Source organism: Hydrogenophilus islandicus (assembly GCF_054657095.1).
This window is the reverse complement of the sequence record NZ_BAAHXE010000015.1, coordinates 1-45,292: the sequence shown is the minus strand read 5'-3', so window position 1 is coordinate 45,292 and position 45,292 is coordinate 1. Positions and strand designations below refer to the sequence as shown.

Genomic DNA, 45,292 nt, shown 5'->3' with positions numbered 1-45,292 from the left:
AGTATACCGACTCTTGCACTCCAGCGTTTTTTTGCGTATCATTCAAACAAACGTTTGATCTGCACAGATAGGAGAGATCATGATGGTGTGGCTCTTGTTGCTGTTCCTCCCTCCCTTGGTGGTTGCGCTCGCCTACGGGCGAGCGCCCCTTTTTCTCTGGGGTGGAGCAATTTTGGCTTGGTGGTTGGCGCTGGCGGTCACGGGGTCATTCCCCGTTTGGCTGACGGTGTTGGTTGCGCTGTCTTGGTGTGGGGTTCTCTTTGTCATAGGGCACTCGCCCACCCGGAAACGGTGGGTGACGGCGCCGCTCTTCAAAGCGTTTGCCCGAGCGTTGCCGCAGATGTCGCAGACCGAACGGGACGCATTAGAGGCCGGGACAGTCTGGTGGGAAGGGGAGCTCTTTCGCGGCAATCCCGATTGGCAGAAGTTCTTGGCCTATCCGTGGCCGAAATTGACGCCGGAAGAGGAGTCTTTCCTCAAGAACGAAACCGAAGAGCTCTGCCGCATGGTGGATGATTGGGAGTGCAGTCTCAGGAAGGATTTGCCCGACGAAGTGTGGCAATTCATCAAGGAGAAGGGTTTTCTGGGGATGATCATCCCGAAAGAGTATGGCGGTAAAGGGTTTTCTGCCTACGCCCACTCGCAGGTGATCACGAAACTCTCCACGCGCTCCAGTGCCCCTGCGGTCACGGTGATGGTACCGAACTCGTTGGGTCCGGCGGAGCTGCTCCTCCACTACGGCACCCCAGAGCAGAAGTCCTACTACCTGCCACGCCTCGCGCGCGGTGAGGAGATTCCCGCTTTTGCCCTCACCAGCCCGTGGGCGGGGTCGGACGCGGCGTCGATTCCCGACGCCGGGGTCGTCTGCCTGGGCGAATACCAGGGCAAGGAGGTGATCGGGATCCGGGTCAGTTTCAACAAGCGCTACATTACCCTGGCGCCGGTGTGTACAGTCTTCGGTTTGGCATTCCAACTCTTCGATCCGGAAAACCTCCTCGGCAAAGGGAAAGAGATCGGCATCACGCTCGCGCTCATTCCGGCGAACCACCCTGGTGTCGAGATTGGCCGCCGCCACCTCCCGCTCGACGCGGTGTGGATGAACGGCCCGATCCGCGGCGAGGATGTCTTCATTCCGCTCGACTTTGTGATCGGCGGCGAAGCGATGGTCGGTAAAGGGTGGCGGATGTTGATGGAGTGTCTGGCTGCGGGCCGGTCGATCTCGCTTCCGGGGTCGAACACGGGGATGCAGCAGGTGACGGCGCGTGCCGTCGGCGCCTACGCACGGATCCGTTACCAGTTCAAGACCCAGATTGGCCGCTTCGAAGGGGTCGAGGAGGCGCTCGCCCGGATCGGGGGCAACACCTACCTCTGTGACGCTGCACGGGTATTTACCGCTGGAGCGGTCGACCTTGGTGAAAAACCCTCGGTGGTTTCGGCAATCGTCAAGTACCATGTCACCGAACGCGCCCGGCAGACGGTGAATGACGGTATGGACGTCGTCGGCGGCAAAGGGATCTGCCTTGGGCCGCAGAACTTCCTGGGGCGTGCCTACGAGCAGATTCCCGTGGGCATTACCGTGGAAGGGGCCAATATCCTCACGCGGAGCCTGATTGTCTTCGGCCAGGGGGCGGTACGTTGCCACCCCTATGTGCTGGAGGAGATGCGGGCGGCGCAGAATGGTGACCTCGATGCGTTTGATCGCGCGTTCTGGAGCCACATCGCCTACACCCTCAACAACGGTGCGCGGGCGCTGGTCATGGGGCTCACGGGTGCGCGGTTTGTGCGCGTGCCGCAGCAGGTTGCCCCCGAATGCCGGCGCTACTACCAGCAGCTCACCCGTTTTTCGGCCGCTTTTGCTTTCCTTGCTGACGTTTCGATGGGGGTTTTGGGCGGCGCGCTCAAGCGCAAAGAGCGCCTCTCCGCGCGGTTGGGCGATATTCTCTCGCAACTCTATCTGGCGAGCGCCACCCTCAAGCGGTTCGAGGCCGACGGTCGCCCAGCGGGAGACGCGCCGTTCATGCATTGGGCGATCTGGGACGCCTTTTTCCGTGCCCAGGTGGCGTTTGTCGGCGTGATCGACAACTTCCCGTTGGCGCCTGCCCGGGTGCTCGCGCGCTTCATGACCTTCCCGCTCGGTCGCCCCTTCCGCACCCCGGATGATCGTCTGGGTCACCGCGTCGCGATGGGGTTGATGGAGCCGGGGGCGACGCGCGATCGGTTGACCGCGTTGGTCCATCTGCCGCAGTCGCTCGACGAACCGATCGGCGCGCTCGAAGCGGCGCTGGTGGCGACCTGTGCGAGCGAACCGATCGAAGCGAAACTGCGCGAGGCGCAAAAAGCGGGGCGGTTCACACCGAGCCTTGAGGCGCTGGCAAGCGGCAGCGTCGATGCGATCTGGGAAGAGGCATTGGCGCAGGGCGTCATCACCGAGGCAGAATACCGCACCGTGGCGAACCGCAACCAGTTGCGCGACCTGGTGATTCGCGTCGATGACTTCCCGTACGATTTTGACGTGAAGAGCGCCGCCCAACGGATTCCCGACGATCGGATCGCCCGCACTGCTGCGGTGCCGCCCGCGATGCGCCCTTGGCCTGAAAAGCGGCGGCAGGCGATCGCGGCGGCTCGAGAAGTTTCCGTTGTTCAGTAACGAAGAGGAAGCGTCACGTGGCACGAACGGTCTATCTGGTCGATGGGGTGCGTACCCCCTTTTTGAAAGCAAAAAGCGAACCGGGGCCGTTTCGTGCCTCAGACCTCGCAACTCGGGCGCTGCAGCACTTGCTGTTGCGCCAGCCGATCGCACCGGAACAGCTCGATGAAGTGATCATCGGCTGCGCAGCGCCGCGTGCCGATGAGGTCAATATCGGCCGCGTGGTGGCGCTCCGCGCGGGATGCGGTCTCAAAGTGCCTGGGTGGACCGTGATGCGCAACTGCGCGTCAGGCATGCAGGCCATCGACTCCGCTGCGGCGCAGATTCTCGCCGGTCGCGCTCATCTGGTTGCCGCTGGTGGCGTCGATGCGCTCAGCCATGCGCCGGTGCTCTTCTCCGACGCCTTCGTTCGCTTCCTGGGGCGCTTCTCTACTGCCAAAACTCTGCCGCAGAAGGTGGCCGCATTGCGCGATCTGCGGCTGCGGGACCTCAAGCCCGTGATCGGTCTGATGAAAGGGTTGACCGACCCGGTCGTCAAGCAGTTGATGGGACAGACGGCCGAGACGCTGGCGACCCGCTTCGCGATCGAGCGGGACGAGATGGATGACTTTTCGGTCGAGAGCCATCGTCGTGCCGCTGCGGCGCACGACTCTGGTTTTTTCGCCCATGAAATGGTACCGCTCTTTGACGAAGAGGGGCGGGCCCATACACGGGACGACGGCGTTCGACCCGACTCCTCACGCGAAAAGCTGGCGAAACTCAAACCCTTCTTTGATCGCTACGGCCGCGTCACACCGGGAAACAGCTCCCAGATCACCGACGGGGCGGCGATGCTGCTTTTGGCCTCGGAAGAGGCGGTGGAGCGGTATGGCCTCGAGCCAGCAGCGCGGTTGGTCGATAGCCAGTGGGCGGGGCTCGACCCGGCCCAGATGGGGTTGGGGCCGGTCCATGCCGCCACGCCGCTGTTGCAACGCGCTGGGTGGTCGCTGGAGCAGGTCGACTTCTGGGAGATCAACGAGGCGTTTGCTGCCCAGGTGCTGGCTTGCCTCCGCGCCTGGGAAGATGATACCTATTGCCGCAACGAGCTGGGGTTGCCGAAAGCGCTCGGGCGGCTCGACCGCAGCCGTCTCAACGTCGATGGGGGTGCGATCGCGCTCGGCCACCCGGTTGGTGCCAGTGGTGCGCGCATCGTCTGGCATCTGGTCGAAGTTTTGAAACGCCACAACGCGCGCCGCGGAATCGCCGCGATCTGCATTGGCGGTGGCCTGGGCGGGGCGATGCGGATCGAACGGGTCTGAGGGGCAGGCAATGCGCGAGGAACGGATGGAACATCTCAGCTGGTCGGTCAATGAACGCGGGGTGGCCTGGCTCTGGCTTGACGCCGCAGGCCGCAGTGCCAATACCCTTTCCGAGCCGATTTTTGCCGAGATGGAGGCGGCGCTGGAGGCGATCGCTCAAAGCGGCGCGAAAGGAGTCGTGATCGCCTCGAAAAAGCCCGCCGGTTTCATCGCCGGCGCCGACGTCGAGGCGTTCGCTGCTTTGCCCGACGCGCAGGCGGCGCGCCGTCTGGTCGAGCGCGGGTGGCGCTTCATGGAGCGTCTTGAGCGCTATTCTCTGCCGACGGTCGCCCTCATCCATGGCCACTGTCTTGGCGGGGGGCTCGAGCTTGCTCTGGCTTGTCGCGCCCGTGTCGCCGTTGCCGATCGGGGCACCAAACTGGCTCTGCCGGAGATCATGCTCGGCATCTACCCCGGTTGGGGGGGGATGATGCGCTTGCCCCAACGGATCGGTCCGAGCCGGGCGTTGCCGCTGATGTTGACGGGTAAGAGCGTAGATGCCCGCCAAGCAAAGCGCCTCGGTCTGGTCGATGAGGTGGTGCCTGAGCGGGTGGCTGCCTTGGCCGCTGAAGCCTGGATTGTCAACCCGCCAGCGCGGCGCGCGAAACGCCCGCTCCTTGAGCGGCTGTGGGAAGGGCCGCTCAAACCGCTCCTGGTGCGGCAAGCAGAAAAAATGGTCCGCCAACGCGTGCGGCAGGAGCACTACCCCGCACCCTACGCGGTGCTTCGCTGCTGGAGCCGCTTTGGCGGCAATCCGCTGACGGTGCCCCCCGAGGATCCCGCCAGCATCGAGACCCTCGCGAACCACCCCACAACCCGCAATCTGCTCCGTGTATTCTTCCTCCAAGAGCGGCTCAAACGTTTCGGGAAAGAAACGGTTGCCCCGGTGCGCCATGTCCACGTGATCGGCGCTGGTGTGATGGGGGCTGAGATCGCCATGGTCTGCGCCGCGCGGGGGTTCGTCGTCACGTTGCAAGATCTCTCGCACGAGGCGCTCGCGCGGGCGCAAAAAGAGGCGGCGCGTTGGTTCCGCTCCCGTTTTCGGAACGATGAGACGGCGTTGCGCGCCGCGCTCGACCGTTTCATCCCCGACCCCAAGGGGACTGGCGTGCGTCACGCCGATCTCATCATCGAAGCGGTGGTGGAAAAACTCGAAGTCAAACAGCGCCTCTTCGCCGAGGTCGAGCGCAACGCCCGCCCCGACGCGCTCCTTGCCACCAATACCTCGAGCCTGTCGATCGAGGCGATTGCCGAAGCGATGGCCAACCCTAAACGGCTCGTGGGCATCCACTTCTTCAACCCGGTCCGCAAAATGGCGCTTGTGGAGGTGGTTGAAGGGGCGCAGAGCGACCGCACCCAGGTTGAGCGTGCATTGGCCTTTGTCGGCCAACTCGACAAACTCCCGCTGCCGGTGCGTTCCGCGCCTGGATTTCTGGTCAATGCCGTGCTGGCTCCCTATCTGATGGCGGCGTTGCAGGCGGTGGAGGAGGGGTACACGCCCGAGGTGGTCGACGCGGCTCTCGAATCCTTTGGCATGCCGATGGGGCCGATCGAGCTCGTCGACACGGTGGGGCTCGATGTCGCCCTGCTTGCGGGGCAGCAGCTGGTGGGCGATCGGCGCGACCCACCCCCCCGCCGCTTGCAGCAGCTGGTCGATGCCGGAAAGCTGGGTAAAAAAACCGGTGAAGGGTATTACCGCTGGGTGAAGGGGCGAGCGGTGAAGAAAAAGGTGGCTCCTGATGCGATCCCGAGCGATTTGGCGGAGCGAATCGTCGCGCCGCTCGTTGATGCAGCCGAGCGGTGCGTCGCGAACGGCGTCGTGGCCGATGCCGACCTTGCTGACGCCGGGGTGATTTTTGGCACCGGTTTTGCCCCGTTTCGTGGCGGACCGTTGCATTGGCGCAACAGTCAAAACGGGGAAAACGGGGAAAAAATGGGGGTAGGCGCTCCTGGGGTTCAAACAGCTGTTAGAAATCGGTTATCATAAAAACCGGTTCTCCATCGATTGGGCGCAGCAGATGACCGTGACGTTACCCGACAAACAGCCGGAACTGAGGGTGATGCCGATGCCGGCCGACCTCAACCCAGCCGGGGATGTCTTCGGCGGCTGGGTCATGGCGATGGTCGATATCGCTGGCTCCTTACCCGCGCGGCGGCGCTCCAAAGGGCGGGTCGCGACGGTGGCGGTGAACAGCTTTGTCTTCAAGCAGCCGATCGCGGTCGGCGATGTGGTCAGTTTCTACGCCGAGATCGTCTCGGTGGGAAGAACTTCGATCACCGTGGATGTCGAGGTCTTTGCCGAAAGGCACCCCGAATCGCCCATGGTGGTGAAGGTGACGGAGGCGCGTTTGACCTATGTCGCGCTCGACGCTCAGGGCAACAAACGCGAAGTTCCGAAGGAGGCGCCCTCTGCATAAGCAGGTGGGACAGGTTTTTTTGGTCTGGACAGAAGGAGGAGTTTGACCCATGAAAGCAACCTTTCGTTTGACGACACTGGCGGGGGCGCTCTTTGCCGCCGGTCTTTCGTCAGCCTATGCTGGCGGCTTCCAGCTGCTCGAGCAGAACGCGAGTGGCATCGCCAACGCCTACGCGGGGTCGGCGGCGGTCGCTGATAACGCTTCTACGATCTTCTTCAACCCCGCCGGGATGACGGCGCTTGCCGGGCAACGGGAAGTTTCTCTCGGCCTCGCGGTGGTGAAACCGAGTTTCAAATTCACGAACCAGGGGAGCCTCGCTGCAGTCCCGCCCCTCACTCCAGTTCCCGTTCCCCTTACCGGTAGCAACGGCGCCGACGCTGGGGACTGGGCCGCGATCCCCAACGGCTACTATGCACAGCGAATCAACAATCAACTCTCCGTCGGTGTCGGTTTTGGCGCACCTTTCGGCTTGAAGACCGAATACACCAACGATTGGATCGGCCGGTTCCAGTCGACCCTCTTTGACATCAAGACGATGAATGTCAACCCCTCGGTGGCTTACCGGGTCAACGACAAACTTTCGCTTGGCGCTGGCATCAGCATCCAGAAGATGGAGGCGACCTACGATCGGTTCGCAAGTCTCTTTGCGCCCGCAACGCTGAAGGCGCTTGGGGTGACCGATGCGATGATGCAGGGTACCAAACTGCGTCTGAAGGCCGATGATGTCTCGCTCGGCTGGAATGTCGGTCTTCTCTTCCAACCGACAGAGGCGACGCGCATCGGCCTCTCATATCGCTCGAAAGTCAAGCAGGAGCTCACGGGGACGCTGACCGCTACCGGCCCGGCCGCTGCAGTTCTCTCGAACCCGGCCATTGGTGCTGCGGGCGTCAATGCCAAGGTGAATGTCGATCTGCCCGATACCTTCATCGTCAGTCTCACCCACCAGCTTGACCCGCGCTGGGAGCTGTTGGCCGATATCTCTTGGACGGGGTGGAGCAGCATTGACGTGTTGCCGATTCTTCGTACCTCGGGCAAGCAGGCGGGATCGACTGCCGACCAGCTCGACGCTCATTTCCGCGACACCTGGCGCGTCGCGCTCGGCGCCAATTACCGCTACAGCGACGCATGGACGATCAAATTCGGTGTCGCGCACGACGAAGCGCCGGTCAAGAACGCCAATACCCGTCTGGTGTCACTCCCCGACAACAACCGCATCTGGCTCTCGTTCGGTGCGCAGTGGCGGCCTGATCGCGTGACGCGCGTCGATTTTGGCCTCGCTCACCTCTTCATCAACAACCCGCGCATCAGCCAGAACCAGATCGCCAAAGGGAAAGGTTGGGTGATCGGCGAGTACGATGGCAACATCTGGCTCACGGGTGTGCAGTATTCGCGGTCGTTCTGACCGAGCCTTGCCAAAAGGTGAAGCCGCCCCTTGCGTGGGCGGTTTTTTTGTGCTATCTTTCAAACAAACGTTTGAACCAACTCAATGGAGGCACCAGTGGAACGCATTGTGATTCGTAAAGTGGCCGTTTTGGGGGCGGGGGTGATGGGGGCGCAGATCGCCGCCCACTGCACCAACGCCAACGTCCCGGTCGTGCTCTTTGATCTGCCCGCGAAAGAGGGGGACAAAAACGCGATCGTCAAGAAGTCGCTCGCGACCTTCGCGAAGCTCGATCCCAAACCGTTTGCCGCAAAGGACCGGCTTCAGTTTATCGAACCGGCCAACTACGAAACCGATCTCGCCAAGCTCGCCGAATGCGACCTCGTGATCGAAGCGATTGCCGAACGGATGGAGTGGAAGCGCGACCTCTACACCAAGATCGCGCCGCACCTTGCGCCGCACGCAATCGTCGCGTCGAATACCTCGGGGCTGTCGATCGAGGCGCTCGCCAAGAATATCCCCGAGTCGCATCGCGCCCGCTTCTGCGGGATCCACTTCTTCAACCCGCCGCGCTACATGCCGCTGGTGGAATTGATCCCCACCGCGCAGAGCGACGCCGCCCTGATGGATGCGCTCGAGACCTGGCTCACGGTCCGGTTGGGTAAGTCGGTGGTTCGCGCCAAAGATACCCCCAACTTCATCGCGAACCGCATCGGCGTCTTCTCGATTCTTGCGGTGATGCACCACACCGAGCGGCTGGGGCTCGGTTTTGATGAGGTCGACGCACTCACTGGCCCCAAGATTGGCCGACCCAAGAGCGCCACCTACCGCACTGCGGACGTCGTTGGGCTCGATACCCTGGCCCACGTCATCGACACGATGACCCAGCATCTTGCCGATGATCCCTGGCACCGCTACTTCGCCAAACCGGCGTGGCTGCAGCAGCTGATCGAAAAGGGGCAGTTGGGGCAGAAGACCAAGGGGGGAATCTACCGCAAAGAGGGCAAAGCGATCCTGGTGCTCGATCGCCAAAGCGGCTCCTACCGGCCGGCAGCGGGTGAGGTGGCGAGCGAAGTCGACGCGATCCTCGCTGAGCGTGACCCCAAAGTGAAATTCCAGAAATTGCGCGCGAGCAGCCACCCGCAGGCGCAATTCCTCTGGGCGATCTTCCGCGATGTCTTCCATTATTGCGCCTACCATTTGGGCTCGATCGCCGACAACGCGCGCGATCTCGACCTGGCGATGCGGTGGGGATTCGGCTGGGCGATGGGTCCCTTCGAGACCTGGCAGGCGGCCGGTTGGCGGGAGATAGCCGACGCGATTGCGGCTGAGGTCGCGGCCGGCAACACGATGGCGAATGTCCCACTGCCGCAATGGGTCACCGCGGTTGATGGGGTGCATACGCCCAGCGGCTCTTTTAGCCCCGCAAAAGGGGCGATGGTGGGGCGCAGGAACCTCCCGGTCTATCAGCGGCAGCTCTATCCGGAGCGGGTGTTGGGTGAAGCGATCGACGATCGCGGCGAGACCCTCTGGGAGAATGACGGGGTGCGTCTGTGGCGCCGTGCCGATCAAGATCCCCGGATCGGGATCATTTCGTTCAAGAGCAAGATGCACGCCATCGGCGACGAGGTGCTCGACGGCGTTCTGGAAGCGGTTGCGCGCGCCGAGCGCGATCTCGATGGCCTGGTGATTTGGCACGAGGCGCCGTTTGCCGTTGGGGCGAACCTCAAGCAGGTGGCTGAAGCGTGCGCCGCCGGTCAGTTCGACCTTCTGGAGCGGACCGTGGCGAAATTCCAAGAGGCGAGCATGCGGCTCAAGCACGCTGCGGTTCCTGTCGTCGCCGCGGTCGAAGGGATGGCGCTCGGTGGCGGGTGTGAATTCGTGATGCACGCGGCCCACCGCGTCTTTGCCCATGAGTCGTACGTCGGGCTGGTCGAGGTGGGGGTCGGGCTCATTCCCGCTGGCGGCGGGTGCAAGGAGTTTGCGTTGCAGGCGCACCGCATGGCCCAGCGCGCCGCAGGGGGCGACGTTTTCCCGTTCATCCAGACGGCGTTCCAGACGATTGCCCAAGCCCAGGTGGCGAAGAGCGCGCTCGAGGCGATCCAGATGGGGTTTGGCCGTGCGGGGGACGATATCGTGATGCATCCGCGCGAGCTCCTCTACGTGGCGATCCGCCGGGCGCGGGCGATGGCTGACGCGGGCTATCAGGCGCCGCTCCCTGAGCGGGAGATTGTCGTTGCCGGGCGCAACGGGATTGCCACCTGCCAGATGTTCCTGATCAATATGCTGGAAGGCGGGTTCATCAGCGAGTACGACTTCCGCGTGGGAACGGCGGTGGCGCGGGCGCTCTGTGGTGGCGACGTCGAAAGCGGGATGAGTGTCTCCACCGAGTGGATTCTGGAGGTTGAACGCCACGAATTCGTCGAGCTCCTCAAGCAGGAGAAAACGCAGCAACGGATCCAGCACATGCTGACCACGGGTAAGCCGTTGCGTAACTGATCGAAAGGGGAAAGAAAGATGACCAAACCCATTCAAGACGCCTATATCGTCGCTGCAGTTCGTACTCCGGTGGGCAAAAAAGGGGGGATGTTCCGCCATGTTCGTCCCGACGACATGTTGGCGCACGTCCTCAAAGCGGTGGTGAGCCAAGTACCGGGCCTTGACCTCACGGAAATCGGCGACGTGATCGTCGGCTGCGCGATGCCTGAAGCCGAACAGGGGATGAATGTTGCGCGCATTGGACTGCTGCTTGCCGGTTTCCCCAATAGTGTCCCTGGGATCACGATCAACCGCTTCTGCTCCTCCGGTGTCCAAGCCGTGGCCGACGCGGCTGCGCGGATCCGTCTCGGCGAGGCGGACGTGATGATCGCCGCGGGGACCGAATCGATGTCGGTGATGCCGCAGATCATGGGGAACAAGGTGAGCCTGAACCCCGCTGTCTTCGAAAAAGAGGAGAACTACGCGATTGCCTTCGGTATGGGGCTCACCGCCGAGAAGGTGGCGCAGAAGTGGGGTATTTCGCGCGACGACCAAGACGAATTTGCTCTGGCGTCGCACCAGAAAGCGCTTGCTGCGATCGACCAGGGGCTCTTCCGCGACGAGATTGCCCCTTATCCGGTGCGCACGCACCTGCCAGGTGAGGGGGGCGTTCCCCGCGTCGTCGAACAGGTTGCGGATACCGACGAAGGGCCGCGGCGTGACACCTCACGCGAATCGCTTGCACGGTTGCGGCCGGTCTTCGCGGCTCGCGGTACGGTGACCGCGGGGAACAGCTCGCAGATGTCCGATGGCGCAGGGGCTGTGCTCTTGATGTCGGAGGCGGCGGTCAAACGCTACAACGTCACGCCGATTGCCCGGGTGGCCGCGTATGCCGTTGCGGGTGTGCCACCGGAGATCATGGGGATTGGGCCGGTTGCGGCGATTCCCCAAGCGTTGGCGCGCGCCGGCATCCGCCAAGAGGATCTCGACTGGATCGAACTCAATGAAGCGTTTGCCGCGCAGTCGCTTGCGGTGATCCGGGAACTCGGGCTCGATCCCGCCAAAGTGAACCCGCTCGGTGGCGCGATTGCGCTTGGCCATCCGTTGGGGGCGACGGGCGCGATCCGTACCGCAACGGTGATGAGCGCGATGAAGCGCGATCCCAAAGTGAAATATGGCATGGTGACCATGTGTATCGGGACCGGAATGGGCGCGGCGGGCATCTTCGAGCGCGTATGACGGCAGCGTCAAAGGAAAGGGGGCGCGCGCGATGCGCTCGCCCCTGATGCGATATATCCCCCGCCGCTATTGGCACCACGCCTTGCGGTGGGGGTTCAACTTTTATCCCTCTTACCGCGCCACTGGCGCATGGGTCGAAGAGGTCGCGGCAGATCTGCGGCGGATCGTCGTGCGGCTTCCCCACTCGTGGCGTACCTCCAACCCGGCGGGCGCTACTTTTGGTGGCGCACTCTACGCCGCGGCCGACCCGATGTTTGCCGTGATGCTCGCCTATAATCTGCCGGAGCGGACGGTGGTTTGGGACAAGGCCGCTGCCATACGTTACCGCCGCCCTGCGCGTAGGACCCTTCGCGCCGAATTCGTTCTCCCCGCGGAGATCATCGCTCAGGTCGAGCATGACCTTGTCACAGTTGGCCGCTCAGAAGCGATTTTTACTGCCGTGTGGCGCGATGAGGCGGGGGTCGAATACACTACGGTGGAGAAGACGGTTTTTGCCGCGACCCCCGACTATATGCGGGCACGCCGCGAACTCAGAGATCAAGGAGCGACTCCTTTATGAACGACTATCAAACCCTTTTGGTCTCGGAAAAGAGCCCGGGAATCTGGGAATTGCGTCTCAATCGGCCCGAGACGCTCAATGCGCTGTCGATGCAGATGCTCGAGGAGCTCGCGCACGCGGCTGGAACGCTCTACGACAACCCGCAAGTGCGTGCCCTGATCGTGGTGGGTGCGGGTGACCACTTCATGGCGGGTGGCGATTTGCGCGATTTTTACCGCTCCCTCTCTCTTTCTCCTGAGACTCGGCGGGCGCAGTACCGTGCGGTAATCGAGCGCGCGGCCAACGTCTTGGTCGAACGCCTCACCCACGCTCCTTTCCCGGTGGTTGCCGCGGTTCGTGGTGCGTGTGCGGGGTTTGGGCTGTCGCTTGCGTTGATGGCCGACCTGATCGTTGCCAGCCGCACGGCGTACTTCACTACCGCCTATCTCAACATCGGCCTCTCGGCCGATGGCGGGATGTCTTATCTTCTGCCTCGTGCAGTGGGGGCGAAGCGCGCGGCGCGTTGGCTCTTGTTGGCCGAGCGCTTTACCGCGGAAGAGGCGTACGCTGCCGGGGCAGTCAGCGAGTTGGTCGACGACACTGCGCTCGAGGAGCGGGTGATGGCGATCGCCACCCGCTGGGCACAAGGGCCGCGCCACGCTTTGCAGCGGATGAAGCGGCTCCTTGCGGACGCGATGGAACACTCGCTCGAAGTCCAACTCATCGAGGAGGCGGACGCCTTCTCCAGCTGTTCGGCAACCGCCGAATTTGCCGAAGGGGTGACCGCGTTTCTCGAAAAGCGCGCCCCCCGTTTCCCCGCTTAGGATCACGCCGCGTCGTGACCCCGACCGCGTTGCCTCCATCGCTTCGCGTCATTGAGCGCGGCTGGCTCTCCTCCAACAGCGTCTTGCTGTTTGACGGCGATGAGGCAACGCTCATCGACAGCGGTTACGTGACCGAAGCGGAGGAGACGGTGGTGCGGGTGGGCGCAGAACTCGCTGGCCGCCGTTTGGTGCGGTTGATCAACACCCATTCCCACTCGGACCACCTAGGGGGTAACGCTGCGCTGAAGAGGGTGTTCGCTTGCCGAATCGCCGTTCCAGCGGCGTTGGCGCCATTGGTGCGCCGCTGGGACCGTGACGCGCTCCTCCTTTCGGTGGCAGGGCAGAATGCTGAACCCTTCCCCGTCGACGAGACGATCGAGCCGGGCGACCTTTTTCGTGCCGGAGGTCTTGTTTGGCGCGCGATCGCTGCTCCCGGCCACGACCCGTGCGCCCTGGTCTTCTACGCTCCCGATCAGGGGATTCTGATCTCCGGTGACGCCCTCTGGGCCGATGGATTTGGAATCCTCTTCGGGGCGTTGCTCGGCACCGACGAGGCACTTGCCGCTACGCGCACCACGCTTGAAATGCTGCAACGGCTCGAGGTTGAGTGGGTGATCCCCGGCCATGGACCTCCTTTTCGCGATTACGCCGCCGCGCTCGAGCGGGCTTGGGGGCGGTGGCGGGCGCTTGCCGAGGATCCTACGCGCATTGCACGCAACGCGGTGCGCGCCTGTGTGGCTTTCTCTCTCTTTGAACAGCGGACGCTTACCCGAACGGCGCTGGAACGGATGTTGGCCGAAATTCCGCTCTTTGCCATCGCCAACGAGCGTTTTCTCCACCTCTCTCCGCAAGCGCTCGCCGACTGGGTTGCAACGCAGCTCGTTGCGGCCGGGCGGGCGCGCTGGGAGGGGGAGCAGCTGGCCGCCGTTCCCTGAGCCCCTTCCTGCAGAGGGTACTGCGAACTCAGCTGCTGCTGCGACGCTGCGCTTCCCGCTCACGCAGGATTCGGCGCTGGATTTTACCGGTGGTGGTCATCGGCAAGGCGTCGAGAAATTCAATTTCGCGCGGCGTCTCATAGGGGGCGAGGTGGCGGCGGACATGTTCGCGCAGCGTTTCGGCCAGTTCCGCGCTCTCTTGCCAGCCTGGCTGCAGCACGACAAACGCCTTGACGAAATTCCCCTTTGTCTCGTCGGGGACGCCAATCACTGCAGCGTTGGCTACGGCCGGGTGTTTCATCAGGCAGTTTTCGATCTCGTTCGGACCGATGCGGTAGCCGCTGCACTTGAAAACGTCGTCGAGGCGTCCGCGGTACCAGAAATAGCCGTCGTGGTCACGGACCGCCAAATCCCCTGTGCGTCCCCAGGCGTTTGCACTGCCGGGGTCGCCGAAGAACTTGTTGCGGGTGGCTTCGGGGTTGCGCCAGTATTCCAGGAAGAAAATCGGGTCGAGGGAACCGTGACAACTGCGGCGGACACAAATTTCCCCCTCTTCACCCGGGGGGAGCTCATGGCCCTCTTCATCCAGTACTGCTACGTCATGGCCCGGGTAGGGGAGTCCCACGGCACCTGGTTTCGCGGGCCAGCGGCTACTGCATCCGCCCAGAAGGTAATTGATCTCGGTTTGACCGAAGATTTCGTTGATGGTCACCCCGAGCTGACTCTGCGCCCACTCTTGCAGGGTTTCTCCCACCGCTTCACCGCCACTCATGATTGTGCGCAGAGCTAAGCGATAGCGTTGGGTAGGTTGTGGCGCGTACTTCATCATCATTTTGAGCGCGGTGGGAAAGAGAAAGGTGTTGCGGACTTCGTAGCGTTCCAGGAGCCAGAAGGCCCTTTCGGGATCGAAACGGCCCTGATAGGCAAGGAGCGGCTGGCCAAAATACCAGGTGGGGAGAAGAACGTCAAAAAGGCCACCCGTCCAGGCCCAATCGGCAGGGGACCAGAAGAGATCGCCTCGCTTGGGGTAGAAGTCGTGTGAGCAGACAAATCCTGGAATGTTGCCCAAAAGGGTACGGTGGGCCATCAACGCCCCTTTGGGGTTGCCGGTCGTGCCGCTGGTGTAGATGATCACTGCGGGGTCGTCGACCGTAGTGCGCACTGGGTTGAAGTGATCGGATGCCTTGTCGAGCGTCGCATGCCACTCCCGGATCCGTCCCGTGCAGGCCACCCTTTTCCCGTCCCCAACGAACAACAGATTCTGCAGGTGGGGAAGTTCGCCGATGGCCTCCACCTTGGGTAACGTGGTTTCGTCGACGATGGCGACTTTCGCTTCGGCGTGGTTGAGGCGGTATTCGAGGGCGTCGGGGCCGAAGAGGTGGGACAGCGGAAGGGCGATTGCCCCCATTTGGTAACAAGCGATGTGGGCGATCGCGGTCTCGGGGCGCTGAGCCATGACGATCGCCACCCGATCGCCACGCGCCACGCCAAGCGCTTGCAGCGCGTTACTCAGGCGATTCGCGGCTTTTTGAATCTCCCAAAAGCTCCAGCTTTGGCGCTTCCCTTGTTCATCTTCAAAAAAGAGGGCAAGGCGCGATCGGTCAGAAGACCAGCGGGTACAGCAGGCATAGCCGATGTTGAAACGGCGGGGGATCTGCCAGCGGAAATTGAACCACAACGTCTGCCAATCGGGGGCTTTGCGATCGAGTTTCATCATGGTCTCCTCCTCTTGCGTGGATTGTTGTTCCCTTTATCCTAGCGCACTAGCTGCCATAAAGCCACCGGACCGCAACAACAGCGGTGGCAATCCCGGCAATGTCGGCGAGAATCGCCGCGGCAAGGGTGTGGCGCACGCGCTTCACTCCGACCGCACCGAAATAGACCGCCAAGACGTAGAAGGTGGTTTCTGTCGAGCCCTGGATTGTCGAGACGAGCCAACCCACCAAGGTATCGGGGCCCGTCTCGGGGTGGCTCATGATCTCCGCCATCACGGCGTACGCGCCAGAGCCCGAAAAGGGGCGCAGGAGGGCCATCGGAAGGGCTTCTGCCGGCATCCCTAACGGGGTCGTAAGCGGAGAGATGAGCGTAATCACCGCTTCCAGCGCGCCACTGGCGCGGAACATCCCGACCGCGACGAGGATCGCGACGAGGTAGGGGATGATACGCAGCGCCACCTGAAACCCGTCGCGTGCACCGTCGACAAACACCTCATAAAGGGCAACCCTGCGCGCCGCACCGAAGAGGAGAAACGCGACGATCAAGCCGGGAATGAGCCACGCCGAAAGCGCCGACCCGAAACGCCACGTGAGCGGGACGAGCGCGGCAATCGCGGCAAAAAAGAGGAGCGTCGCCCAAAGGGGGTAAGGGGCAATCGTGGGTGACGGGGCGTCGGGGGCTGGGCCAGAATTGGGTATTTCCGGGTATCCGTCATGGTCTTGCATGCCCGAGCACGGTGTCGGGTTGGGCGTTTCCACGCAACGGATGGGAAAGAAGCGCGCGAGTGCCCACGCGGAAAAACCGGCGACGAGCGTCGAACAGGCGGTGGCAATCAGCGTCGTCGGAAAGATCGCAGCCGGGTCGGTAGAACCGAGGCTGGCGCGCAACGCGATGACACCGGTGGGGAGGAGCGTCAGTCCCGAGGTGTTGAGCGCGAGAAACATCGCCATCGCATTCGTTGCGCTCTCCGGGTGGGGGTTGAGGCGTTGCAACGCCTCCATCGCGCGGATGCCGAACGGGGTCGCGGCATTGCCGAGCCCCAAGAGGTTGGCGGAAAAGTTCATCACCATCGCCCCCATCGCCGGGTGGTTTGCCGGAACGTCGGGAAAGAGCCGCACCATGAGGGGGTAGAGGAGCCGGGCGACAATCGTCAACAGTCCTCCCGCTTCGGCAATCTTCATCAGACCGAGAAAGAGGCTCATCGCCCCGACGAGTCCAATCGCCAGCGTCACGGCTTGCGCAGCGGAGTCGAGCGCCGCTTTGGAGACGGCGGCCATCGTGCCGGTAAGACCGGTAGCTTCCCGCCAGGCGGCAGTGGCGAACGCGGTGACGACCAGAAAGAGGAAGAGTCGGTTCATGGCGAAATTACGAGGAGAAACGGCCGATATTTTGCCCGATTGCGGTGCGGGTTGCGCGGTAGGATGATATTGACGGGCTCTTGACAGGGATGCAAGGAGCGTGCGATGACGGCATTTGTGATGGTGGTGATGGCGGGTTCCTTTGCCTGGTTGGTGCTGGAAGGGTGGCGCTGGTGGCGGGCGGGTCCATCGCTTGCAGCACCAGAAGTGCCCCCCTTTGCGGCGCAGCTTGCGACGCGCGCACTCGAACAGCGGATCGATCAGCTGCAGGTGGTGGTCACGACCCAACAAGAGCAGATCGCAGCACTTCGCGCCGAGCTCGACGCCCTCAAGGCCGGCTCAAGTAAAGGGGCGGTAGCAAGCGGCTGCGATGAGGTTGTTTCAGAGCAGGGCGTTTCTCCGGCGGCGGCAAGCCGCGCTCCAGTGACCGAGGTCTCTCCCGAATATGCCGAGCCGCTCGCACTCGCTCGTCGGGGTGCCGACCCTGAGGAGCTTGCGCGGCGCTGCGGCGTGACCCTAGCAGAAGCGCAGTTGATCTGGGCGCTGGCCCAAAGTGGCGGACGGGCAGAGGCTGCTGCGTGATCTGTTGTTTTTCCTTTGGTGTATGATTGAAAAAAGTTTGCAAGGAGCGGACCATGAAATTGACAAGCCCAGTGGTGGGGGAGATCGAGGTCGACGAAGCCAAAGTGATCCATTTTCCCAAAGGTTTGGCAGGTTTCCCGAAACTCACCCGTTTTGCCCTCGTCCATGAGGAGCCAGCGCAAGGGGAGACGCCGCGCGTCTTCATCATGCAGTCACTCGACGACCCCGAGGTCGCCTTCTCGCTGGTGACCCCTGAGACGCTCGGCGTGCGTTACGAATTGGAACTCTCCGACGATGAAGTGGCGCTCCTTCAGGCTACCGCTCCTGAGGATGTCGTGATTGCCGTGATCGTGCGGCGGGATGAGGAGCACCCCGAAAGCCATGGTCTCAAAGCCAACTTCATGGGGCCACTGGTGATCAATTCCGCGACGCGCCAGGCCATGCAAAAGATCTTGGACCGTTTCAACTGTGATATCGTGATCCGCGGATGAGGAGCTTTGCGCGATGATCCGCCCGATTCAAACCTCTGATGCCCCACAGGCGATTGGGGCCTACTCCCAGGCTATTGTCGCTGGGGATTTTCTCTTCATCTCCGGGCAGCTCGGTCTCGATCCCGCGACGATGACCCTTCGTGAAGGGTTTGAAGCCCAGTGTCACCAGATGTTTCAGAATCTGCGCGCGATTGCGGAAAGTGCCGGGGTTGGGCTCGATCGCGCAGTGAAATTGACGATCTTTCTCACCGATCTCGCCGATTTTGCGCAACTCAACACCATCATGGCGCAATACGTTCCGGAACCGTTTCCTGCACGCGCGGCGGTTCAGGTTTCGGCACTCCCCAAAGGGGGGCTCGTTGAGGCCGACGCGATTCTCTATCTGGGGCGGTGAGCGCCACCCCGCAACCCCGCTTTCCGCTTGAGGCGTGGCCGGGAATCGGCCCGGCGGTTGCTGCTCGTCTGGCGCGTCTCGGGGTGCAGCAGCCCGAGGATTTTCTCTGGCTTTTGCCGCTGCGTTACGAAGATCTTACCCGGGTGACGCCCATTGGGTTGCTCACGGCAACACAAGAGGCGCTGATTGAAGGGGAGGTGGTCCGGGTCGAAGAGCGGGCGCGCACCGTTGGCCAGAGCGAAAAGAGTCTTGTCGTTCATCTGGCTGACCCCTCAGGCGTCATCGTCGGGCGGTGGTTTCGCCTCTTTCCCAGCATCCGGCAAAAGCTCCAGCCCGGGCGGCGTTGGCGCTGGTACGGGGAGGTGCGGTGGCACTATGCGGGGGGGTATGAGATGATCCACCCGCGTCTGATTGACCCCAAAGAGCCACTCCCTGCCACCTTGACCCCTGTCTACCCCTGTGTCGACGGCCTCAACCAGCCGCAGCTGCGCCGCTGGGTGGCCAAAGCGCTGACGTTGGTGCCGCTTACCGAGTGGCTCGATGAGGAGCGGCGGCGCAGCTGGCGCCTTCCCCCGCTTCCTGAAGCAGTCCGGCTCCTTCACCAGCCGCCAGCCGGAATTGCCCCCGACCATCCAGCGTGGCGTGCGGCGCGAGCGCGGTTGGCGCTCGACGAGCTGGTCGCCCACCAGGCGTCGATGCGCCGTGCCCGCCACGAGCGCCTGGCGTGGGCGGCACCCGCGATTCGCGACCCCGCAGGGGAAGCAGCGGCAGCGCAACTCCAGTCGCGCCTGCCGTTTGCGCTGACCCGCGCGCAGCAACGGGTGGTTGCCGAGATTGCGCACGACCTGACGTTACCCACGCCGATGCACCGGCTGGTGTTGGGCGACGTGGGAAGCGGCAAAACGGTGGTGGCGGCGCTTGCGATTGCCCAAGTGGTTGGATGTGGCTACCAGGCGGCGCTCGCGGCCCCCACCGAGATCCTCGCGCAGCAGCACGCCACGAAGCTTACCCCGCTCTTTGAGGGGATCGCCCCGGTGGCGCTCATCACCGCCAGCACACCGGCGCGCGAACGGAGCGAATGGGCGCAGCGGCTCGAAGCGGGGGAGGCGATCGTCGTCGTCGGCACCCATGCCCTCTTGGAAGACCGAACGCCGTTGCCGCGGTTGGCGCTCGCGGTCGTCGACGAACAGCACCGCTTCGGCGTTCGCCAGCGGGCGCGGTTGCGCGAAAAATGCGCCGCTTGGCGTCCGCACCTCTTGATGATGTCGGCCACCCCCATTCCGCGGACCCTCGCGATGGCCTGTTACGCCGACCTCGACCTCTCCTTTCTTGACGAACTCCCTCCCGGGCGGCAACCGGTCACCACTTCGCTCCTCCCTCTTTCGCGCAAAGGGGAGCTGATCGCCCGCGTCCGCGCCTGGTGCGCGCAAGGAAAACAGGCCTACTGGGTCTGCCCATTGATTGAGGAGAACGAGCAGCTCTCGCTCAACGCCGCCGAAGCGGTCTATGCCGAGCTCACTGCGGCGATGCCGGAGGTTTCGGTGGCGCTGCTACACGGCCGGATGAAACAGGCGGAGAAGGAGGGAATCATGGCAGCGTTCGTCGCGGGGCGCGTGGCGCTTCTCGTTGCGACGACCGTGATCGAGGTCGGCGTGGACGTTCCCAATGCGAGTCTCATGGTGATCGAACACGCCGAACGGTTTGGCCTTGCGCAGCTGCACCAGTTGCGCGGCCGGGTGGGGCGCGGGGTGGAGCGGTCGTTCTGTGTGTTGCTCTATGACGAGCCGCTTTCAGCCATCGCCCGCGAGCGTTTGGCGACCTTGAAGCGCGAAAACGATGGTTTCCGCATCGCCCAGACCGACCTCCAACTGCGTGGCCCGGGGGAACTCACCGGCGTGCGGCAAAGTGGGGTGCCGCTCCTGCGGGTTGCCGACCTCGCGCGCGACGAAGCGTTGATCCCGACTGCCCAAGGGCTTGCCGACGAGCTCATCGCCCGTTCTCCCGAATGGGTGGAGCGCCTGATCGCCCGCTGGCTCCCCCATGCACGGTGGGCCACCCATGCTTAACGGGGTTCAAGGGCGGCTGCCCGCCCCATGGCGCGCGGCGAATGCGACGATCCCCCACCCCTGGCGCGGTTGGTTGCGGGGGAGGGGATCGCTCACCGCGCGAATTCAGTCCTACTGCCGCAACGACTTCGCCGTGATTCCCCTTCGCCAAGAGCGGGCGCGAATGAGCTGCGATGAACAGCAGGTGCTTGAGAGTCACCTCCCCGTTGCCTGGGTGCGGGAAGTGGTGCTCCTTGCCGACGGCGTCGCGGTGGTCTTTGCCCGTTCCGTTCTTCTGCCAAGGGCAAGAACGGCTTGGCCGCTCTTTTTCTGTGCGGGGAAAAGGCCTTTGGGGGCGCTCCTTTTTGACGATCCCGCGGTTTGCCGCGGGCCGCTTGAAGCAGCGAGAATCGACCCCCGCCACTCGCTCTGGCGCTTAGCGACGCACTACGGCCTCTTAGGCGCAGCGGCGCCCCTTTCGCACACCCCCCTGTGGGCGCGACGTTCGCTTTTTTGGCGCGAAGGGCAACCGCTTCTCGTGCAAGAGCTCTTTTTGCCCGCGATCACGCGCCTCGATCTGCGGCTTGGTTTGGGTGTGGCAACACCTCAACGCCCAGCGAATCCCGGAAGTAGTGACGGCGCTTCAGGGTGAGGTGACTGCCGCAGGCTACTCCTCTTCAGGTAGTGCGAGAAACGGGCGTTCGTCCGGCAGCGGCAGCGCCTCGACGTCGCGCAGTTTCCGCTCGATCGCCCGGCTGCGCACGCCGATCTGGTCAAACTGGCTGCGCGCCTGGTCGAGTTTCGTTTTGGTCTTCTCGAGCACCTCGCCGAATTTGGCAAATTCGCTTTTGACCTGGCCGAGCACCTCCCACACTTCGCTCGCGCGCTTCTCGATCGCGAGCGTGCGAAAGCCCATCTGCAGGCTGTTCAGCAGCGCCGCGAGGTTGGTCGGACCAGCGAGCACCACCCGCTGCTCGCGCTGCAGCGACTCGGCGAGCCCCGGCCGGCGGAGCGCCTCGGCGTAGAGCCCTTCTGCTGGCAGGTAGAGGATCGCAAAATCGGTGGTGTGCGGCGGTTCGACGTACTTCTCCCGGATGGTCTTTGCTTCCGCGCGCAGGCGCTGTTCGAGCGCTTTTGCTGCAGCTTCCGCTCCTTCGGGGTCGGCGCGCTCCTGAGCGTCGAGCAGCCGCTGGTAGTCTTCGACCGGAAATTTGGCGTCGATCGGCAGCCATACCGGGCGGTTCTCCTTCCCCCCGGGGAGCTTGATCGCCACCTCGACCCGGTCGTTCGAGTGGGGGCGTGTTGCGACATTGGTGGCGAACTGTTCCGGCGTGAGGATCTGGTCGATCATCGCGATCAGCTGGACTTCGCCCCAGATGCCGCGCGTCTTGACGTTGGTGAGCACCCGCTTCAAGTCGCCGACGCCGGCAGCAAGCGTCTGCATCTCCCCAAGGCCCCGGTGGACGAGCTCGAGTCGCTCCGAGACGAGTTGGAACGACTGGCCCAGGCGCTGTTCCAGTGTGGCGTGGAGCTTTTCGTCGACGGTCTTGCGCATCTCCTCGAGCCGCGCAGCGTTGTCGGCCTGGATCGCCGCAAGGCGCTCGTTCAATGTCGCGCGCAACTGTTCGGCCAGCTGCTGCGACGATTGGTTCATCGCCGCGAGCTGCTGGATCACCCCCTCCTGGATGATCGCGAGCTGGTGTTTGAGCTGCAGGCTGTTGCTCTCAAGCTGCTCCCGGAGCGCCGTCGTCATCGCTTCGAGCACCTGTGTCGTGGTTTGCGTGAGCCCCGAAAGGCGTGCCTCCTGTGCGCTGGCACCGGTCTGGAGACTCCCTTCTAGGCGCGCGAGCGCCGCCGCGTGTGCGTTGAGCTTCTCTTCGAGTTGGGTGAGGTGAGCGGGGCGGCGCATGAGCACAAGAAGGAGCACGACAACGAGCGCAAGAAGCGCTGTGACGAGGATCTCAAAGGTGGTCATGGATGTTCCGTGGCAGATGGAAGGGTTGCCTATTATGGTACCTCAGGGGGGAACTGGACTGCTACCAGAGCCCCGCCGCGGTGAATTTTCGGCTAGAATTGGGTGGTCCCCGGCTGAGATCCGACCCGGAGTACCAGCGCGCATCCATGTTCAACTACTTGAAGATGATGAAGAGCTCCACCCTCTCTGCTTATTGGCGGCTCATTCGCGGTGATCGGCCGATCGGCACACTGCTGCTCCTCTGGCCGACGCTCGTCGCGCTCTTTTTCGCTGCGCGCGGGCAGCCGCCCGCGTGGCCCCTCGCGGTCTTTATCGCCGGCACCTTTCTCATGCGCTCCGCAGGGTGTGCGATCAACGATTGGGCTGACCGCGACTTTGACCGTCACGTCTGGCGCACCGCAAACCGCCCTTTGGCTGCGGGGGAGATACCCCCGCAGCACGCCCTGTGGGTCGCTGCGGGATTGGCGCTGGTGGCGCTCCTCCTTGCCGCAACATTGGGGGGAGCGATCCTCCTCTGGTCGTTACCGGCGGCGGCGGTGGCGGCGATCTACCCGTTTACGAAACGGTTTCTCCCGATGCCGCAGGCGGTGCTTGGGGTCGCCTTCTCGTTTGGCATCCCGATGGCTTTCGTGGCGGTACGGGGGGAGGGGGTTTGGGGTTCGCTCGACGCGACCACCTTCTGGCTCTTTCTCGGCAATGGCTTGTGGACGATCGCGTATGATACGGCGTACGCGATGGCCGATCGGCCGGATGATCTCAAAATCGGTATTCGCAGTTCGGCGATCCTTTTTGGCCGTTGGGATGTTGCCGCAATCGTGGGGTTGGAGCTTGCCGCACTCGCGGCGTGGGGGGTTGCGGGGCGCCTTGCTGGCGTCGGGGCGAGTTACTGGCTTGCGCTCGTCGCGATTGCCTTTCTTTGGGCGGCGCAGCTTCCGGCGTTGGCCACACGCGAACCGAAGCGGGCGTTTCAGGTCTTTCTCGACCACAACTGGGCAGGGCTTATTTGGTTTCTGGGTACGGTCTTTGCGTGGGCGTAACAGGGTGGCTACTGGGAGCGTTGATGACTTTTCGCGAAAAACTCGCTGCCCTCTGGCAGCATGATCCCGCGAAGCTTCTCTGTGTCGGGCTCGATCCCGATCCTGAGCGGTTGCCGAAGCCGTTGCGAACGGGGTCGGCTGAAGCGGTGGAGCAGTTCCTCGTGGGGGTGGTGGAGGCAACGCTCCCCTACGTCTGCGCCTACAAACCCCAATTTGCCCATTTTGCCGCGCGGGGGTGGGAGGAGGTGCTTGCCCGGGTGATCGCGGCGATCCGCCACCACGCCCCGCAGATTCCGGTGATTCTCGACGCGAAAAGGGGGGATATCGGTTCGACCGCCGCCTTTTACGCCGACGAGGCCTTCCGGCGTTACCGCGCTGACGCGCTCACCGTCAATCCCTACCTCGGGAGCGATTCGCTCTCGCCCTATTGGGAGCGTTATCCCGACCGTGGCCTCTTGATCTTGTGCCGCACGTCGAACCCTGGGGGCGATGACCTGCAGTTTGCTGCACTTGCTTCTGGGGAACGGCTCTACGAGCGGGTCGCCCGGTTGGCGGTGGCGCAGTGGAACCCCCACCGTCAGACCGGGTTGGTGGTGGGTGCGACCTATCCGGACGAGGTGGCCCGGGTGCGCGCGATTGCAACCGAGTTGCCGCTTTTGGTGCCGGGGATCGGCGCCCAAGGGGGGGGTATCGGCGCCACCGTCGCGGCGGGTTACGGTGGGGGGGAGAACCCGGCGCTGATCCTCAACTCCTCCCGCGCGATCCTCTACGCGTCGGCCGAGGAGGATTGGCAAGAGGCGGCTGCCGCAGCAGCTGCAACCACCGCGCAGGCGATCCGAGAAGCGGTGGCAGCGCACAGTCGCCCAACCGACGGGACAGCAAGGTAGTCTATGGGTGCCTATCTTCTGCGGCGGCTCTTCTGGCTTGTGCCGACGCTTTTGGGCATCACCGTCGTCGTCTTTGTCGTGATGGCTGCTGCACCGGGGGGGATTTCGGCCGCGGCGCTTGTTGAAGGGCAAAACCTTGAGCCGGAAGCGAAGCAGGCGCTCACCGAATATTACAACCGCCTCTATGGGCTCGACCAACCGGCGGCGGTGCAGTACCTGCGCTGGCTCAACCACATCTCGCCGATCGGCTGGAAGGTCGATGACGAAGGGGCACTCACCGGTTGGCCGACGGTGAAGGTTCCCGACCTCGGGGTGAGTTTCCGCTACGGGCGGCCGGTGGTGGACCTCCTTGCCGAACGGGTGCCGGTGACGGTGCTCCTCAACCTCCTGTCGGTGCCGCTCATCTACCTTGCGGCGATCGCGATCGGTGTCGCGGCCGCGAAAGAGCGGGGGGGGCGCTTCGACCACCTTTCGTCGCTTGCGCTCTTGACGCTCTGGTCGGCGCCGCCGATGTTGGTCGGGGTGCTTTTGATCGGCTTCTTCGCCTCGAGCGACTGGTGGGCTTGGTTTCCGACCGGAGGGCTCTCCACCCGCACTGCGCTCGATGCCCCCTTTCTTCCGGTGACCGAGTCGCTGACCGGGCTCCTGCTCCTCTTTGCCCTTCCTCTGGTCACTACGCTTCTCGCCGTCGCTCTCGTCGGGCGCTGGTCGCCGCTTGCCGCGCGCCATCCGGTGGTGACGGGCGTTGTCGGTTTTGCGCTGGGGCTTCTGGTGGTTCTAAGTGTGGTTCCGGTCACCCATCCCGGATTTCTCTTCGACCGCCTCTGGCACTTGGTTCTGCCGGTCGTTACCCTCTCGTATGGGGGGGTGGCGTTTCTCGCAAAGCTCACCCGCTCGTCGCTGCTGGAGTATCTCGCTGCCGAATTTACCCGCACGGCGCGCGCCAAAGGGGTGCCGGAGGAGGTGATCCTGTGGCGCCACGTCTTTCGCAACGCCTTGTTGCCCCTCATTACCGTCGCCGCGTCGCTCCTTCCCTCGTTGATCGCCGGTTCGGTGATCGTCGAAACCCTCTTTTCGATCGACGGGATGGGGAAACTCGCCGTCGAAGCGGTGCAGACGCGCGACCGGGAGCTGGTGCTGTCGCTGACGCTCATCTCGGGCTTTTTGACCCTCGTCGGCTATCTCCTCGCCGACCTCGCCTACGCGATCGCCGATCCACGGGTGCGCTATGAGGGGTGACGTGCTCAGAGCTGCTCCTGCCCGATTGGCCCTCGCCTGGCTGGAGTTGCTCGCTACCGTCGCGGCGTGGGCGCCGTTCCTCGCACACTCCTACCCGCTGTGGGTAAAACGGTCCGACGGTTCGTACGCCTTTCCGCTCTTCGCCGAGCTCTCCGCAGCCGACCTCGCGTGGCTCGCGGGGTGGTGGGCAGCGCTCCTCTTGTGGCGCTGGCGTCTTCTCTCTGTCACCCGCCGGGTGGTGGTGTGGCTTGCTGTCGTTGTGGCGAGCTGGGGGATCGGTGCGGCGATCTTGAATCCCTCGCCGCTCACCGTCTATGACACGTGGCGGGCCGCGGCGCGCAACGGCGAGGTCGCTGCTGCGCTCTGGGCGCCGATTCCCTATTCGCCCAAAGACTATCTCCGCGACTACGGCGCGACCGCGCTCGAACCCCCATTGGCTGCGGCGCCGCAACGGTGGCACTGGCTCGGGACCGACGATCAGGGGGCAGACGTCGCCTCCCGCCTCATTCACGCGAGCCGCATCGCGCTCTCGATCGGGCTCATCGCCACGGGGGTGGCGCTCGCGATCGGGGTCGTCGTCGGCGCGGCGATGGGCTACTTCGCCGGCTGGGTCGACCTCATCGGGATGCGGCTCGTCGAGATTTTCGAAGCGGTACCGACCCTTTTTCTGCTCCTCACCTTCGTCGCCTTTTTTGAGCGGTCGCTGCCGTTGATGATGGTGATCATTGGCCTCACCTCGTGGCCCGGCTACGCCCGCTACACCCGCGCCGAGTTTCTCCGCTTGCGTTCGGTCGAATTTGTCCAGGGGGCGATCGCCGCGGGGGTACCGCTCACCTCGCTCCTCTTTCGCCACATGTTGCCGAACGCCGTCGCACCGCTTGCCGTTGCTGCCGCTTTTGGCGTCGCGTCGGCGATTCTCGCTGAGGCGACCCTCTCGTTTCTCGGCTTGGGGCTCGTCGATGAGCCGTCGTGGGGGCAGACGCTCAACCAGGCGGTGAAGAGCGCCGCGTTCAACTGGTGGCTCGCCCTCTTCCCCGGCGGGGCAATTCTCCTGACGGTTTTGGCCTATAACCTCCTTGGGGAGGCGCTGCGCGACGCGCTCGACCCGCGTCTTACCCACCCGGAGCGCCGCTGAGATGGGCGAAGCGACGCCGCTCCTTGCGGTCAAAGGGTTGACGATCCGCTTGGCAGGGGCCGAGCAGCCGCTCGTTGCCGACCTCTCGTTCGCGATCGCGCCGGGGGAGACCCTTGCGCTGGTGGGCGAGTCGGGTTCCGGGAAGTCGCTCACCGCGCAGGCGCTGATGGGGCTGTTGCCGCAGGGGGTTTTCGCTCCGCCGCAAGGGCGCGCCCACCTCGCGGGGGTCGAGGAGAATCTCCTCGATCCGGCGGTCGCGGCACAGGTGCGCGGCGCGCGGCTTGCGATGATCTTCCAGGAGCCGATGAGCGCGCTCAATCCGGTGATGACGATCGGCGCGCAGATTGCCGAAGTGCTCGAGTGGCACGCGCCGCACCTCTCGGCAGTCGGACGAGCGCAGGCGGTTGCGGCGGCGCTTGCCGAAGTTCAGCTCGACCCGGAACGGATCGCGGCTAGCTACCCCCACCAGCTCTCCGGCGGACAGCGGCAGCGGGCGATGATCGCGATGGCACTGGTCGCGCAACCGAAACTCCTCATCGCCGATGAGCCGACCACGGCGCTCGACGTCACGGTCCAAGCGGAGATTCTGGCGCTTCTGCGGACGCTGCAACAGCGCCACGCGATGGCGATGCTCTTCATCACCCACGACCTCGAGGTGGTTGCGCAGGTCGCTGACCGGGTGGCGGTGATGCAAGAGGGGCGGATCGTCGAGGTCGGCGAAACCCGGTCGCTGATTGCTGCCCCCCGCCACCCCTACACCCGGAAGCTCCTCGCGGCGCAGCCCGATCGCCTCCCCCGGCGGGTGCGCCGCGAGCCGGGGGAGGTGCTCTTGGCGGGGCGGGCGCTCACCGTCCACTTTCCGATTCAAAGCGGAGTCTTTCGCCGCACCGTGGGGTGGGTAAGAGCGCTCGATGGGGTCGACGTCACCGTCCGGCAGGGGGAAGTGGTCGCGGTGGTGGGCGAGTCGGGGTCGGGGAAGAGTACGCTGGCCCGCGTCGTGTTGGGGCTGCAGCCGCTCAGTGGAGGGGCGTTTACCCTCTTTGGTGACGTGATGACGACGGCCGACCGCCGGCGGTGGCAGCGGGTGCGGCGGCGCATCCAGGTGGTCTTCCAGGATCCCTTCGCCGCGCTCAACCCGAAACTCACGATCGGGGCGCAGATCGTCGAGCCGATGGCGGTCCATCGGGTGGGGGTGGACGACCCCGAGCGGCTGCAACGCGCAGCCGACGCGGTCGCCGCGATGGGGCTTCCCCCGGATACCCTCACCCGCTACCCCCACCAATTCTCCGGCGGACAACGGCAGCGGATCGCGATCGCGAAGGCTTTGGCGCTCGAACCGGAGCTCATCGTCTGTGACGAGATTACCAGTGCGCTCGACGTCACCCTTCAGGCCGAAATCTTGCAGCAGCTCGCGCGGCTCGTCACGGAGAAGGGGGTGGCGCTCCTCTTCATCACCCACAACATGGCGGTGGTGCGCTACCTCGCTGACCAGGTGATCGTCCTCTACCGGGGCGAAGTGGTGGAGCGCGGCGAAGCAGCGGAGGTACTCGACCGGCCGCGCCACCCCTACACCCAGCGGCTGGTCGCCGCGGCTCGAGGGGCTCAGAGCCTCCCCACCACCTGCTCATAGGCGGCAAGCGCCCGTTCGCGGCTCGACTGGAGGTCGACGAGGGGCTTGGGGTAGGTGACGCCGAGTGCGACTCCGGCGCGGCTCAGCACCTCAGGGCTTGCCTGCCACGGGGCATAGAGGGCAGGGGTGGGGAGGCGTGACAGCTCTGGGAGCCAGCGACGGAGGTATTTTCCGTCGGGATCGAACTTCTGCGCTTGGAGCACCGGATTGAAGATGCGAAAGTAGGGGGCAGCGTCGGCGCCGCACCCCGCAACCCACTGCCAGCTCGCGCTATTGACCGCAACGCTCGCGTCCACAAGACAATCGCGAAACCACGCCTCGCCAAGCCGCCAATCGACAAGGAGATTTTTGGTCAAAAACGACGCGACGATCATCCGCACCCGGTTGTGGAGGTAGCCGGTCTCCCACAGTTCCCGCATCCCGGCGTCGACGATCGGAATCCCTGTCTCTCCCTTCTGCCAGGCGGCGAGCGCATCTCCATCCTCGCGCCACGGAAACGCGGCGAATTCGGGGCGGAACGGTTCGGTGACCAGCGTCGGAAAGTGATAGAGGAGGGAGTAGGCAAATTCGCGCCACGCCAATTCGGCACGGAATTTGGCGACATCTTCTTCGGATGCTGCCTTCTCCACCGCGTACCACAGGGTATTGGGTGAAATCTCGCCGTGCGCAAGGTGCGGCGAGAGGCGTGAGACGTGCGGGAGGGCTGGAACGTCGCGCCCGGTGGCGTAGCCGGGCAGCCCTTCGGTAAGAAACGCCGCAAGGCGCGCCTGAGCCGCCGCTTCGCCGATTGACCAGTGGCGGCCCAGTTTCGCTTCCCACGCCGCCTCGCGAACGCGGAGGGGGTCAAAGAGCGGCTCATCCGCTTCGGGGGGCAAGAGGCGAAGGATCGGCGCAGGAATCGGCCGACGCGGCGGCGGGGCGGTGAGACACCCTTTGGTGTAGAACGGGGTGAACACCCGGTAGGGGGTGCCGTCCGGTTTCGTCACCGCCCACGGCTCCCAGAGGAGCGACCCATTTGCGCTCACCACCTCCACCCCCAGCCCTTGCAGCGCTCGCTCGATCGCGCGATCGCGCGCGATCGCCCACGGCTCATAGACGCGGGTCCAGGTGACCCGTGACGCCCCGTAGCGGGCAACAAGCCGCGGGAGCAGCTCCTGCGGATCGCCGCGGTAGCAGCGAAGCCTCCCATGGAGCGCCTCGTTGAGCGCGGCAAGTGACCGCTGCGTCCACCAGCGAAACGCCGCCCCAGGCGCCGGGTGGGCACTCTCGGTCGTCTCCTCGATCCAGATCGGGATCACCGCGTCGCACTCTGCCGCTCGGGCAAGCGCCAGGTTGTCCGCAAGGCGCAGGTCGCTGCGGAACCAGTGAATCGCCCGCCGTAAGCTCATGGGGCTTCTCCGTTCTGCTTCCCGTTGGGATCTGGGCATGCCGCGATCCATTGCGCGATCATCTGACGCAACGCCTCCAACTCGCTTCCCGCAACGGGCAGCATCAAGAGCGACATCCCGAAGACGTAGGCGTAGAGCAACGCTGCGCGCGCTGTGGCCGTTGCCTCGTCGAGGCCGCACGCAAGGAAGAGCCGCCGCGCGCGGTCCAGACGCACCGCGTCGACCTCACTCACCACTGCAGCTGCGGCCTCGTCGCGACGGGCCCATTCGCGGACCGCCAGCTCAATCAGGATTCCTCGCGGGTTGCGGCTTGCACTGTAGACGTCGATCACATGGAGGAGTTGCTGCGGCGCGTCTTCAGGCGCGCAGCGCGTCTGCTTCTCGATGTCGGCGATTCGCCCCGCTTTCCACCGTTCTAACACCGCGAGATGGAGCTCTCGCCGATCTTTGAAGTGCCAATAGAAACTCCCCTTCGTCACCCCTAAACGGTGGGCGAGCCGCTCGACCCTGAGACCTGCGATCCCCTCTTGCGCAAGAAGATCGATCGCGGCGCGGATCCAAGCGTCGCGGGTGAGTGATTTGAGCGGAACAGCTTCAGTGTGATTCATTTCAAACAGTCGTTCGAAAACCTCTTGACTCCAGGGAGCAACTGCGCTATCGTTCTTTCCATACGATACCGTATGGTAATCCCTCCCGATTTGCAACGCAAGGAGCAATGGCGATGAAAGTGTTGGTTCCCGTCAAGCGCGTCGTTGATTACAACGTCAAAATCCGCGTCAAGCCCGACGGTTCGGGCGTCGATACCGCCAACGTCAAAATGTCGATGAACCCCTTCGACGAAATTGCCGTCGAGGAGGCTGTGCGGCTCAAAGAGAAGGGGATTGCGAGCGAGGTGATCGCCGTAAGCGCGGGGGTTGCTGCCTGTCAAGAGACGTTGCGCACGGCGCTTGCACTGGGTGCAGATCGTGCGATCCTCGTCACCACCGAAGTGGAACTGCAACCGCTTGCCGTGGCGAAGCTACTTGCCGCGATTGTTCGCCAAGAGGCCCCGCAGTTGGTGATCCTCGGTAAGCAAGCGATTGACGACGACGCCAACCAGACGGGCCAGATGCTCGCAGCGCTCCTCAACTGGCCGCAAGCCACCTTCGCTTCGCAAGTGACTGTGGACACCGCAACCCAAACCGTTACGGTCAAGCGCGAGATCGACGGGGGGCTGGAGACCCTCGCGATGGCGTTGCCTGCGGTGATCACCACCGACCTGCGCCTCAATGAACCGCGGTTTGCGTCGCTTCCCAACATCATGAAAGCGAAGAAGAAACCGCTGGAGACGGTCACGCCGGAGTCGCTCGGCGTTGATGTCACCCCGCGCATTCGTACGCTCAAGGTCGCGGAGCCGCCGAAACGGAAAGGGGGCGTGAAGGTTGCCGACGTCGACGAGCTCATCGCGAAACTGAAAAACGAAGCGAAAGTCCTCTAAAGGTTAGGAAAGGAGAAGGAAAATGGCGCATCGCGTCTTGGTGATCGCTGAGCACAACGATGAGACGCTGCTCTCCAGTACCGCCCACACGGTGGCAGCGGCAAAAATATTGGGCGAGGTCGTGGTGCTCGTCGCAGGGAAAGGGTGTACAGGGGCGGCAGAAGCTGCGGCTAAACTCGACGGAGTCGTCAAGGTGCTGCACGCCGACGCTCCTGAACTCGACGGACACACGGCGGAAGCGGTGACCGATGCGGTCCTCGCGGCATCCTCGGGATTTCGTTATCTGCTCTTCCCCTCGACCGCTTTTGGGAAAAACTGCGCTCCGCGGGTTGCGGCAAAACTCGACCGGGCGCAGATCTCCGACGTCGTCCGAATTCTTGACGAAAAGACCTTTGTCCGTCCCATCTATGCGGGGAATGCGTTGGCCACCGTCACCTGCGACGACGAGCCGCTCGTGCTCACCATTCGCACCACCGCCTTCGACGCGGTTGCGACGCGTGATGCGGTCGCGCCGATCGAACGCCTCTCGGTCACCTTTACTGGCCCGAAAGTTACCGTGGTGAGCAGGGAGTTGACCCAGTCGGCCCGGCCTGAGCTCACCTCGGCGCGCGTCATCGTCACCGGGGGGCGGGGGCTGGGGAGCGCCGAACAGTTCCACGCCCTCTTGGAGCCCCTTGCTGACAAACTCAACGCCGCGATCGGTGCTTCGCGTGCGGCGGTGGACGCCGGCTATGCACCGAACGACTGGCAGGTCGGTCAAACCGGCAAGATTGTCGCACCGGAACTCTACTTTGCGATCGGCGTTTCGGGGGCGATCCAGCACCTTGCCGGGATGAAAGATTCGAAAGTGATTGTCGCGATCAACAAAGATCCCGAAGCGCCCATCTTCCAAGTGGCCGATTATGGGCTCGTTGCCGACCTCTTCGAAGCGGTTCCTGAATTGACGAAAAAACTGTAAAAAGGAGTAGCAAAATGGCTGAATACCGTGCGCCGCTGCGCGATATGCGTTTTGTGATGGAAGAGTTGTGCGGGCTCAATGAGATCGCGCAACTGCCGGGATGTGAAGAGGCAACTCCCGACGTCGTGCAAGCGATTCTCGAAGAAGGGGGTAAGTTTGCCACTGAGGTCTTGTCACCGCTCAACCGCATCGGTGACCGTGAAGGGTGCCGGTGGGAAGATGGACGCGTCACGACCCCTACGGGCTGGAAAGAGGCCTACCAACAGTTTCGTGAAGCGGGATGGACCGCTGTGGCTTGTGACCCGGAGTTCGGCGGTCAGGGGTTGCCGAAACTGGTCTCGACCGCGGTGATGGAGCTCTGGAAGTCGGCCAACATGGCCTTCTCCCTCTGCCCCATGCTCACGCAAGGGGCGATCGAAGCGTTGATGCTCTGCGGCACCGATCGTCAGAAGCAGCTCTATCTCCCCAAAATGGTGAGCGGCGAGTGGACTGGGACGATGAACCTCACCGAACCCCAGGCTGGCTCTGACCTCTCCGCCGTGCGCACCCGCGCCGAACCGACGCCGGACGGCCGCTACAAACTCTTTGGCCAGAAGATCTTTATCACCTACGGGGAACACGAGATGAGCGAGAACATCGTCCATCTGGTGCTCGCTCGGCTCCCCGATGCGCCTGAAGGGGTGAAGGGGATTTCGCTCTTCGTCGTCCCGAAGTATCTGGTCAATGAGGACGGTTCTCTGGGCAGCCGCAACGACGTTCGCTGCGTCTCGATCGAACACAAATTGGGAATTCATGGCAGCCCCACCTGCGTCCTCTCGTTCGGCGACCAAGGCGGCGCGATCGGCGAGTTGGTCGGCGAACCGAACAAGGGTCTGCAGTATATGTTCATCATGATGAACGAAGCACGTTTCGCGGTGGGGATGGAGGGGTTGGCGCTTGCGGAGCGTGCCTATCAGCAGGCACTGGCCTACGCCCAGGAGCGGATTCAGGGGTTTGAGGTCGGCGAGAAAAGTGGCGCACGCGTGCCGATCATCAAGCACCCCGATGTCCGTCGGATGCTGCTGCGCATCAAAGCGCACACCGAAGCGATGCGGGCAATGAACTACCACGTCGCCAGCGCATTCGATTTCGCCCGCCACCACCCTGACCCAGCGGTTCGGGAGCGGAGCCAGGCTTACGTCGAATTGATGATTCCAGTGGTCAAAGGGTGGTGCACCGAAAAAGCGGTCGAGATGACTTCGCTCAACATTCAGGTGCACGGCGGAATGGGCTTCATCGAAGAGACGGGCGCCGCGCAACATTTCCGTGACGCCCGCATCACACCGATCTACGAAGGGACGACAGCGATCCAAGCGAACGACCTCATCGGGCGCAAGATCGCGCGTAACGGTGGACTCATTGCCCAGATGCTTGCCCAAGAGATGGAGAAGACGGTGGCTGCGCTTCGTGCCACAGGAGAAGCGGATCTCGGCCGCATTGCCGGGCGGCTGGAAGCGGGCGTTGCGGCACTGCGAAAAGGGGTTGAGTTCATTGTCGCGAACTTCCAAACCAACCCGAAAGCCGCGCACGCGAGCTCCGTACCGCTCCTCGAGCTCTTCGGGGTGGTTTGTGGCGGCTGGCATATGGCGCGCGCTGCGCTGGTTGCCCACAAGCAGCTGGCGAATGGTAACGTGCCTGATCCCCTCTTCTACCAAGGGAAACGCGACACCGCGCGCTTCTACGCCGACCATATCCTCCCGCAGGCCACCGCCCTCGCGGAAACGGTGGTCGCGGGCGCCGATGTGACGATCTCCTTTGCCACTGAGGCGCTGACGGCAGGGTGCTGACGGGCGCTCGGTCGTCCATTCGCCGAAAGTGCGATGCCCAATAAAAAAGCGCTTGCGAATTTCGCAAGCGCTTTTTTTCGGGTTTGCTCTCTGCGGCCCGTGATGGGCGAGAAACTTACTCCACTTTTGCCTTTTTGACCAGTTCGTCAATATGACGCTCAATCTTCTGCTGCTGGAGCTGCTGCTCCAACTGGGCTCTGATCGTCTCAAGCGGCGGCGGGGTTTGGGGACGAACGTCGTCGAGGCGGATCACATGCCAACCGAACTGGCTCTTCACCGGTTTCTCGGTCATCTCCCCTTTTTTCAGTTGGGTCATCGCTTGGCTGAATTCCGGAACGAACATCTCAGGAGAGGCCCACCCTAAATCGCCCCCTTTATCTTTGCTTCCGGGATCTTTCGACTGTTTGGCAAGCTCGTCCCATTGGGCTTTGCTCGCCTTGAGGTCGGCGATGGCTTGCTTGGCCGCCTCTTCATTATCGAAAAGGATGTGGCGCACGCGGTACTCGTTCCCCGAGAAGGCTTTTTTGATGTTCTCGTAAGCGGCTTTCACCTCCTCTTCGGTCACCGGGTTGCGTTGCAGGTAGTCGGTCAGGTAGTGGCGCAACAAAACCCCTTGCTTGGCAAGCGCCATTTCGGCTTGGACTTTGGGGTCTTTCTCAACCCCAGCCTTTTTCGCTGCCTGCTCGAGGACGGCGCGGCGGATTAGTTCTTCACGGATCGCTTCCCGCAATTCCGGGGAATCTTTTTGCCCCTGTTCCAGCTGCTTTTCGAGAATCGCGGAGAGGTGTGACTGCGGAATCGCCTGGCCATTCACCTTGCCCACGTCAGCTGCATTCGCCGAGAGCGAGAGCGCGCCCCACAGCAGCGTGGCTGCGATGAGGTGTTGGGTTGTGCGGGGTCTTTTCATGATGCTCCTTTCTGACGGTAAAAATGGTGGATCAGGTGACCAAAGCGTTGCAGTTCCAGTGGTCGGTTACCCTTCGTTTGGCGCCTTCGCGGTAATCGCAAGCGCGTGAATCGTCTCCATGAGTGGCCCCAACGCCTCATAGACCATGCGGTGGCGCGCGACAATCCCTTTGCCGACAAAGTGGTCGGAGACGATCGTCAGCGCGTAGTGGGTACCCCCTTTCGCCGCGTTCGGGTTGTGGCCGGCATGGTGTGCGCTCTGGTCTTCGATCACGAGATGCTGCGGAGCGAGGGCAGCGGTGAGCCGTTCGGCAATCGCTGCGTACTTCTCCTCAGGGGTCATCGGGTTTCTCCTTTTTCTTCTTCGGGAATCGCGTGGCGCTGGACCCACCAGGCCTGTGCCAAAACAAAGAGGAGCGTCAGCCCCAGGGTGCCAAAGAGCTTGAATTGCACCCACGCTGCTTCACTCCAGTGGTGCGCCACCCACCAGTTGAGCCCGGCCAAAGTGAAGAAAAAGAGCGACCAGGCGTCCGAAAGCGACTTCCAGTGCGCGGAAGGCAGTTGGACTTGACGGCCGAGCGTAAGTTCCAAGAGGTTACGCCCGAGCAGCCTCGAAACCCACAAGGTGACCCCCATCAAACCGTAGAGTACGGTCGGTTTCCACTGAATGAAGCGGGGGTCGTGAAAAACGAGCGTCGCACCGCCTAAGAGTGAGACGAGGAAAAAGGTGACCCACAAGGTTTTATCGACCGGTTGGTGACGCATTTTGAGCCAGCCGATCTGGAGCGCAGTGGCGAGAATCGTCACCGCCGTTGCCGCGAGGAGCGGTACGCGCTCGACCGTGACGGCGTCGCCAAACCACGGGGCCAGCAGCGCGCTCCACGCGCTCTGACTTTTCAGGAGCTGGTAGGTGGTAAAAAAGGCGATGACGGGAAAGAGGTCGAAAAGAAACTTCATAGCGTGCGATTGTACCTGCATTCTCGGTACAATCGCATTCATGAGAATCATCGCGTTCGACACCGCGTCAGAGATTGCGTTGATCGCCGTTTTTTGGCAAGGCGTGACACGCTCGCGCACACTCGCGGGTTATGCACGCCATTCGGAGCACCTTCTCCCCGCGCTGGCCGATCTTTTAGCCGAGATGGGTATTCTCCATTGGCAAAAGGAGCTCGATGCGGTCGCGTTTGCCGCTGGACCTGGGGCATTTACCGGGGTACGGCTTGCCTGTTCCGTCGCCCAAGGGCTTGCGATGGCGCTTGGAAAACCGGTGGTGCCGCTCGATTCGCTCGCACTGATCGGGCGAAGCGCTTTCCCCGATCTCAGGAACGATCGCGTCTGGGTTGCAGCCGACGCCCGGATGGGGGAGTGGTACCTGCGCGGGTTCGCGGTCGATGGGGGTGGAGATTGGCAGCCGATCTCTGAGCCGCTTCTTGTTGCGGCAAGCGGTGGTGCTCCCGAACCGTTGATGGACGAGACGCCTCGCCCGTTTCGTGTCGCCCGCTTTCGCACCCCGACGAACTGGCCGGCCCACTGGAGCGCTCCGACCGAGGATCGGCTGATCGATGCCCTCACGGTGGAGGCGCTCCTTGCCGCGGCCTGTTCCGCAGTCGCGCGGGGCGAGTGGGTGGCAGCCGAGGAGGCGCACCCCCACTATGTGCGCGACCGGGTGGCGCTCACCCTAGAGGAGCAGCGCGCATTGCGCGCGGGCAAAAAGAGCCTGACCGCTACTTCATGACGCTTACTTTTCGCCCATTGACCGCTGACGACCTCACCTGGATTCTCCCCCTAGAGGTTCAGGCGCAAGCGATGCCGTGGCAGGCGGCGCACTTTACCCCCTGCTGGGAACAGGACGCACCACAACGCGGCTGGGGCATCTGGTCGGAGGAGGGGCCATGCGGCTACTACGTCGCGCTTTGGGTCGCGGACGAATCGCACCTTTTGAATCTCGTCGTCGCTCCCCGGTTTCGCCGCCGCGGTTTTGCGACCCAGATGCTCCACCACTGGCTCGGGCAGAATCCCCTCACGACCCAATTTTGGCTTGAGGTCCGTGCCGATAACCTTCCCGCGATCGCCCTCTACGAGCAAAACGGTTTTGTCCGCACCGCGACGCGGCAGGGGTACTACCGTCTGCCCGACGGGCAACGGATCGACGCGTGGGTCATGTATCGGGGGGGCTGAAGATGGCTACTTCTCCTTTCGATTCGCTGCCGTTCGCGACGCTCGAGGCGATGGAGCTCACGCCCCTGTGGCGGCTGCGCGCCGCATGGCCGAAAGAGGCTCGTGAGCGCCTATCCCCCGCAGAGCGCGCTTCGGCAACCGCACCCGCTGCTGAGCAGTCGCCGTCTCGTGCCCCCCTCGTTCCCCAGCCTCTCCCTGTGCCTCAACGAACTTTTGATGAGCGGCGCCCCGCCTCGCCCTTCACGAAAGGAGCTACTGCGGCAACAGTGGCCCGTGGCAGCGATGACCCAACCCGTAGCGCGCACATCGCGACGCTCGATTGGGATCTGCTCGAGGCCGAAATTCGCGCGTGTGCCGCCTGTGCGCTCTCCCGCGAGCGGACGCAAGCAGTACCCGGTGTCGGCAATCGGCACGCGGAGTGGTTCTTTGTCGGCGAGGGGCCGGGGCGAGAGGAGGATCGCATCGGTGAGCCGTTCGTCGGTCCCGCTGGGAAACTCCTTGACGAGATGCTCTTTGCGCTGGGGCTCGACCGCAGCCAAGTCTTCATCGCCAACGCGGTGAAATGCCGCCCCCCGATGAACCGCACGCCCCACGTCGACGAGATCGCCGCCTGTTTCCCTTTTCTCGCGCGCCAGATTGCACTGGTTGCGCCGCGCATCATCGTCGCCCTCGGCAAACCCGCTGCATTGGCGCTCCTCAATGAAGAGGTGAAGATCGCCGAAGCACGGGGAAAACGGTTCGCTTACCAGGGCATTCCCGTCGTGGTCACCTATCATCCCGCCTATCTTCTGCGCAATCCAGCAGACAAACGGAAAGCGTGGGAAGATCTCCTCCGGGCACGCCAAATCTGGGCGCAAAGGATATAATCGTTTTCTATGAAAGCGCAACGAATTGTCTTGCATCCGCGCAACCCGCAGCCACGCGGTGTCGCGCAACTGGCTGATCTCTTGGCGGAGGGTGGGGTGATTGCCCTCCCGACAGAAGCCTCCTACTCGCTCGTCTGGCCCGTCGGGGATGCTTCGTCCCTTGCCACGGTTAGGCGCTTGCGGGGTGTTGATGACAACCACCTCTTTACCCTTTTGTGCCCTGATCTCTCGGTGCTCGGGCAATACGCGCGCGTCGACAACCGGCAATACCGCCTCCTCAAGCTGGGTACGCCCGGGCCCTTCACCTTCATTTTGGAAGGGACCCATGAGCTCCCGCGCCGCGTCCTTCACCCCAAACGGCGGACGATCGGTCTGCGGGTCCCAGCACATCCCGTCGTCCAAGCGCTGCTCGCTGCTCATGGCTCGCCCCTTCTGGCCACCACCGTGCAACTCCCAGGCGAAGCGGAGCCGCTGACTGATCCGGATGAGATTCTGGATCGGCTGGGCCACCATCTTGCTGCGGTTGTCGATACCGGCGAGATGCCGAATGGCCTCACGACCATCGTCGATCTCACCGAAAACCCCCCAGTCGTGCGCCGCGTCGGTTTGGGAGACCCCGCCCAACTGGGGTTGGACCTCGAAGGAGACGAAGCGTGATCGAGGAACTGATCGCCGCAGTCGCGATCTGGGCCTTGCCGGTGCTCTTTGCGATCACGCTTCATGAAGCGGCGCACGGGTTCGTCGCCCGCGCTTTTGGCGACCCCACTGCGGAACGGCTGGGACGCATCACGCTCAACCCCCTCAAGCACATCGATCCGGTGGGTACCGTCGCGGTGCCGCTTGCGATCCTCACCCTCTCGACCCTCTTCGGCGGCCCTGCGATGCTCTTTGGCTGGGCCAAACCGGTTCCTGTTGACCCCCGGTTTTTGCACCGACCGAAACAGGATATGTTTTGGGTGGCCGGCGCAGGACCCTTTGTTAACCTCGTTCAGGCCCTTTTTTGGGCGGCCGTCTACAAAATCGCTTTCCTCTTTGGCCCCGGAGGAGCGTGGCTGGCGCTTGCCAAAATGGGCGATGCAGGCATCCACATCAATCTCATTTTGGCGCTCGTCAATCTCCTGCCTGTTCCCCCGCTCGACGGTGGCCGGATGGTCGTCGCCGCGCTGCCCTATCGTCTTGCAGCGCTCTTTGCCCGACTCGAACCCTACGGCATGGTGATCGTGCTGCTGCTCCTCTTCTCGGGCGGACTCTCCCTGATCCTTTGGCCGCTCTACGCCCTCGTTCGTCATGCTTTTCTCCATTTGGTCGGTATAGGAGTGTAAGATCCATGTACGCGCCACGCGTCGTCTCTGGGATGCGCCCAACGGGGCGACTCCACCTCGGTCACTACCACGGTGTGTTGAAAAACTGGGTGAAGCTCCAGGACGAATATCCCTGTTTCTTTTTCGTCGCCGACTGGCACGCGCTCACGACCCAATACGATGAGCCGCAAGCCATCGCCCAAAACACCTGGGAGTTGATCATCGACTGGCTCGCCGCAGGGATCAACCCGACGCAGGCGACCCTCTTCATCCAGTCGCGGGTGCTCGAGCATGCCGAACTCCATCTGCTCCTCTCGATGAGCACGCCGCTCGGCTGGTTGGAGCGGGTTCCGACCTACAAAGACCAGATCGAGAAACTCGCCCACAAAGACCTGACCACCTACGGTTTTCTCGGTTACCCGCTCCTGCAGGCGGCGGACATCTTGATCTATCGCGCCAACCTCGTGCCGGTGGGGGAAGATCAAGTGCCCCATATTGAACTGACGCGCGAAATCGCTCGCCGCTTCAACCACTTCTACGGCCGAGAACCGGAATTCGAAGCGAAAGCACTGGAGGCGGTGAAGAAGCTCGGCGGCAAGCGGGCGAAACTCTACCTCGATTTGCGCACCCGCTATCAACAAAACGGCGACGACGAGGCGCTGGAGCAAGCCAAAGCGCTCCTTGAAGAAGCGCAGAATCTCACCCTGGGGGACCGCGAGCGGCTCTACGGCTACCTCGAAGGGCGCCACCGTTTGATTCTGGTGGAGCCGGAGGCGCTTCTTACCGAAGCGGCGAAAATGCCCGGGTTGGACGGGCAGAAGATGTCGAAAAGTTACGGCAACACCATTGCGCTGCGGGAAGAGCCAGAGAGTGTGACGAAAAAGGTGCGGACGATGCGCACCGACCCGGCCCGAGTGCGGCGCACCGACCCTGGCGAACCGGAACGGTGCCCGGTGTGGCAATTTCACAAGATCTACACCGATGCGGCGTGCCACCAGTGGGTGCAGGAGGGGTGCCGCAACGCGACGATCGGTTGCCTCGACTGCAAACAGCCGGTATTGGAGGCGATCCTGAAAGAGCAAGAGAAGTTCCGCGAACGCGCCCAACCCTATCTCGACGACCCGACGCTCGTGCGCGCGATTGTCGCCGACGGTTGCGAAAAGGCGCGCAAAGTCGCCCAGGAGACGATGCGCGACGTGCGCGAAGCGATCGGGATCGATTACACCTGAGGCGGCACGCTGTCGTGGAACGGGCGCTGGAACTGACTACAGACGCGATCGACGAGCCGATCGCTCGTCTCTACGGCGAGCCGCTTGCGTCGCTTCCCACCGACCTCTACATTCCACCGCAAGCGCTGCGGGTGCTTCTTGCCGCGTTCGAAGGCCCTTTCGACCTCTTGTGGTTTCTCATCCGGAAAAACCGGATCGACCTGCGTGACATTCCAGTGGCAGAGCTCACCGAACAGTATCTCCACTACGTCGCGGCGATGAAAGCGCTCGACCTCGACCTCGCCGCGGAATATCTCGCGATGGCGGCGACCCTCATCGAACTGAAAGCGCGGCTCCTTCTGCCCCGCACAGCGCACGCGGAACGAGGGGGGGAGGGCGAGGAAGATCCGCGAGCGCGGCTCGTCGCCCAGTTGTCGCGCTATGAAGCGTTTCGGCGCGCAGCCGAGCGATTGGATACGCTTCCCCGTGCGGGGAGAGAGTTTCTCTGGCTCCATCCCGTGGCGTTGCCCGAAAAAGCCGCTCCGCCGCCGCTCACGCCACCAACGGCGCGCCAATTGGCCCAAGCGTGGTGGGAGCTGCTCGCGCGCCGTGAAGCAAACCGGCCGCACGAAGTGGTCGAAGAACCGGTCACTGTGGCAGCAGTGCAGGAGAGGCTCCTCGCAACGCTCCGGTCAGCAGGGCAGCCGCTCCCCTTTTCATCGCTCCTGCCGCCCAACCCAGGCCGTCTCTACCTCGTCACTGCATTCTTCGCCCTTTTGGAGCTGACCCGTCTGGGCGCGGTCGTCCTCGAGCAGAGCGAACCGCTCGCCCCGATCACGGTCCAGTGGTGCGGCGACTCGGTTACCGCTTCGCCGCGAAGGGAGGCGCACGAAGGATGAGTGTCGCTTTTACTTCGTCCCACCCGTGGCCGCTTCGCCACATTCTCGAAGCGGTTCTGCTCTCCGCCGACCGGCCGCTCGCGATCAGCGAATTGCGCCTCTGTTTCGACCCTGACCCAGGCAACGACATCATCGCCTCGGCACTCGCGGAGCTCCAGCGCGAGTGGCAAGGGCGGGCGGTGGAGCTGGTCTGCGTTGCGGAAGGGTGGCGCTTTCGCACCGTTGCCGCAGTTCAGCCCTACCTCGACCGCCTTTTGAACCAAACAGCAAAACAGCTCAGCCGCGCCGCACTGGAGACCCTTGCAATCATCGCCTCCCAAGGTCCAGTGACTCGAGGGGAAATTTCGGAAATTCGCGGCGTCGAACTCTCGCCCAATACCCTTCGCCAGCTCGAAGATCGGGGATGGATCGAAATCGTCGGTCACCGCGACAGTCCCGGTCGTCCCCCGCTGTGGGCGATCACCCCGCACTTTTTGTGCGACCTTGGCCTGAAAAGCCGCGACGAGCTCCTGGCTGTGCTGCAACCTACCTTGAGCGGACAGGCTCAATCACCCGACGAGGATCACGCCCATGAAACGAGGTGAGACCCATCACGCACCCCCATCACCCGCTCAACCTGTGGGCGAACGCTTGCAGAAGGTTCTTGCTCGTTTGGGCCTAGGGTCGCGGCGAACGATCGAAAACTGGATTCAGGAAGGGCGTTTGCGCATCAACGACCGCATTGCGACGCTCGGTGATCGGGTCCAGCCGAATGACCGGATCAAACTCGACGGAAAGCTCCTCGAATGGCGCAGTGCCCAAGCGTTCCCCCGGGTGATTCTCTACCACAAACCAGAAGGGGAGATCGTCTCGCGCCATGACCCAGAAGGGCGGCCGAGCGTCTTCGATCGCTTGCCGATTCTGCGCCGCGGCCGCTGGTTGGCGGTGGGGCGTCTCGACATCAACACCTCGGGGTTGCTGATTCTCACCACCGACGGCGACCTGGCCCACCGCCTGATGCACCCCCGCTACGGCTGGGAGCGGGAGTATGCGGTGCGCATCCTCGGTACGCTCACGCCGGAACATACCGAAGAGCTCCTTCAGGGCGTCGTCCTTGAAGACGGACCGGCCCGTTTTCATACCCTCGTCGACCTCGGTGGCCAAGGGGCCAACCACTGGTACCGGGTCACCATTGCTGAAGGGCGTAACCGAGAAGTACGACGGATGTTTGAAGCGCTCGGGTACACTGTGAGCCGCCTCATCCGCGTCCGTTATGGTCCGATTGCGCTACCATCCCGTCTCAAACGGGGGATGTGGCAAGAGCTGACTCCAGAAGAGATCGCGCAACTCTTTGGGATACCCCTTCCCAAGGGGCTTGCAACCCGCCGGGAAGCGGCACCTCGCGCCCCGGCCCCCCGTTCAACCCGTCCCGTGCGCACACCCCAGAACAAAAAGTAAGAGGAGAGCAGAATCATGGCCGACCGTCGCTTACGCGTCTTCTACACCGTTGTCAAATCGGGCTCTTTCACCCGGGCTGCCGAAAAACTCGGGATGACTCAGCCTGCGGTGACTTTCCAGATCAAGCAACTGGAGGAGCATTTCGACACCACGCTCATCGACCGGAGCCACCGCAAACTTCGCCTCACCCCAGCAGGGGAGATCGTCTTTGCTTACGCTGAGCGGATGATTCTCCTCGATGATGAACTCGAGACCCGGATCAGTGAACTTACACAAGAGCTCAGAGGGCCGCTCACCATTGGCTGCTCCACCACCCTGGCGGCATTTTGGGCACCCCGACTCATCGAAGAGTTCAAAAGACGTCACCCCAACGTCATTCCTCGGTTGATCGTCGGCAACTCGGAACTGACGCAAAGCCGGGTCGCCAATCGCGAACTCGACATGGGGATGATCGAAATCGTCGCCGACGACCCCCATATCGAAGAGATCCCGGCGGGACATGACGAACTCTGGGCAATCTTCGCGCCTGCCCACCCGCTCGCGAAGAGCGGCAAAAAGCGCGTCACGGCACAGGATCTCGCACAATATCCGTTCATTCAGCGCGACCCGGGCAATGCGATTCGCGAATTGTCCGAACAATTTTTTGAACAAGCGGGGATTGATCCTGCAACGCTCAACATCGCCGCCGAAATGGGGACGCTCGCGGGGGTCAAACACCTCGCGGCAGCGGGAATTGGCGTTGCGATCGCGTCGCGCGCAGCGCTCCTTGAGGAGATCCGTGCGGCCGACCTGCGTGCGCTCCCCCTCGATCCGCCGCTTCATACCCCCTTTGTCATCATCATGCCGAAAGACAAGTTCCGTTCGCGGAAAATCACCGTCTTTGCCGAATTTGCCAAAGAGCGGCTCAAAGCGATGGAGCGATCCTTGCCCAAGGCCGAATTCTTCTTTGGCTCCTAGGCTTGCGTTTGCGCGGTAACCGGAGTATCAATGGCGCGGGCGGCTAACCTTTTCCAGTGCCGCGAGTGCGGCGCCGAATACCCTCGGTGGCAGGGGCGGTGCACTCAATGTGGGGAATGGAATACGCTGGAGGAGGTTGCTGCCGCTTCGCGCGAGAGTAGCCGCAGCGCAAGGGGAAAGGGGGGCAGAACAGCGAGCCATCAACCGGTTGCCGGTGCCAATACCCCGGGCATCGTCACGGTCGACGTGGTCCAGCGCGCGCCCCTGCAACGCATTCCCACGGGCCTCTCGGAGTGGGATCGCGTCTTGGGCGGCGGTTTGGTTCCAGGGGGCGTTGTCCTCCTCGGAGGTGACCCTGGTATCGGCAAATCGACCCTGCTGTTGCAATGCCTCGGAGCGCTCGAAGGGGCAGGGCTCGGGCCAACCCTCTACGTCACCGGCGAAGAGTCGCCCGAGCAGGTCGCGTTGCGCGCCGATCGCCTCGGGCTCGGCACGGTTGCGATTCCGCTTCTGGCGGAGATCGAAGTCGAAGCGATTCTTGCGCTCCTCGAGCGGCAACGTCCTCGCGTTGCGGTCATCGATTCGATCCAAACGCTCTATACCCAAACCCTCTCCTCGGCTCCCGGTTCGGTCAGTCAAGTGCGGGAGTGCGCCGCGATCCTCACCCGTTTTGCCAAGACGACAGCTACTGCGGTGATCCTTGTGGGTCACGTCACCAAAGAGGGGAGCCTTGCCGGGCCGCGGGTGCTCGAACACATTGTCGATACAGTCCTCTACTTCGAAGGGGATCCCCACGCCAATTTTCGTCTGATCCGTGCGTTCAAAAACCGTTTCGGCGCGGCGAACGAACTCGGTGTCTTTGCGATGACCGACCGGGGGCTCAGAGGGGTCGCGAACCCCTCGGCGATCTTCCTTTCGGAGCATCGCCCCGATGTCGCCGGCAGCATCATCCTGCCGACGCTCGAAGGAACCCGTCCGCTGCTCGTCGAAATTCAAGCGCTCGTCGATCCCGTCACCACGCCCAATCCCCGCCGGTTGGCCGTTGGGCTGGAAGCGAACCGCCTCGCGATGCTCCTCGCGATCCTCCACCGCCACGCTGGGGTGGCCACCGCCCAGTGGGATGTCTTTCTCAACGCCGTGGGAGGTGTGCGCATCATTGAACCGGCGGCCGACCTTGCCGTTGCGGCCGCGATTCTCTCCTCGATGCGCAACCAGCCGCTTCCCGTGTCGCTCGTTGCGTTTGGTGAAATCGGTCTTGCCGGGGAGATCCGTCCTGCGCCAAGAGGCCAGGAACGGTTGCGCGAAGCGGCAAAATTGGGTTTCCATCTCGCCTGGGTACCGCGCGGCAATCGTCCCAAACAACCCATACCAGGAATGGAGGTGATCCCGATTGCGCACATTGGGGAGTTGACAGAGCTGATCCGGAACGGATAGAATTCGCCTCCCTCGCACGACAACGCAGGACAAAAAGCAAATCGGCGTGGGGGGGGGTTGACGAGTTTTGGATAGATTTGTTAGACTCTCGTTTCTGCGGTGCTCTTTGACAATTTGGGATAGCCGATAAGTGTGGGTGCCTTTTGAGTGGGTATGCATCTGCTTCGGTGGG

The 45,292-nt window shown here is 63.2% G+C and carries 42 protein-coding genes; 34 read left to right on the top strand and 8 right to left on the bottom strand.

The genetic code is table 11. The features are described 5' to 3' along the window. Window positions 1-82: 82 nt before the first annotated feature. The 10 genes from ACYQ6T_RS06200 (at window position 83) to ACYQ6T_RS06155 (ending at window position 13,796) form a co-directional block, all read left to right on the top strand. Window positions 83-2,647, top strand: a complete 2,565-nt coding sequence (locus ACYQ6T_RS06200; RefSeq protein ID WP_459828867.1) for an acyl-CoA dehydrogenase — start codon at window positions 83-85, stop codon at window positions 2,645-2,647. Window positions 2,648-2,664: 17 nt separating this feature from the next. Next, window positions 2,665-3,945, top strand: coding sequence for an acetyl-CoA C-acetyltransferase (locus tag ACYQ6T_RS06195; protein ID WP_459828861.1), 1,281 nt, complete (start codon window positions 2,665-2,667; stop codon window positions 3,943-3,945). A 10-nt stretch (window positions 3,946-3,955) separates the two neighbouring features. Then, complete coding sequence (locus ACYQ6T_RS06190) at window positions 3,956-5,971, top strand: 3-hydroxyacyl-CoA dehydrogenase NAD-binding domain-containing protein (protein ID WP_459828859.1); 2,016 nt, start codon at window positions 3,956-3,958, stop codon at window positions 5,969-5,971. Window positions 5,972-6,002: 31 nt separating this feature from the next. Then, a complete protein-coding gene (locus tag ACYQ6T_RS06185) occupies window positions 6,003-6,401 on the top strand; it encodes an acyl-CoA thioesterase (RefSeq protein WP_459828857.1) in 399 nt (132 codons plus the stop codon). A 49-nt stretch (window positions 6,402-6,450) separates the two neighbouring features. Continuing rightward, complete coding sequence (locus ACYQ6T_RS06180) at window positions 6,451-7,803, top strand: OmpP1/FadL family transporter (protein ID WP_459828855.1); 1,353 nt, start codon at window positions 6,451-6,453, stop codon at window positions 7,801-7,803. A gap of 96 nt (window positions 7,804-7,899) precedes the next feature. Next, window positions 7,900-10,281 carry a 3-hydroxyacyl-CoA dehydrogenase/enoyl-CoA hydratase family protein gene (locus ACYQ6T_RS06175; protein ID WP_459828853.1) on the top strand — a complete coding sequence of 794 codons (2,382 nt, stop codon included), beginning with the start codon at window positions 7,900-7,902 and terminating at the stop codon, window positions 10,279-10,281. An 18-nt stretch (window positions 10,282-10,299) separates the two neighbouring features. Further along, window positions 10,300-11,499, top strand: coding sequence for an acetyl-CoA C-acyltransferase (locus ACYQ6T_RS06170; protein ID WP_459828852.1), 1,200 nt, complete (start codon window positions 10,300-10,302; stop codon window positions 11,497-11,499). Between the two features lie 31 nt (window positions 11,500-11,530). Then, the gene (locus ACYQ6T_RS06165; protein WP_459828851.1) at window positions 11,531-12,058 is read left to right on the top strand and encodes a DUF4442 domain-containing protein; all 528 of its coding nucleotides are present in this window, start codon (window positions 11,531-11,533) and stop codon (window positions 12,056-12,058) included. Continuing rightward, complete coding sequence (locus tag ACYQ6T_RS06160) at window positions 12,055-12,861, top strand: enoyl-CoA hydratase/isomerase family protein (RefSeq protein WP_459828850.1); 807 nt, start codon at window positions 12,055-12,057, stop codon at window positions 12,859-12,861. Before ACYQ6T_RS06165 ends, ACYQ6T_RS06160 begins: the two co-directional genes overlap by 4 nt. 14 nt (window positions 12,862-12,875) lie before the next feature. Beyond that, entirely contained in the window at window positions 12,876-13,796 is a 921-nt protein-coding gene (locus tag ACYQ6T_RS06155) for an MBL fold metallo-hydrolase (RefSeq protein WP_459828849.1), read from the top strand. 28 nt (window positions 13,797-13,824) lie between these two features. Here ACYQ6T_RS06155 and ACYQ6T_RS06150 read toward each other — a convergent pair whose 3' ends face one another. Together ACYQ6T_RS06150 and ACYQ6T_RS06145 are read right to left on the bottom strand one after the other, a co-directional pair. Next, complete coding sequence (locus ACYQ6T_RS06150; RefSeq protein WP_459828848.1) at window positions 13,825-15,510, bottom strand: acetate--CoA ligase; 1,686 nt, start codon at window positions 15,508-15,510, stop codon at window positions 13,825-13,827. Between the two features lie 49 nt (window positions 15,511-15,559). Next, window positions 15,560-16,870, bottom strand: a complete 1,311-nt coding sequence (locus ACYQ6T_RS06145) for a nucleoside recognition domain-containing protein (protein ID WP_459828846.1) — start codon at window positions 16,868-16,870, stop codon at window positions 15,560-15,562. 105 nt (window positions 16,871-16,975) lie between these two features. On the opposite strand from ACYQ6T_RS06145, the gene ACYQ6T_RS06140 reads away from it, so the two are divergent. The 5 genes from ACYQ6T_RS06140 to ACYQ6T_RS06120 are packed head-to-tail and all read left to right on the top strand — an operon-like array spanning window position 16,976 to window position 21,034. Beyond that, a complete protein-coding gene (locus ACYQ6T_RS06140; protein WP_459828844.1) occupies window positions 16,976-17,452 on the top strand; it encodes a DUF2802 domain-containing protein in 477 nt (158 codons plus the stop codon). 53 nt (window positions 17,453-17,505) lie between these two features. Beyond that, entirely contained in the window at window positions 17,506-17,943 is a 438-nt protein-coding gene (fliW, locus tag ACYQ6T_RS06135) for a flagellar assembly protein FliW (protein ID WP_459828842.1), read from the top strand. Window positions 17,944-17,956: 13 nt separating this feature from the next. Further along, window positions 17,957-18,337, top strand: coding sequence for a RidA family protein (locus ACYQ6T_RS06130; protein ID WP_459828840.1), 381 nt, complete (start codon window positions 17,957-17,959; stop codon window positions 18,335-18,337). Next, complete coding sequence (gene recG / locus ACYQ6T_RS06125; RefSeq protein ID WP_459828838.1) at window positions 18,334-20,403, top strand: ATP-dependent DNA helicase RecG; 2,070 nt, start codon at window positions 18,334-18,336, stop codon at window positions 20,401-20,403. Before ACYQ6T_RS06130 ends, recG begins: the two co-directional genes overlap by 4 nt. Next, window positions 20,396-21,034, top strand: coding sequence for a chorismate--pyruvate lyase family protein (locus ACYQ6T_RS06120; protein WP_459828837.1), 639 nt, complete (start codon window positions 20,396-20,398; stop codon window positions 21,032-21,034). The genes recG and ACYQ6T_RS06120 overlap by 8 nt, the downstream gene beginning before the upstream one ends. A 15-nt stretch (window positions 21,035-21,049) precedes the next feature. On the opposite strand, the gene ACYQ6T_RS06115 is transcribed toward ACYQ6T_RS06120, so the two are convergent. Beyond that, window positions 21,050-22,357: a DNA recombination protein RmuC gene (locus ACYQ6T_RS06115; protein WP_459828835.1), complete on the bottom strand. Its 1,308-nt coding sequence runs from the start codon at window positions 22,355-22,357 to the stop codon at window positions 21,050-21,052. 167 nt (window positions 22,358-22,524) lie between these two features. On the opposite strand from ACYQ6T_RS06115, the gene ubiA reads away from it, so the two are divergent. Genes ubiA through ACYQ6T_RS06090 form a run of 5 tightly spaced genes read left to right on the top strand, consistent with a single transcriptional unit; the run spans window position 22,525 to window position 28,285 of the window. Continuing rightward, window positions 22,525-23,394 (top strand): 4-hydroxybenzoate octaprenyltransferase, encoded by an 870-nt coding sequence (gene ubiA / locus ACYQ6T_RS06110; RefSeq protein WP_459828865.1) that lies wholly within the window; start codon window positions 22,525-22,527, stop codon window positions 23,392-23,394. A gap of 23 nt (window positions 23,395-23,417) precedes the next feature. Further along, window positions 23,418-24,281: an orotidine-5'-phosphate decarboxylase gene (gene pyrF, locus ACYQ6T_RS06105; protein ID WP_459828833.1), complete on the top strand. Its 864-nt coding sequence runs from the start codon at window positions 23,418-23,420 to the stop codon at window positions 24,279-24,281. A gap of 3 nt (window positions 24,282-24,284) precedes the next feature. Then, on the top strand, window positions 24,285-25,520 hold the full coding sequence (locus tag ACYQ6T_RS06100; RefSeq protein ID WP_459828831.1) for an ABC transporter permease: 1,236 nt from the start codon (window positions 24,285-24,287) through the stop codon (window positions 25,518-25,520). Beyond that, window positions 25,510-26,655: an ABC transporter permease gene (locus tag ACYQ6T_RS06095; protein ID WP_459828829.1), complete on the top strand. Its 1,146-nt coding sequence runs from the start codon at window positions 25,510-25,512 to the stop codon at window positions 26,653-26,655. The genes ACYQ6T_RS06100 and ACYQ6T_RS06095 overlap by 11 nt, the downstream gene beginning before the upstream one ends. A 1-nt stretch (window position 26,656) precedes the next feature. After that, window positions 26,657-28,285, top strand: coding sequence for an ABC transporter ATP-binding protein (locus ACYQ6T_RS06090; RefSeq protein ID WP_459828828.1), 1,629 nt, complete (start codon window positions 26,657-26,659; stop codon window positions 28,283-28,285). Here the strand turns inward: ACYQ6T_RS06090 and ACYQ6T_RS06085 are convergent. Together ACYQ6T_RS06085 and ACYQ6T_RS06080 are read right to left on the bottom strand one after the other, a co-directional pair. Beyond that, window positions 28,258-29,673: a cryptochrome/photolyase family protein gene (locus ACYQ6T_RS06085; protein ID WP_459828826.1), complete on the bottom strand. Its 1,416-nt coding sequence runs from the start codon at window positions 29,671-29,673 to the stop codon at window positions 28,258-28,260. The two genes, ACYQ6T_RS06090 and ACYQ6T_RS06085, sit on opposite strands and share 28 nt — an antisense overlap. Continuing rightward, complete coding sequence (locus ACYQ6T_RS06080; RefSeq protein WP_459828824.1) at window positions 29,670-30,281, bottom strand: TetR/AcrR family transcriptional regulator; 612 nt, start codon at window positions 30,279-30,281, stop codon at window positions 29,670-29,672. Before ACYQ6T_RS06080 ends, ACYQ6T_RS06085 begins: the two co-directional genes overlap by 4 nt. A 113-nt stretch (window positions 30,282-30,394) precedes the next feature. On the opposite strand from ACYQ6T_RS06080, the gene ACYQ6T_RS06075 reads away from it, so the two are divergent. Genes ACYQ6T_RS06075 through ACYQ6T_RS06065 form a run of 3 tightly spaced genes read left to right on the top strand, consistent with a single transcriptional unit; the run spans window position 30,395 to window position 33,934 of the window. Continuing rightward, complete coding sequence (locus ACYQ6T_RS06075; protein ID WP_459828822.1) at window positions 30,395-31,150, top strand: electron transfer flavoprotein subunit beta/FixA family protein; 756 nt, start codon at window positions 30,395-30,397, stop codon at window positions 31,148-31,150. Window positions 31,151-31,172: 22 nt separating this feature from the next. Continuing rightward, window positions 31,173-32,108, top strand: coding sequence for an electron transfer flavoprotein subunit alpha/FixB family protein (locus tag ACYQ6T_RS06070; RefSeq protein WP_459828820.1), 936 nt, complete (start codon window positions 31,173-31,175; stop codon window positions 32,106-32,108). Window positions 32,109-32,122: 14 nt separating this feature from the next. Beyond that, window positions 32,123-33,934, top strand: a complete 1,812-nt coding sequence (locus ACYQ6T_RS06065) for an acyl-CoA dehydrogenase C-terminal domain-containing protein (RefSeq protein ID WP_459828819.1) — start codon at window positions 32,123-32,125, stop codon at window positions 33,932-33,934. 115 nt (window positions 33,935-34,049) lie between these two features. Here ACYQ6T_RS06065 and ACYQ6T_RS06060 read toward each other — a convergent pair whose 3' ends face one another. The 3 genes from ACYQ6T_RS06060 to ACYQ6T_RS06050 form a co-directional block, all read right to left on the bottom strand. Beyond that, window positions 34,050-34,841, bottom strand: a complete 792-nt coding sequence (locus ACYQ6T_RS06060; protein ID WP_459828817.1) for a peptidylprolyl isomerase — start codon at window positions 34,839-34,841, stop codon at window positions 34,050-34,052. A 66-nt stretch (window positions 34,842-34,907) separates the two neighbouring features. Then, on the bottom strand, window positions 34,908-35,183 hold the full coding sequence (locus ACYQ6T_RS06055) for a BolA family protein (protein WP_459828815.1): 276 nt from the start codon (window positions 35,181-35,183) through the stop codon (window positions 34,908-34,910). Continuing rightward, entirely contained in the window at window positions 35,180-35,797 is a 618-nt protein-coding gene (locus ACYQ6T_RS06050; protein ID WP_459828813.1) for a septation protein A, read from the bottom strand. The genes ACYQ6T_RS06055 and ACYQ6T_RS06050 overlap by 4 nt, the downstream gene beginning before the upstream one ends. Window positions 35,798-35,837: 40 nt before the next feature. Between ACYQ6T_RS06050 and tsaB the strand changes: the two genes are divergently transcribed. From tsaB to radA, 11 genes are read left to right on the top strand one after another with little or no spacing between them, the layout of a single operon-like run. After that, entirely contained in the window at window positions 35,838-36,575 is a 738-nt protein-coding gene (tsaB, locus tag ACYQ6T_RS06045) for a tRNA (adenosine(37)-N6)-threonylcarbamoyltransferase complex dimerization subunit type 1 TsaB (protein ID WP_459828811.1), read from the top strand. Beyond that, entirely contained in the window at window positions 36,572-37,018 is a 447-nt protein-coding gene (locus ACYQ6T_RS06040) for a GNAT family N-acetyltransferase (protein WP_459828809.1), read from the top strand. Before tsaB ends, ACYQ6T_RS06040 begins: the two co-directional genes overlap by 4 nt. A gap of 2 nt (window positions 37,019-37,020) precedes the next feature. Beyond that, on the top strand, window positions 37,021-37,884 hold the full coding sequence (locus tag ACYQ6T_RS06035; protein WP_459828807.1) for a uracil-DNA glycosylase: 864 nt from the start codon (window positions 37,021-37,023) through the stop codon (window positions 37,882-37,884). A gap of 9 nt (window positions 37,885-37,893) precedes the next feature. Next, window positions 37,894-38,541: an L-threonylcarbamoyladenylate synthase gene (locus ACYQ6T_RS06030; protein WP_459828805.1), complete on the top strand. Its 648-nt coding sequence runs from the start codon at window positions 37,894-37,896 to the stop codon at window positions 38,539-38,541. After that, complete coding sequence (locus tag ACYQ6T_RS06025) at window positions 38,541-39,206, top strand: site-2 protease family protein (RefSeq protein WP_459828863.1); 666 nt, start codon at window positions 38,541-38,543, stop codon at window positions 39,204-39,206. Before ACYQ6T_RS06030 ends, ACYQ6T_RS06025 begins: the two co-directional genes overlap by 1 nt. 5 nt (window positions 39,207-39,211) lie before the next feature. Continuing rightward, entirely contained in the window at window positions 39,212-40,414 is a 1,203-nt protein-coding gene (locus ACYQ6T_RS06020) for a tryptophan--tRNA ligase (protein WP_459828803.1), read from the top strand. Window positions 40,415-40,428: 14 nt separating this feature from the next. Beyond that, entirely contained in the window at window positions 40,429-41,292 is an 864-nt protein-coding gene (locus ACYQ6T_RS06015; protein WP_459828801.1) for a segregation and condensation protein A, read from the top strand. Then, window positions 41,289-41,876 carry an SMC-Scp complex subunit ScpB gene (scpB, locus tag ACYQ6T_RS06010; RefSeq protein WP_459828799.1) on the top strand — a complete coding sequence of 196 codons (588 nt, stop codon included), beginning with the start codon at window positions 41,289-41,291 and terminating at the stop codon, window positions 41,874-41,876. The genes ACYQ6T_RS06015 and scpB overlap by 4 nt, the downstream gene beginning before the upstream one ends. Beyond that, a complete protein-coding gene (rluB, locus tag ACYQ6T_RS06005) occupies window positions 41,863-42,729 on the top strand; it encodes a 23S rRNA pseudouridine(2605) synthase RluB (protein ID WP_459828797.1) in 867 nt (288 codons plus the stop codon). Before scpB ends, rluB begins: the two co-directional genes overlap by 14 nt. 15 nt (window positions 42,730-42,744) lie before the next feature. Next, window positions 42,745-43,686: a LysR family transcriptional regulator gene (locus tag ACYQ6T_RS06000; RefSeq protein WP_459828796.1), complete on the top strand. Its 942-nt coding sequence runs from the start codon at window positions 42,745-42,747 to the stop codon at window positions 43,684-43,686. A gap of 30 nt (window positions 43,687-43,716) precedes the next feature. Beyond that, complete coding sequence (radA, locus tag ACYQ6T_RS05995) at window positions 43,717-45,120, top strand: DNA repair protein RadA (protein ID WP_459828795.1); 1,404 nt, start codon at window positions 43,717-43,719, stop codon at window positions 45,118-45,120. Window positions 45,121-45,292: the final 172 nt, after the last annotated feature.

Bases quoted from the DNA above. Each gene is read 5' to 3' on its own strand.
- ACYQ6T_RS06200 (WP_459828867.1), top strand. From the start codon at position 83: ATGGTGTGGCTCTTGTTGCTGTTCCTCCCTCCCTTGGTGGTTGCGCTC.
- ACYQ6T_RS06190 (WP_459828859.1), top strand. From the start codon at position 3,956: ATGCGCGAGGAACGGATGGAACATCTCAGCTGGTCGGTCAATGAACGC.
- ACYQ6T_RS06185 (WP_459828857.1), top strand. From the start codon at position 6,003: ATGACCGTGACGTTACCCGACAAACAGCCGGAACTGAGGGTGATGCCG.
- ACYQ6T_RS06180 (WP_459828855.1), top strand. From the start codon at position 6,451: ATGAAAGCAACCTTTCGTTTGACGACACTGGCGGGGGCGCTCTTTGCC.
- ACYQ6T_RS06170 (WP_459828852.1), top strand. From the start codon at position 10,300: ATGACCAAACCCATTCAAGACGCCTATATCGTCGCTGCAGTTCGTACT.
- ACYQ6T_RS06165 (WP_459828851.1), top strand. From the start codon at position 11,531: ATGCGCTCGCCCCTGATGCGATATATCCCCCGCCGCTATTGGCACCAC.
- ACYQ6T_RS06160 (WP_459828850.1), top strand. From the start codon at position 12,055: ATGAACGACTATCAAACCCTTTTGGTCTCGGAAAAGAGCCCGGGAATC.
- ACYQ6T_RS06150 (WP_459828848.1), bottom strand. From the start codon at position 15,510: ATGAAACTCGATCGCAAAGCCCCCGATTGGCAGACGTTGTGGTTCAAT.
- ACYQ6T_RS06145 (WP_459828846.1), bottom strand. From the start codon at position 16,870: ATGAACCGACTCTTCCTCTTTCTGGTCGTCACCGCGTTCGCCACTGCC.
- ACYQ6T_RS06140 (WP_459828844.1), top strand. From the start codon at position 16,976: ATGACGGCATTTGTGATGGTGGTGATGGCGGGTTCCTTTGCCTGGTTG.
- fliW (WP_459828842.1), top strand. From the start codon at position 17,506: ATGAAATTGACAAGCCCAGTGGTGGGGGAGATCGAGGTCGACGAAGCC.
- ACYQ6T_RS06130 (WP_459828840.1), top strand. From the start codon at position 17,957: ATGATCCGCCCGATTCAAACCTCTGATGCCCCACAGGCGATTGGGGCC.
- ACYQ6T_RS06120 (WP_459828837.1), top strand. From the start codon at position 20,396: ATGCTTAACGGGGTTCAAGGGCGGCTGCCCGCCCCATGGCGCGCGGCG.
- ACYQ6T_RS06115 (WP_459828835.1), bottom strand. From the start codon at position 22,357: ATGACCACCTTTGAGATCCTCGTCACAGCGCTTCTTGCGCTCGTTGTC.
- ubiA (WP_459828865.1), top strand. From the start codon at position 22,525: ATGAAGAGCTCCACCCTCTCTGCTTATTGGCGGCTCATTCGCGGTGAT.
- pyrF (WP_459828833.1), top strand. From the start codon at position 23,418: ATGACTTTTCGCGAAAAACTCGCTGCCCTCTGGCAGCATGATCCCGCG.
- ACYQ6T_RS06100 (WP_459828831.1), top strand. From the start codon at position 24,285: ATGGGTGCCTATCTTCTGCGGCGGCTCTTCTGGCTTGTGCCGACGCTT.
- ACYQ6T_RS06095 (WP_459828829.1), top strand. From the start codon at position 25,510: ATGAGGGGTGACGTGCTCAGAGCTGCTCCTGCCCGATTGGCCCTCGCC.
- ACYQ6T_RS06090 (WP_459828828.1), top strand. From the start codon at position 26,657: ATGGGCGAAGCGACGCCGCTCCTTGCGGTCAAAGGGTTGACGATCCGC.
- ACYQ6T_RS06085 (WP_459828826.1), bottom strand. From the start codon at position 29,673: ATGAGCTTACGGCGGGCGATTCACTGGTTCCGCAGCGACCTGCGCCTT.
- ACYQ6T_RS06080 (WP_459828824.1), bottom strand. From the start codon at position 30,281: ATGAATCACACTGAAGCTGTTCCGCTCAAATCACTCACCCGCGACGCT.
- ACYQ6T_RS06075 (WP_459828822.1), top strand. From the start codon at position 30,395: ATGAAAGTGTTGGTTCCCGTCAAGCGCGTCGTTGATTACAACGTCAAA.
- ACYQ6T_RS06070 (WP_459828820.1), top strand. From the start codon at position 31,173: ATGGCGCATCGCGTCTTGGTGATCGCTGAGCACAACGATGAGACGCTG.
- ACYQ6T_RS06065 (WP_459828819.1), top strand. From the start codon at position 32,123: ATGGCTGAATACCGTGCGCCGCTGCGCGATATGCGTTTTGTGATGGAA.
- ACYQ6T_RS06060 (WP_459828817.1), bottom strand. From the start codon at position 34,841: ATGAAAAGACCCCGCACAACCCAACACCTCATCGCAGCCACGCTGCTG.
- ACYQ6T_RS06055 (WP_459828815.1), bottom strand. From the start codon at position 35,183: ATGACCCCTGAGGAGAAGTACGCAGCGATTGCCGAACGGCTCACCGCT.
- ACYQ6T_RS06050 (WP_459828813.1), bottom strand. From the start codon at position 35,797: ATGAAGTTTCTTTTCGACCTCTTTCCCGTCATCGCCTTTTTTACCACC.
- tsaB (WP_459828811.1), top strand. From the start codon at position 35,838: ATGAGAATCATCGCGTTCGACACCGCGTCAGAGATTGCGTTGATCGCC.
- ACYQ6T_RS06040 (WP_459828809.1), top strand. From the start codon at position 36,572: ATGACGCTTACTTTTCGCCCATTGACCGCTGACGACCTCACCTGGATT.
- ACYQ6T_RS06035 (WP_459828807.1), top strand. From the start codon at position 37,021: ATGGCTACTTCTCCTTTCGATTCGCTGCCGTTCGCGACGCTCGAGGCG.
- ACYQ6T_RS06030 (WP_459828805.1), top strand. From the start codon at position 37,894: ATGAAAGCGCAACGAATTGTCTTGCATCCGCGCAACCCGCAGCCACGC.
- ACYQ6T_RS06020 (WP_459828803.1), top strand. From the start codon at position 39,212: ATGTACGCGCCACGCGTCGTCTCTGGGATGCGCCCAACGGGGCGACTC.
- scpB (WP_459828799.1), top strand. From the start codon at position 41,289: ATGAGTGTCGCTTTTACTTCGTCCCACCCGTGGCCGCTTCGCCACATT.
- rluB (WP_459828797.1), top strand. From the start codon at position 41,863: ATGAAACGAGGTGAGACCCATCACGCACCCCCATCACCCGCTCAACCT.
- ACYQ6T_RS06000 (WP_459828796.1), top strand. From the start codon at position 42,745: ATGGCCGACCGTCGCTTACGCGTCTTCTACACCGTTGTCAAATCGGGC.
- radA (WP_459828795.1), top strand. From the start codon at position 43,717: ATGGCGCGGGCGGCTAACCTTTTCCAGTGCCGCGAGTGCGGCGCCGAA.